The 57,671-nt window shown below is 69.4% G+C and carries 48 protein-coding genes (1 of these 48 only partly in view); 18 read left to right on the forward strand and 30 right to left on the reverse strand.

Annotated features, from left to right (window positions below; all coding sequences use genetic code 11):
* Window positions 1-35: 35 nt before the first annotated feature.
* Both AC08OO_RS02870 and AC08OO_RS02875 read right to left on the reverse strand, forming a co-directional pair.
* On the reverse strand, window positions 36-464 hold the full coding sequence (locus tag AC08OO_RS02870; protein WP_011434504.1) for an organic hydroperoxide resistance protein: 429 nt from the start codon (window positions 462-464) through the stop codon (window positions 36-38).
* A gap of 897 nt (window positions 465-1,361) precedes the next feature.
* Window positions 1,362-2,570: a lipase family protein gene (locus AC08OO_RS02875; RefSeq protein WP_476610493.1), complete on the reverse strand. Its 1,209-nt coding sequence runs from the start codon at window positions 2,568-2,570 to the stop codon at window positions 1,362-1,364.
* A gap of 604 nt (window positions 2,571-3,174) precedes the next feature.
* On the opposite strand from AC08OO_RS02875, the gene AC08OO_RS02880 reads away from it, so the two are divergent.
* Window positions 3,175-3,981, forward strand: a complete 807-nt coding sequence (locus tag AC08OO_RS02880) for a DedA family protein (protein WP_476610494.1) — start codon at window positions 3,175-3,177, stop codon at window positions 3,979-3,981.
* 441 nt (window positions 3,982-4,422) lie between these two features.
* On the opposite strand, the gene AC08OO_RS02885 is transcribed toward AC08OO_RS02880, so the two are convergent.
* Window positions 4,423-4,761 (reverse strand): P-II family nitrogen regulator, encoded by a 339-nt coding sequence (locus AC08OO_RS02885; protein WP_476606975.1) that lies wholly within the window; start codon window positions 4,759-4,761, stop codon window positions 4,423-4,425.
* A gap of 146 nt (window positions 4,762-4,907) precedes the next feature.
* Between AC08OO_RS02885 and AC08OO_RS02890 the strand changes: the two genes are divergently transcribed.
* Window positions 4,908-5,450 (forward strand): YbhB/YbcL family Raf kinase inhibitor-like protein, encoded by a 543-nt coding sequence (locus AC08OO_RS02890; RefSeq protein WP_011434509.1) that lies wholly within the window; start codon window positions 4,908-4,910, stop codon window positions 5,448-5,450.
* A gap of 71 nt (window positions 5,451-5,521) precedes the next feature.
* On the opposite strand, the gene AC08OO_RS02895 is transcribed toward AC08OO_RS02890, so the two are convergent.
* The 6 genes from AC08OO_RS02895 to AC08OO_RS02920 all read right to left on the reverse strand — a co-directional run bounded on the left by AC08OO_RS02895 (window position 5,522) and on the right by AC08OO_RS02920 (window position 13,009).
* The gene (locus AC08OO_RS02895) at window positions 5,522-7,582 is read right to left on the reverse strand and encodes a conjugal transfer protein TraC (RefSeq protein WP_476610495.1); all 2,061 of its coding nucleotides are present in this window, start codon (window positions 7,580-7,582) and stop codon (window positions 5,522-5,524) included.
* Window positions 7,579-9,081, reverse strand: coding sequence for an SCO6880 family protein (locus tag AC08OO_RS02900; protein ID WP_023840582.1), 1,503 nt, complete (start codon window positions 9,079-9,081; stop codon window positions 7,579-7,581). Before AC08OO_RS02900 ends, AC08OO_RS02895 begins: the two co-directional genes overlap by 4 nt.
* 54 nt (window positions 9,082-9,135) lie before the next feature.
* A complete protein-coding gene (locus AC08OO_RS02905) occupies window positions 9,136-10,518 on the reverse strand; it encodes a TrbL/VirB6 family protein (protein ID WP_476610496.1) in 1,383 nt (460 codons plus the stop codon).
* Window positions 10,515-11,297 (reverse strand): DUF8175 domain-containg protein, encoded by a 783-nt coding sequence (locus AC08OO_RS02910; RefSeq protein WP_476610497.1) that lies wholly within the window; start codon window positions 11,295-11,297, stop codon window positions 10,515-10,517. The genes AC08OO_RS02905 and AC08OO_RS02910 overlap by 4 nt, the downstream gene beginning before the upstream one ends.
* A 69-nt stretch (window positions 11,298-11,366) precedes the next feature.
* A complete protein-coding gene (locus tag AC08OO_RS02915) occupies window positions 11,367-11,783 on the reverse strand; it encodes a DUF6112 family protein (protein WP_011434514.1) in 417 nt (138 codons plus the stop codon).
* Window positions 11,780-13,009, reverse strand: coding sequence for a MinD/ParA family ATP-binding protein (locus AC08OO_RS02920; protein WP_476610498.1), 1,230 nt, complete (start codon window positions 13,007-13,009; stop codon window positions 11,780-11,782). The genes AC08OO_RS02915 and AC08OO_RS02920 overlap by 4 nt, the downstream gene beginning before the upstream one ends.
* A 1,510-nt stretch (window positions 13,010-14,519) precedes the next feature.
* Here AC08OO_RS02920 and AC08OO_RS02925 point away from each other — a divergent pair.
* Genes AC08OO_RS02925 through AC08OO_RS02935 form a run of 3 tightly spaced genes read left to right on the forward strand, consistent with a single transcriptional unit; the run spans window position 14,520 to window position 16,635 of the window.
* Window positions 14,520-14,963 (forward strand): helix-turn-helix domain-containing protein, encoded by a 444-nt coding sequence (locus AC08OO_RS02925; protein WP_476610499.1) that lies wholly within the window; start codon window positions 14,520-14,522, stop codon window positions 14,961-14,963.
* Between the two features lie 40 nt (window positions 14,964-15,003).
* Window positions 15,004-15,633 (forward strand): hypothetical protein, encoded by a 630-nt coding sequence (locus tag AC08OO_RS02930; RefSeq protein ID WP_476610500.1) that lies wholly within the window; start codon window positions 15,004-15,006, stop codon window positions 15,631-15,633.
* A 6-nt stretch (window positions 15,634-15,639) separates the two neighbouring features.
* Window positions 15,640-16,635, forward strand: coding sequence for a C40 family peptidase (locus AC08OO_RS02935; protein ID WP_476610501.1), 996 nt, complete (start codon window positions 15,640-15,642; stop codon window positions 16,633-16,635).
* A gap of 45 nt (window positions 16,636-16,680) precedes the next feature.
* On the opposite strand, the gene AC08OO_RS02940 is transcribed toward AC08OO_RS02935, so the two are convergent.
* From AC08OO_RS02940 to AC08OO_RS02950, 3 genes are all read right to left on the reverse strand, one after another.
* Window positions 16,681-16,839, reverse strand: coding sequence for a hypothetical protein (locus AC08OO_RS02940; RefSeq protein WP_023840589.1), 159 nt, complete (start codon window positions 16,837-16,839; stop codon window positions 16,681-16,683).
* Between the two features lie 341 nt (window positions 16,840-17,180).
* On the reverse strand, window positions 17,181-18,773 hold the full coding sequence (locus tag AC08OO_RS02945; RefSeq protein ID WP_476610502.1) for an FAD-binding oxidoreductase: 1,593 nt from the start codon (window positions 18,771-18,773) through the stop codon (window positions 17,181-17,183).
* Between the two features lie 121 nt (window positions 18,774-18,894).
* Entirely contained in the window at window positions 18,895-21,270 is a 2,376-nt protein-coding gene (locus AC08OO_RS02950) for a serine/threonine-protein kinase (protein ID WP_476618215.1), read from the reverse strand.
* A 269-nt stretch (window positions 21,271-21,539) separates the two neighbouring features.
* Between AC08OO_RS02950 and pgi the strand changes: the two genes are divergently transcribed.
* Together pgi and AC08OO_RS02960 are read left to right on the forward strand one after the other, a co-directional pair.
* Window positions 21,540-23,210 carry a glucose-6-phosphate isomerase gene (gene pgi / locus AC08OO_RS02955; RefSeq protein ID WP_476609021.1) on the forward strand — a complete coding sequence of 557 codons (1,671 nt, stop codon included), beginning with the start codon at window positions 21,540-21,542 and terminating at the stop codon, window positions 23,208-23,210.
* A 93-nt stretch (window positions 23,211-23,303) separates the two neighbouring features.
* A complete protein-coding gene (locus AC08OO_RS02960; protein WP_476608610.1) occupies window positions 23,304-23,645 on the forward strand; it encodes an STAS domain-containing protein in 342 nt (113 codons plus the stop codon).
* A gap of 42 nt (window positions 23,646-23,687) precedes the next feature.
* Here the strand turns inward: AC08OO_RS02960 and AC08OO_RS02965 are convergent, their stop codons facing one another.
* A complete protein-coding gene (locus AC08OO_RS02965) occupies window positions 23,688-23,975 on the reverse strand; it encodes a hypothetical protein (protein ID WP_476609022.1) in 288 nt (95 codons plus the stop codon).
* 242 nt (window positions 23,976-24,217) lie between these two features.
* On the opposite strand from AC08OO_RS02965, the gene AC08OO_RS02970 reads away from it, so the two are divergent.
* Window positions 24,218-24,541, forward strand: coding sequence for a hypothetical protein (locus tag AC08OO_RS02970; RefSeq protein ID WP_476609023.1), 324 nt, complete (start codon window positions 24,218-24,220; stop codon window positions 24,539-24,541).
* 19 nt (window positions 24,542-24,560) lie between these two features.
* On the opposite strand, the gene AC08OO_RS02975 is transcribed toward AC08OO_RS02970, so the two are convergent.
* Window positions 24,561-27,851, reverse strand: a complete 3,291-nt coding sequence (locus AC08OO_RS02975; RefSeq protein WP_476609024.1) for an AAA family ATPase — start codon at window positions 27,849-27,851, stop codon at window positions 24,561-24,563.
* 155 nt (window positions 27,852-28,006) lie between these two features.
* Window positions 28,007-28,327 (reverse strand): ATP-binding cassette domain-containing protein, encoded by a 321-nt coding sequence (locus tag AC08OO_RS02980; RefSeq protein ID WP_476618216.1) that lies wholly within the window; start codon window positions 28,325-28,327, stop codon window positions 28,007-28,009.
* Window positions 28,328-28,458: 131 nt separating this feature from the next.
* Between AC08OO_RS02980 and AC08OO_RS02985 the strand changes: the two genes are divergently transcribed.
* Window positions 28,459-29,085 carry a nitroreductase family protein gene (locus AC08OO_RS02985; protein WP_476609025.1) on the forward strand — a complete coding sequence of 209 codons (627 nt, stop codon included), beginning with the start codon at window positions 28,459-28,461 and terminating at the stop codon, window positions 29,083-29,085.
* A 155-nt stretch (window positions 29,086-29,240) separates the two neighbouring features.
* Window positions 29,241-29,777 (forward strand): hypothetical protein, encoded by a 537-nt coding sequence (locus tag AC08OO_RS02990; protein WP_476618217.1) that lies wholly within the window; start codon window positions 29,241-29,243, stop codon window positions 29,775-29,777.
* A 51-nt stretch (window positions 29,778-29,828) separates the two neighbouring features.
* Here the strand turns inward: AC08OO_RS02990 and AC08OO_RS02995 are convergent, their stop codons facing one another.
* The gene (locus AC08OO_RS02995; protein ID WP_476609027.1) at window positions 29,829-33,227 is read right to left on the reverse strand and encodes a patatin-like protein; all 3,399 of its coding nucleotides are present in this window, start codon (window positions 33,225-33,227) and stop codon (window positions 29,829-29,831) included.
* 194 nt (window positions 33,228-33,421) lie between these two features.
* On the opposite strand from AC08OO_RS02995, the gene AC08OO_RS03000 reads away from it, so the two are divergent.
* Window positions 33,422-35,266: an acyl-CoA dehydrogenase gene (locus AC08OO_RS03000; RefSeq protein ID WP_476609028.1), complete on the forward strand. Its 1,845-nt coding sequence runs from the start codon at window positions 33,422-33,424 to the stop codon at window positions 35,264-35,266.
* Between the two features lie 63 nt (window positions 35,267-35,329).
* Window positions 35,330-35,716 (forward strand): hypothetical protein, encoded by a 387-nt coding sequence (locus tag AC08OO_RS03005; protein ID WP_476609029.1) that lies wholly within the window; start codon window positions 35,330-35,332, stop codon window positions 35,714-35,716.
* Window positions 35,717-35,837: 121 nt separating this feature from the next.
* Here AC08OO_RS03005 and AC08OO_RS03010 read toward each other — a convergent pair whose 3' ends face one another.
* The 4 genes from AC08OO_RS03010 to pdhA form a co-directional block, all read right to left on the reverse strand.
* Complete coding sequence (locus AC08OO_RS03010; protein ID WP_011434531.1) at window positions 35,838-36,074, reverse strand: hypothetical protein; 237 nt, start codon at window positions 36,072-36,074, stop codon at window positions 35,838-35,840.
* Window positions 36,075-36,204: 130 nt separating this feature from the next.
* A complete protein-coding gene (locus tag AC08OO_RS03015) occupies window positions 36,205-37,680 on the reverse strand; it encodes a dihydrolipoamide acetyltransferase family protein (RefSeq protein ID WP_476609030.1) in 1,476 nt (491 codons plus the stop codon).
* Between the two features lie 52 nt (window positions 37,681-37,732).
* A complete protein-coding gene (locus tag AC08OO_RS03020) occupies window positions 37,733-38,794 on the reverse strand; it encodes an alpha-ketoacid dehydrogenase subunit beta (RefSeq protein WP_476609031.1) in 1,062 nt (353 codons plus the stop codon).
* Window positions 38,791-40,005, reverse strand: a complete 1,215-nt coding sequence (pdhA, locus tag AC08OO_RS03025; RefSeq protein ID WP_476607005.1) for a pyruvate dehydrogenase (acetyl-transferring) E1 component subunit alpha — start codon at window positions 40,003-40,005, stop codon at window positions 38,791-38,793. The genes AC08OO_RS03020 and pdhA overlap by 4 nt, the downstream gene beginning before the upstream one ends.
* 126 nt (window positions 40,006-40,131) lie before the next feature.
* On the opposite strand from pdhA, the gene AC08OO_RS03030 reads away from it, so the two are divergent.
* Together AC08OO_RS03030 and AC08OO_RS03035 are read left to right on the forward strand one after the other, a co-directional pair.
* Window positions 40,132-41,043: an LLM class F420-dependent oxidoreductase gene (locus tag AC08OO_RS03030; RefSeq protein WP_476607004.1), complete on the forward strand. Its 912-nt coding sequence runs from the start codon at window positions 40,132-40,134 to the stop codon at window positions 41,041-41,043.
* Between the two features lie 345 nt (window positions 41,044-41,388).
* Entirely contained in the window at window positions 41,389-42,369 is a 981-nt protein-coding gene (locus AC08OO_RS03035; RefSeq protein ID WP_476609032.1) for a CapA family protein, read from the forward strand.
* A gap of 74 nt (window positions 42,370-42,443) precedes the next feature.
* Here AC08OO_RS03035 and AC08OO_RS03040 read toward each other — a convergent pair whose 3' ends face one another.
* Window positions 42,444-42,953, reverse strand: a complete 510-nt coding sequence (locus tag AC08OO_RS03040) for a Fur family transcriptional regulator (protein WP_476609033.1) — start codon at window positions 42,951-42,953, stop codon at window positions 42,444-42,446.
* A gap of 274 nt (window positions 42,954-43,227) precedes the next feature.
* On the opposite strand from AC08OO_RS03040, the gene AC08OO_RS03045 reads away from it, so the two are divergent.
* Together AC08OO_RS03045 and AC08OO_RS03050 are read left to right on the forward strand one after the other, a co-directional pair.
* Window positions 43,228-43,323 carry a hypothetical protein gene (locus AC08OO_RS03045; RefSeq protein ID WP_476606995.1) on the forward strand — a complete coding sequence of 32 codons (96 nt, stop codon included), beginning with the start codon at window positions 43,228-43,230 and terminating at the stop codon, window positions 43,321-43,323.
* A 312-nt stretch (window positions 43,324-43,635) separates the two neighbouring features.
* On the forward strand, window positions 43,636-44,055 hold the full coding sequence (locus AC08OO_RS03050; protein ID WP_476606994.1) for a hypothetical protein: 420 nt from the start codon (window positions 43,636-43,638) through the stop codon (window positions 44,053-44,055).
* Here the strand turns inward: AC08OO_RS03050 and AC08OO_RS03055 are convergent.
* From AC08OO_RS03055 to AC08OO_RS03065, 3 genes are all read right to left on the reverse strand, one after another.
* Complete coding sequence (locus tag AC08OO_RS03055) at window positions 43,997-45,619, reverse strand: hypothetical protein (RefSeq protein ID WP_476609034.1); 1,623 nt, start codon at window positions 45,617-45,619, stop codon at window positions 43,997-43,999. The genes AC08OO_RS03050 and AC08OO_RS03055 overlap by 59 nt on opposite strands.
* A gap of 61 nt (window positions 45,620-45,680) precedes the next feature.
* Window positions 45,681-46,928 carry a pyridoxal phosphate-dependent aminotransferase gene (locus AC08OO_RS03060; RefSeq protein WP_476609035.1) on the reverse strand — a complete coding sequence of 416 codons (1,248 nt, stop codon included), beginning with the start codon at window positions 46,926-46,928 and terminating at the stop codon, window positions 45,681-45,683.
* 133 nt (window positions 46,929-47,061) lie between these two features.
* Entirely contained in the window at window positions 47,062-47,244 is a 183-nt protein-coding gene (locus AC08OO_RS03065; protein WP_476609036.1) for a hypothetical protein, read from the reverse strand.
* Between the two features lie 323 nt (window positions 47,245-47,567).
* On the opposite strand from AC08OO_RS03065, the gene AC08OO_RS03070 reads away from it, so the two are divergent.
* Entirely contained in the window at window positions 47,568-47,903 is a 336-nt protein-coding gene (locus AC08OO_RS03070) for a type II toxin-antitoxin system VapB family antitoxin (protein WP_035729259.1), read from the forward strand.
* Here the strand turns inward: AC08OO_RS03070 and AC08OO_RS03075 are convergent.
* From AC08OO_RS03075 to mscL, 4 genes are all read right to left on the reverse strand, one after another.
* Window positions 47,882-48,238 (reverse strand): hypothetical protein, encoded by a 357-nt coding sequence (locus AC08OO_RS03075; protein ID WP_023840606.1) that lies wholly within the window; start codon window positions 48,236-48,238, stop codon window positions 47,882-47,884. The genes AC08OO_RS03070 and AC08OO_RS03075 overlap by 22 nt on opposite strands.
* Window positions 48,239-48,369: 131 nt before the next feature.
* On the reverse strand, window positions 48,370-49,986 hold the full coding sequence (locus AC08OO_RS03080; RefSeq protein WP_476609037.1) for an HNH endonuclease: 1,617 nt from the start codon (window positions 49,984-49,986) through the stop codon (window positions 48,370-48,372).
* Between the two features lie 2,123 nt (window positions 49,987-52,109).
* Window positions 52,110-53,258: a S1C family serine protease gene (locus tag AC08OO_RS03085; RefSeq protein WP_476609038.1), complete on the reverse strand. Its 1,149-nt coding sequence runs from the start codon at window positions 53,256-53,258 to the stop codon at window positions 52,110-52,112.
* A 713-nt stretch (window positions 53,259-53,971) separates the two neighbouring features.
* Window positions 53,972-54,367 carry a large conductance mechanosensitive channel protein MscL gene (mscL, locus tag AC08OO_RS03090; protein ID WP_011434546.1) on the reverse strand — a complete coding sequence of 132 codons (396 nt, stop codon included), beginning with the start codon at window positions 54,365-54,367 and terminating at the stop codon, window positions 53,972-53,974.
* A gap of 1,063 nt (window positions 54,368-55,430) precedes the next feature.
* Here mscL and AC08OO_RS03095 point away from each other — a divergent pair.
* The gene (locus tag AC08OO_RS03095) at window positions 55,431-56,114 is read left to right on the forward strand and encodes a hypothetical protein (RefSeq protein ID WP_476608470.1); all 684 of its coding nucleotides are present in this window, start codon (window positions 55,431-55,433) and stop codon (window positions 56,112-56,114) included.
* A gap of 28 nt (window positions 56,115-56,142) precedes the next feature.
* Here AC08OO_RS03095 and AC08OO_RS03100 read toward each other — a convergent pair whose 3' ends face one another.
* Entirely contained in the window at window positions 56,143-57,300 is a 1,158-nt protein-coding gene (locus AC08OO_RS03100) for a CE1 family esterase (protein ID WP_476609039.1), read from the reverse strand.
* A gap of 27 nt (window positions 57,301-57,327) precedes the next feature.
* A protein-coding gene (locus AC08OO_RS03105; RefSeq protein WP_476617098.1) for a hypothetical protein crosses the window boundary here: on the reverse strand, window positions 57,328-57,671 show its 3' portion. It continues 55 nt past the right edge of the window; the window shows 344 of its 399 coding nt (coding positions 56-399); its start codon lies beyond the right edge, outside the window; it ends in the stop codon at window positions 57,328-57,330.

Here is a 57,671-nt window from a genome sequence, read left to right on the forward strand (position 1 = left end):
CGCGCGGGGATCTTCCGGTGAGCAGGGGAGCCGGGTCAGTCGCTCTCGACGAGGACCACCTCGGAGGGGATGTTGCCCCGGGTGGCCACGGAGTATGGGCACAGGGCGTGCGCGGCCTCCAGAATCTCCTGGGCGCTCGCCCGCTCGATGCCGGGGATCTGTGCCTCGATCCGCGTGCTCAGCCCCAGGCTGCCGTTGTCGTTCCTGATCAGCCCGACGGTCACGGAGACCGCCGAGTCCTTAATATCGATCTTCTTCCCGCGCGCGATGGCCTTGAGCGCGCCATGGAAGCACGCCGCGTAACCGGTGGCGAACAACTGTTCCGGGTTCGTGCCCGGTCCGTCGTCACCACCGAGGCCCTTCGGGGCGGAGAGCTGGAGGTCGACCCGGTTGTCGCTGGACACCACCCGTCCGTCGCGTCCACCCCAGGCGGTCGAGGTGGCGGAGTAGATCGTGTTCGCCATGGTTGCCTCCGTGCATCAGGTGTTGCCGAAGCTCCGGAGAGCCTGTGACATTTATGCAACCAAACTGGTGCCCTAAAAACTTCGCGGCCCACACCTTCGATTCCCGCCTAGCCTGAGCGGACGGCGGAGGAGAAGACCGGCGAGCTCGACCGACCGCGACGGGGACGGCCCCGGGATACGACGATCGACACTCGCGTGATCTCCGCCGCAGTCGCCGAGTTGGCCGAGCACGGCGTCGGCGGGTTTCGCGGGTTCCACCGGTCCTGCACGCTGCCCTCCGATGGCTGCCCTCCCATGGGCAGCGTGCGGGCGATATCTCCAGGCGGTACGGGATTCCCAGGCGGTACGGGGCCGTGCTCAGGTGACGATGCCCCACCCGGGCAAGAGCGATATGAGCTGACGATCAACCAGCTCGGGCAGGGTCCATCGGCTTTGGCCGCCCGTGCCCACGCTGCCCGTCTCCGGACGATGGTTGACGGTTCTGCCGGTCACCTGGCCTGGTGCTGGTGGCCGGATTGCCCCTTCGCCGTTGATGGGCACGGTGGGGACGGTCAGTGGAAGGTCGAGGGACGGTCGGTCGACGGTGCTCCACACAGCCCGGGGTGGGAGAACGACGGCGGTTTCGTCGGTCACCGTCGTGGGTGCTGGTGAGCGGATTCATCGCTTATCGCCTCGGGGCAGTGCGACCCGAGCGGGCTCTGCACCGCGCCCGCGGACTTATCCACAGGGTGGGTGCGTCGCCATGGGCAGCGGGCGGCGACGTTTTCCACATCAGCTACCCGATCAGCTACCGGATCAGCCACCTGACGGTCCCCACAGATGGGCAGGGTGTGCTCGGGCGCACGGTTGTCCACAGGCCCTGCCGTGAGCCGGGCCCTGCCGTGAGCCGGGGACGGGTTATCCGAACCGAGCCGCGCGCATCTCGCAGATGTCGGTGACCGGCGGCGGGTGCGGGGCGAAGCGCTGCGCGACCCAGGCGGTGAGGTCGGCCATCGATGCGCCGAGGACGGTGCCGTGGTCCGCGTCGGGGTAACGCCGGTAGTCCACGGTCGTGCCCTTCCGGCACAGCCCGGTGACCACGCTGTCGGTCACCGGGCGTCGGATCACCAGGTCGAGGTCGCCCTGGAGAACGAGGGTCGGAGCCATCTTCCGCAGGGCCACCTCTCGTTGCCGGGCGAATCCGGCTGCGAATGGCTGATGATCCAGTGGATTGACGGTAAAGGCGGTGTTGACGGACGTACCGATGCTTGCCCTGATGAGGTCGGTGGCGCAGCGGTCGCGGGCGATCGACAGCAGTCGCCGGCCGGTCGGGGTGAGTACCCGGTCCAGGTTGATCGTCCGGTCCTCGACGGACAGCCCGATCATCGCCAGCAGGACATAGGCGACCCCGTCGGCATTGTGCTGCAAGGTGGCGAGGGATGCCGGCAGGTCGGCCAGGGGAGCGGTTGCGACGACTCCCCGGATCCGTAGCTCGGGTGCGTAGGCGGCGGCAATCGCTCCGGCGGCCAACACCGCCTGGCCGCCCTGCGAATAGCCCCAGAGGACGACGTCGCGACCGGCACCGGTTGCCTTGAGGGCGGCGGCGGCGCGCGCCGCGTCAAGCACGGCCCTGCCCTCCGGCTCGGCAACATAGATCGCGTGTTCGCCGGGACTCCCCAGCCCCGGATAGTCTGTGAGGGCCACGACATAACCGGCCCGGACGAGCGGAAAAGTCGAGGCGGCGGCGATCAGCGCGGGTCGTGCCGCCGACGGTGCACAGGAATCCTTGAGGCCCGTGGTGCCATGCCCGAACGCGACGATTCTTCGGCCGCCCGGCGGAACCGGAACGTTCTCCTCCGGGGCCAGGATTATCCCGGACACCGGAATGTCGACGCCCGACGTCGCGTGGGATCGGTACATCACCCGCCACGCCCGGATGCCGGTCGGGGCCGGCGCGACCACCTGACTGGACAGAATTTCCCCGCGGGTTCCCGGTGGTAACGATGCACCTCGCTCATCGGGTCCGCCGGCACTGATTGCGGGGGATGATCCGTCGTTGCCATCCCGTTTTCCGCAGGCCGCGAGGGGCAGCAGCCCGAGCAGGAGCCCGAGCAGAAGCAGGACCATGAGCAGCGGGGTACGGACCGGGCGGGAAGGGCATCGGTGCGCCCCGACAGGGGTGGCCCCCGCAGCCGGTCGTGTCGGTCTCCCCGACCGCGCTGACCGCGCTGACCGCATCGGCCGGGAGCGCGGGGGCCGTGGCGTTAACGCATCCGGCCAGGCCGGCGGATCACTCGGATCACTCGGATCACTCGGGACAACAGGCCGCTGATCCTGGCTTGGCCGCCGATAACGCACGAATTAAGCCTAATGAGGCACATCCGGCCATCGACGTCGGCGGTCCACCTGGGCCGGCCAGATCTTGACTGGCGGCGGATCGCTGCACTGGACAATTTGGGAACCCATGATCGGGCACCTATGGTGGGGAACCTATGAGGGACGTACCGAGCGCACCCGGGCATGCCGCAACCTGCCGGGACGCGCCCGGGACATGCCTGGGACGTGCCCGGGACGCCGGGGAGCCACTCTTGCGGGTGCCCGGTGGGAGACGGGAGAGCGCTCGATACCCTTACGGTGTCCTCGGGCGGGTGCGGTGGCGGTCCCTCGACGGTTGCCGCGGTCTCACGGACGTGTCCAACCCGTCGTCAAAGCCTGTCGGAGGCCCGCGATAGTGAATGCATTCGCGTCGAACACCCTCGCTCTCGGCCCTGGCGTCCTCAGCGCGGACAGCTTGGCCAAAGCGGGCCTGGCTGTCGTTCTGCTGATCGTCTTCGCGGAGTCCGGTCTACTGGTCGGGTTCTTCCTCCCGGGTGACTCCGTGCTGTTCACCGTGGGTATGCTGATCGCCCGCGACGAGCTTTCCACCCCGCTTCCGGTGGCGGCTGTCCTGATCGGGCTCGCCGCGGTGGCTGGCGACCAGGTTGGCTACCTAATTGGTCGAAGAGTTGGTCCGGCGTTGTTCCGACGCCCCGACTCGCGGCTGTTCAAACAGGAGTACGTCGAGCAGGCACACGAGTTCTTCGAGAAGTACGGGCCGCGGTCCATCATCCTGGCGCGGTTTGTTCCCGTGGTCCGCACCTTCACTCCGGTTATCGCCGGCGTGAGCCGGATGAACTACCGCCTCTTCATCACCTACAACATCGTGGGCGGGGTGGTCTGGGGTTGCGGCATCACGGTTCTGGGTTTCTACCTCGGCAAGATAGACTTTGTACGGAACAACATTGAGCCGATGTTGATTCTGATTGTCGTCGTCTCGGTGCTTCCCATTGCTTTCGAATTTCTCCGGGCCCGCCGTAGGAAGCGGGCCGGGAACGGTACCGTGCGGGAGGGCTCCGCTGGATTCGGCGGGAGTGCCCCGGTCGCCGACGAGGCTGAGACCTTCGCGGTACGGCCACGCCGCAGCGGCGGGCGTCACTCGGTCGCCCATCAACGTCAGACCCCGGGACTGACCGAGGCTGATCGAGACGACCGAGGCTGATCGAGACGACCGAGGCCGATCGGGATACCCCGATGGTCATCGTGGCCGCGCGAACGGTTACCTGTGATGCGGGCCAAGTCGCGAGGACAGGTCCCGGCGGGCTCCGCACCGATACGGGGGGAGTCGGCGAGACGCCCGCCGGGACCCGTCAACCGTATCGGGTCAACGGGTCATTGTCGCCTCTCCTCGTCACCCAAAGGTGGGAACAGTCGCTGGTCGCACACCGAAAGCATCGTTTGTATGACGATCGTCTCACTATTGATGGGTGGTGCCGTGGCCTTGGGGACCATCGAGCGATCGCGGCAATCGAGCTGGTCACGGTCGGTGCAGTCTGCTGGTCACCGTCACCGCAGCCGGGTGACCGCCGCCGGACTCGCAAGGCGTCCGGACTCGCAAGGCGTCCGGACTCGCAAGGCGTCCGGACTCGCAAGGCGTCCGGACTCACAAGGCGTCCGGCCCGCGTTCCCCCGTGCGGACGCGGGCGATGGCGTCGACGGGAAGGACCCAGATCTTGCCGGCTCCGCTGGCCGCCGATCCGCCCGATCTCAGGATCACCTCGATGACGTCCTCGACGTCGCAGTCCGCGACGACGCACTCGACCCGCACGGCGCTCACCGACTCATCGTGGAAGGTCTGCCCGCGATACGTCTGGGTACGCCACAGTTCGATGCCGAATCCGGTCACCTGGCTGACCGTCATACCCTGAATACCGAAGGTCTCAAGGGCGGTGCGTACGTCATCGATGCGATGTGGACGCAGGATGGCGGTGACCAGTCTCACCGGGACCTCACCAGGTTGTCTGGAACCGCATGCCGACGGCCCGGCGCACCTTCGGGATGAGGTTTCATCGCGGAGAAGCGTAGAGCCGGCAAGCGACGGTTCCGTCTCGGGAATGTCATCGAATGGCGTAACGGAAGGAATGGTAGATGTCCCTGCTCGACCGCGGTACACCCCCCGACCCGTTCGACGTGCTGCCCGCCAAACCGCTGTTCACCGTGACCAGTACGGACCTCGTCGACGGTGGAGTCGTTCCGTCCGATCAGGTGCACACCAGCGCCGGGGGCGCCGACATCTCCCCACAGCTGGCCTGGTCCGGTCAGCCCGCCGAGACCAGGAGCTTCGTCGTCACCTGCTACGACCCGGACGCGCCCACCGGCAGCGGATTCTGGCACTGGGTCCTGGTGGACATCCCCGCGGCGGCGACCGAACTTCCTCGCGGCGCGGGCAGCGGCGACTTCACCGGCCTGCCCGCCGGCGCGTATCACGTGCGCAGCGACTGGGGCTCCAAGGCGTATGGCGGGGCCGCGCCGCCGCAGGGCGACGTACCGCACCGGTACATCTTCACCGTCCACGCGGTCGACGTGCCGAAACTAGAGATCAACGACGAGGTCTCACCGGCCGTCGTTGGCTTCAACCTCACCTTCCACACTCTCGCCCGGGCCGTGCTGCGGGTGACCTTCCAACGCTGACGCGGGGCCGCCCTGCCGGCGCGGCGAGATCCCCGGGGATCGTCCCTGGGGATCCCCGTCCCCGGGGATCGTCAGCCGGTGGAGCTGGGACTGGGCTCCACGGGCGGGTAGCCGAACCCGCCCGTGAGGTCGGCGGCCCGTGGGACGGCCGGCCCGCCGGCGAGCTCCCGGTCGCCGAGGAGTTCGTCGGCCATCCGGCGCAGCCGGCCGGGACCGAGATCCGGCGGGTCCAGCTCGGCCGGATCCAGATCGTCGGGGGTCAGGTTGGTGTCGTCGACCTCGCCGTGCATCTTCGAGCCGTTGAGCACCACGGGGATCTCCAGGTCGCCGACGACGTGCTCGACGTAGAAGGCGCGGGCGCCGATCAGCCACAGGGCGTAGCCCGGGTCGAGCCTGGGGAGCAGGTCGGCGGCGACGTCGGTGAGCCCGAGCGCGGCCTGCGTGTCGGCGATCTGATCGGACGCCTGCTTGTAGAGGATCCGGATCGCGGTTTCGGCGAGCAGGCCTTTGGCGATCTCCACCGAGTCCGGCGAGGCGGACAGCAGGTCGGAGATGCGGTGGGCGACGATCGCGTTCGCGCATCCCCACTGTCGGGCGAGCTTCTGCTGGGCGGACAGCCGGCGGACGAGGCCGGCGAACCGCATCAGCCGCCAGCACTCGTCGTAGACGACGTAGCGCTGCACGCCGTCCTGGCGCATGAGTGCCGCTTCCATCCACGCCTGCGCGCAGGTCATGATCAGAGCGATCATCTCATCGCTGCCCTGGACCCGCTCCAGGTTCAGCACGGCGATCGGACGGTCGAAGTCCAGGGGAGAGGTGGTCGGCCCGTCGAACAGACCGCCCAGCGCGCCGTGTGTGAGCCGGCGCAGGGTCAGCGTGGCATCCCGGGAGGCGTCGCGCAGCTCGGTCGCGGTCATCGGGAGGTTGACACAGTCCTCCTCGGTTGGATCCGTCATCGCCTCCAGCACGTGCGGCAGGATCGGGGTTGCCCACCGGTCCGGGGACGCCCCGGTGATCTGCCGGGTCACGACGTCGAGAGCCAGGTCGACCGCGGTGTGCTCGGCCGGGGTGAGCGGCACCCCCTTCGCCGTCTCGATCAGGGACGACAGCAGCGCCGAACGAGCCCGCTTCACCTCACGGGCCCAGTCCTCGTCGGCGATGCCCATCGGACGGGGTGGGGCGTCGAGCGGGTTCAGCCGGGTGGCCATGCCGGGCCCGATGTAGGTGGGCTCACAGCCGAGGCGCCGAGCCAGCCGCGTGTACTCGCCCTTCGGGTCACAGGGTACGGCGGCCTGGTAGCCGAACGCCGCCCCTCGCGAGATCAGCGTCTTCAGCAGCGCCGACTTGCGGGAGCCGACCGCGCCGAACACGGCGAAGTTCGGATTCTCGATGACCTGCTGGCGGTACAGCTCGAAGACGTCGAAGTCGAACGAGTTCCCCGACCAGACGTGCCGACCGATGTACATGCCGGGCGCGGCCAGGCCGGAGTCGACGACGAACGGGTAGATGCCGGCGATCTGCGCCGTCGTCTCCATGTGCGCGGGAAGCCGCAGCTTGTGGAACGTCCGCCCGCCGAACGGCCCGAACAGCCGTGGCGGCTGTGCGCCCCGGCGCAGGGCTATCTGGGCCCGGCGCATCGCAGCCTTCTCGGTGGCCGCCGCGGCCCGTTCCGCGCGCCGGCTGCGCCGGGGGGGCTCCGCGGATAGGCGTCCCTCGCGCCGCCGCCGCGGACCGCCGCCGAGGTCCACATAGCCCTCGGCATCGCGTCCCGGGTCGTGGGAGGTGGCCTCGTAGTCCGCCGCCTCGTAGCCGTCGGGGTCGTAACCGGTCTCGTCGTAGCTGGGCGGGTCGTCGAAGTCGCCGTCGTCGAAGTCGCCGTCGGGGCCGCCGGGGCTGCTGTCGGCGCGCTCGGGGTGACCGGCCACGGCTTCACCGGCTGGATAGCCGGCCGGCACGTAACCGCCCACCGCATGGCCGTTGGCCGCATAGCCGTTACTCAGCTGGCCATTGCCTGGCTGGCCATTGCCTGGCTGGCCATGGCTCGTGTTGCTGCTACCCGGATAGCCGCCGGTCGGGTAGCCGGTCGGGACCGGGTACCCGCGCGCCGAGGCGTCGTCGTGTGCTGAGCTCACGAAACCCCCACCGCCAACGGTAGCGCTCCGACGCTGAAGCCCTGATCCTGCTCGCCGACGAGACGCACCATCTCCAACCGGCTGCGTGAGGCCAGCGTTTCGGCCTCACCGCAGGCGTCGGCGAGCCCGTCGAGGTCGTCGGCGGAGACCGTGACGAAGCCGTGGAAGCGGAAGGCGCCGAATCCGGCGATCAGCTCCTGCTCGCGGCGTTCGACCTCGTCGGCCTCGGCCACGTCGCGCTGGGTGGTGACCTTCCCGACCTTGTCCCGCATCTGCTGTTCACCGAGGTGCGCCATCCGCCGTCGGTTCACCGCCTTCTCCGCCTTCCGTCCGGGCAGCGGCTCGACCATCAGTGAAACCGTCCGCCGACAGGTCGTCTCCATCAGCAGCGGAGCGAGGAACGCGGCGGGGGAGGGCACACGCGGCCAGCCATTGATCCAGTACGTCGTGTGGAAGCCAGAGTCGGTGCGGTAGTGGTCCCAGGCGGTGACGGCCCGGACCGGGCCTGCGACCGCCGGGTCGATGCCGGACGCCAACCCCTTCAGGCCCCCGGCGAGGTCCGTACTCGCACCACCCCGCGCGTCAATCATCTCGATCGAGTACGGATCGTAGGTGGTGCGGATGACCGCGGCGAGCGCCCGTGGCGGCAGCCATCCGACCGTGTTGATGGACGCACGGGCGAGAGCCGCCTCCATCGTGCGCAGTTCGCCGAGCAGGACGGCGCAGGCCGCCTGGTCACCGCCCCCGGCCCGCTGGATCGCGCGCCGGGCGTCCCTGGTCCGAAGCTGGAACGAGAGGTAGGTCTCGTGTCGCTGCGCCACCGGACCCGCCGCGTCGATGACCTGCTGGTAGGCGTCGGCGGCCCAGGAGTCGTCGTGATGCCCGCGGACCCGCCAGTGCCGCTGAAGCTGGTCGCCGGAGTCGGGCAGCGTGCGTTCCAACCACTGGATGCGCGACAGTTTGCCGCCCCCGGCGGTCAGCCCGGCCAGCAGTTCCCCCCAGGCGTCCACCCTGGCCTGCTGGTCACCGGACTCCAGCAGGGCGAACTGGCTACCCTGCACCTGCAGGACGGCGGTGTAGGTCTGCTGCTTGGCATCCTTTACCACCGCCACGTACCGGCCGCCGCCGACCGGTACGGACAACATCACCAGCGACGACAGCGGCCCCGGGAGGACCGTTCGGCTGAGCTGGTCCTCCCCGGCGCCCAGCCGGAAGAACGCGCCACGGAACACCGTTTCGCCCGTCACCTTCTGCATCGTGAAGCCGAAGAGGATCGGCACCCACTGGTCGAGATTACGATCCTCCACCCGGACGAACGCAACAAACAGGAGCGTTACTCCCACCAGTACCCAGAGTGGGATGAACAGGAGCGGAGAGCGAAGTGCCCCGAGCACACACAGCATCACGCCGATCATCAGGCCGAGCTGCGGCCAGCGCATGCCCAGCATGACTCCGCCGCGTTCCAGCGGTCCGAAGCGGTAACTGCGTTCCGCGATCATCGCTACCTCGCTACCTCGCTACCTCGCCACCTCGCTACCTCGCCACTCAACTACTCACGTGCCGCCGGTGCGGGACGGCGGCACCGCCGCCGTCATCTTCGGAGGCCGGGACGCCGGCGGGGGCACGGGTACCCGCCTCGTGCCCTGACCGGTCCCGCGTGCCCCGCCCGTGACGGAACCCGGGCGCATCGTCCTCGTGGCGCCGACCGGCCTGGAATTGCTGCCGACCGTGACCGTCGCCCTGGTGGGGGTGGCGGCTCTTGCCGGTTGCCGGGTACTGCCACCGCCGGCCCGGGGCCGGCCGGCCGTCGAGCCGCGCACCGCGGCCGTGGCGGCACCCGTCCGGGATGACGTGCCCGCCGGAGCGCCGAGGCCGCTGCCACGACCGGTCCGTAGCCCGGCTGGCCGGGGCAGCGCGGGCTCGCCACCGACGCCACCGACGTCGCCGAGCATGCCGCGGTTGCGGGTCTGCAGCCGTGCGCCGATTCCGCGGAAAGTCTCCCGCGACGTCGATCCCAGCAACGCACCCGCCCCTTGGCCGAACGACGCCGCACTGCGCCGACCTGCCGAACCGACGGCGCGCATCAGGTGGATGTCGGCGAATCCCATCAGATGCAGCAGGACGAAGGGAGCGAACACCGCCGCAATCATCACCACGGCCCCGCCGAGGATCGTCAGTGTCTGATCGACTGTGGAGCCGCTCGAGTCGCTTGCCACACCGGCACCGAGTGTGAAAATCGCGTAAATAACCGGCTTCGCGAAAATCAGCGCCAAGAGGATCTCGGTCGCCCGCTTGATCCAGGCGCTCGTGGACATCGTCGGCTGCCCGGCCAGATACACCGGGATGAACACCGCCATCACGATGATCGCGACCTTGCGGATGTACAGCACCACGAAGAGCGCAAACGAGAACAACGCCACCAGCAGCGACAGCACGATGTCGAGTGCGAAGTTCCCCTGCTCCGGTAGGGCCCGCAGCTGGGTTACCAGGGCCGAGCCGAGTGGCTTCCCGTCACCGAAGGCGTCGGCGATCCCGTCCGAGGCGGTGAGCACCATCTGTAGCAGGGTGAGTGCGACGAACGAGCCGAGGATCGCGGTGCCGGTGGAGGCGAGCGCGCGTGCGAAGATGTGAGGATCACCGCGCACGGCGCCCATGATGCAGGCGCAGATGAACAGGCCGGTGACGATCAGGACCGCCACCCCAAACGCGATGTTGTAGTTCTGGACGACGTAGTCGGCATTCAGGTTGATGGTCGTCTTCTGCGCCGCGAAGCTGAATACGGAGCTGGACAGGTCCGCCGCCATGCCGCAGAAGGCCTTGCCCGTCGAGTTGAAGTACGCATCCGCACTCCCCGCTATCGCATCCTTGATAGCACCGAGTGGATTGGGGTTGAAGGCCAGGATAATACTGCCTTCGCCTGTACCGCCGGACGTCATGAGACCGCTCCGATCAGAAGGAAACTCCGAAATTCCTCGGACCTCTGCTCAACGGGATCAGGACCATCCGGGCCATCGACGGCGTCAGAAAGTTTCCAATCTGTGCCATTCCAGCTCACCGTACAGAGGTCGGTTCCCCAGAAGTTGCGAGGCTTGTAGTTCGGCGATCCACCAATTATTCCGGCACTTGCATTGGACCAGATATATACTTTTGCCTCGTTGGGATTAAATTTTTCAATCTTATATCCGAGGGTTCGATAAATCAATTGAAAGTTCGGGGAATCTATGGATGTAACCCCGAAATTTTTTGCTGTCCTATTATTGACATCGATAAGAAGTTGGCTGAGCCGATTGGCGGTCGAGGGGTCTGCTATTGATTTAAAAATTTGCTTGAGGCGCGTGGGCTCGCGATTGATAGTTTTTCCGTATGCAGAAACGTAGTTGGCGCAGGCGCTGACGGCGCCGGCTTCGGTGTGGGGGTAGCCGACCGGGATACCGAACTCGTTGATCCGGGTGGGGACACCGGGGACTGAGGTGGGGTCGGCGGTGTTGGCCGGTTGGCTGGACGGTTTCGGCGAGGGGACCAGCGTCGGCGTCACTCCGGGCGGGGTAGCGCTCGGAGAAGTCTGCGGCGCGACGGACGCGGTATCCGGGCCATTCGAACCATTGTCTGGAACCACGTAACGGCCGATGACCAATCCGCCGATCACACTCACCGTGCCAGTGGTCACGATGATGATGATCAGGCGTCTGGCCGCCCACTCCACAAGACTTACCAACGCCCACTCCCCTCACAAGACGGCACGGTCATCATCGCAATGTCCGCCCGCTGGTATCCGGGGAACAGGTCAGAAGAGCGTTGACGATGGGTCATGGACCACGCCGGGGTCAACGGCAACGGTGAGCTCGACGGCGGGTTGACGCTGGCCAGCCGGGTTAGGGTCGGGTGCGGTGGCCGTTGCACCGGTGGCAAGGAAGAAGTTGACGAAGGCTGCCGCGGCACCGACGAGGAATGCGAGACCGAAGCCCGCGATCACACCGCTCTTGCCGACCATCGACGCGCGCTCGAGGCCCATCCGCTCGCCGAGTGCCCATGCGATACCACCCAGTAGCACAGCGGCGACCGCAGCGATCACCGCATAGGCTGCCAGGCCGTTGACCAGGTCTTTCAGAGCATTGATGCCAGGCGCCTTGGAGTCATCCGGTTTGACCTGTACCTCAGCGAGGACAACGGTCGCCTTGACGGCGGCGGCGTCCAGGATCATCTCGGTTCCTTTCCCACAGGCGGGGGGCCGCCCGGCCGATCCGGTCCGGCGATCCTTGTGGGTGCCGTTGGTGACCGTAGGTCGCCAAATGATACGCCCTGCGCCGCAGGGTGATCCTCGGTAGCCGCTCGTGGGCCGCCGGAAGCGCCAGAATCTGCACGGGCGGTGACCGCTTCCACGGCGCCGCCGGCCGCAGCCCCCGGCTGATCGACAGCGCCCGCAGCGGCCGTGGCCTCGGCTTTCGCGAGAGTGAACAGGGCTTCCACGGCGGCCGCGGCCAGCTGGAGGTAGGCGCGGCGAGTACGTCGGCGTAGTCGAGGAATCCGCACCGGAGTATGCCTGCTGGGGTCGAGCCGGGCGTCGTACGGGATTCGGATCAGCGTGTCGACCTGCCGCCCGAGCCGGGCCGCCGCCGCGCGGGTCCGGGGCGAGGGACGGCCCCGGCGCGGCGCAATCATGGCTGCCACGATCATCGGCCCGCCGTGTCTGGCTGAGCCACCACCCGCCGCGTCCCGCAACGTACGCAGTCCGGTGAGTGTCGCCTCCAGATCGGCGGCGGTCGCGAGTGTGACGAGGATGATGAGGTCCGCGGCCTGGACCGCCGCAGGCGTCAGCGGTGCCTTGGCCGGCGCGTCGACCAGCACCAGTGGATAGGAATGCGCGAGCAGGCCGAGCACGGACCGCAGTCCGGTCGGGGCGACGGTGTCGTCCGCGGGGACGACGGCGGCCGCCTCGTCGCCGGAACCGCCGCCGCCGTGCCGGTCGGATCCTCCGCCAACACCGCGTCGCACGGGAAGCACGTCGAGGTCCCTGGTGCTGCCTGCGGGACGACCGCTGATCATCAGAGGTAGATCGGTCACCGTACTGTCGGAGGCTTGCCGGCGGGCGACGTCGGCGACCGTCGTCGTTCCGGCCGCGCCGACCCGGATCGCGAGCGGATCACCGCGTGGTTCGTCCTCGTCCTCGTCCTCGTCCTCGGTGCCGGCGCCCACAGGCGACGATGGCGCCGCCCCGGGAGACTCCCCCGGCCAGAGATCGACCGCGAGGACCGGCTGCGCCCGCACCCCGGCGAGGGTCAGCCCGACGACCCCGGCAAGGGTGGTGGTCCCGGAGTAGGGGAACAGCGAGGTCACCGCGATCCGCCACGAACCGGGCAACGGGATACGGGCCCGGTCGCGCAGAGAGAGCCGTACCGGGATCTCTTCCCATGGCTCGAGATCGCGCACGCCGGCCCACGGCTCCTGCCACGGCCACAGCCGACCGTCCGACGACGGCCGGCGACGCGAGACAGTCTGGCTGCCTGCCGCCGCGGCCTCGGGGGTGGATCGAGACGCCGGGGCCGGCTGCGGCTGCGGTTGCGCGGGGGGGAGCACTGGAGCCGTCGGCTGCTTCGTGTCCGCGGCTGGCGCGGCCGGCGCGGCCGGCGTGTAGCGGGCGACCGGCGGTGCGACCGGCACCGCGCAGACGTGGCCCGGGACGGACGATTCGGAGGGGACCGGATCGTCCGTGGGAGGGGCCTGCGCATCCCCGGGGCCGGTTACCTCGATCGGGCCGGTCGCGGCTGGCCGGCCGGCCGCGGTGGATGGAACGGGTGCCGTCGGCGGATCGGTCGGGCCGCTGATCGGCGCCGCATCCGTCGGCGCAGCCGGTGTCGGCCGCGGAGGCTGCGGACGGCGGGGCGCGGAGGCACGCGGCGGCCGGACGCGTGGCCCGTTCGGGGCAGGCAATGGCCCGGTCGGGTGTGGTGGTATCGCAGTTGGGTCGACACCGGCACCAGGACTCGCGGCCGGGCTGACGCCTCGGCCTGACGCGCTGCCACCCGGCGCGCTGCCACCCGGCGCGCTGCCACCCGAAGCGGTGTCCACCTCCCGCGAGGATTCCACCGCGCCCGGGGGGATCGGGGTCGAACCGCGGGGATCTGCCGGCCGGGCTGGACGGCGGGAGGGATCAGCCTGGTTACGGGGCGGAATCGCCGACGGGCGGCCGGCGCGCCGGGCAGCGGCGCCGCGGGTGCGTCGGGAGCTGGTGTCCGCGCCCGTGGTCGCCCGGCCCGGCCCGGCGCCGGGTGCCACGGTCCTGGCACCCGGCACCGATGGCGGTGTGTCGTCGGACGTGTTTGTACGGTCCGCACCCGAACGGGCCGCCGATGTCGCATCATCGAGGTGGAATGCCTCGCTCTGCCACGCTTCGTCGAGTGGCTGCGGCGAGCCCGTCCCGCCCCGCCGTCGATGCCGTCGGCGCCCGGATCGTGAATGGGGAGGTGACTCTACGTCTTCGGTGCCTGCTGCTTCGTCCCGTACATACTGATCGTCTCGTATGTACTGATCGTTCCGGATGGGCGGACCGTCGGGAGGGGAGACCGACGAGGGGATGCGGGCACCAATGAGCGAAACGGGCCGCGCGTCGCCTTCCTCACCGTACGGTGCCTGTGGCACATCGCTCACGCGCCGTCGACCTCCCGGCCTTCTAAGGTTAGCTAGTGCCAGTTAAGGTTACTTACTGTTATCTGCGCTCGGCTGCGGTCGGATCGATGTAACACGAGTCATTCGAGTATGACAAGCTCTGGTCGAAGCTACCCATCATGGGTGGGTCGGTGTACCTTCCGGAACCGGAGATGTGCCGTCCGGATTGAGGGGACGAACCGGCGGACGGTTGGCTGTGATCCGCGACGTGGCGGGCTGGGGGCGGCCTGGACGACACGGCACCGTGCGTGCGGCAGATGGGAAAGGAGCGTCGGTGGCGCAGGACGGCTTCTCGATGGCGACGCCTCGGCCATCCCAGCGCTCCGGCGCACCGCAGGGGGTGACGCCCGCGAAATCCCCGGTCGGCTCGGCCCCGGCCCGGTCTGCTCCGGCGGCATCCGGCCGGGTCCGTACGGCCTCGGCCCGCTCGACCGGCATGTCACCGACCGTCGCATCCCGCAGCACACCGGCGCCCGCCGCCGCGGCGCCTCCGCTCGCGCCCCCTCCGCTCGCGCCGACGTCGGCCGGTGGCGTGCCGTCCCGACCCTCCGACGACGACGAAGTGCTCACCGTTGACGAACTGGTCGCCTGGTTGCGGTTGTCGGAGAGCACCGTCCTCAAGCTGCTTTCGGAACGGGCCATCCCGGCTCGCAAGGTCGGTCACCAGTGGCGGGTGCGTCGGGGGCGGGTACGGGACTGGCTGGACGGTCGGGAATGAGCGCTCTCATCCCGGTGCCGCCTCGCTCCGGCCGGCCGCGGTGAGGCCCCGCCCCTGGCTGGCCGTCGGGCTGCTGCTCACCGTGGTCACCGTGGCCGGATGCGGCGTGTCGGGTAGTACTGCCGATCCGTCTCCCGCCCCGTCCGCCACCACGGGGCCACCGCCCGGGGCGAGTCAGGCGCCGGGTCCGCCGCTGGCCACCGCGTCCGCGCCACCCACCGGCGAGGTGGACCGGAAGGACCCGGCGGCGGTAGCCGCCGACTGCTTCACACGCTGGCAGTCCTTCGACGCCCGGACGGACCCCGGCCCGGCAGCCGGTGTCGAGCGGGCCCGCGACTGCCTGACCGAGGACTTCGCGGCCAGCCTGGGCGCCGGGGGGTCCGGAACCGCTGCCGGCGGGGACGGTCAGGCGTGGCAGGAGGTGCGCGCCGCGGGCACCCACTCGCGGGTGACCGTGCTGGCGACCACGCCCCTGGGCGGGATCGACACGACGGCCACCGGTCGGGTGGTGCTTCAGCTGAACGTGCGCCGCGAGACGGCGGCGGGCGCCGCCGCCCCGGTGGTTACACTGTCCACCCCCGCGCTCACCCTCCTGCGCCAGACCGACGGGACGTGGCGGGTCGCCGGTGCGGATCTGTCGAGCGTCGCCGGTGACGCACCGGGCCGGTGAGGCGTGATGGCCCGCGGCTTCACCCGTAAGCGTTCCCGCTGGCTGGTCTGGACGGGGGCGGGCATGGCCCTCGTCGTCGGCGGCATCGTCATGCTGGTCGCCGTCCTCATTCTGATCATCGCCGGTCCCTTCATCCAGGATCAGGGCGGGGGTAACCGGACCATCAGGAACTCCGACGGCATCCCGGCCGAGTACCTGCAGACGATCATTGATGCGGCGAACGCGGCCGGGTGCGCCGAGGTGACTCCCGCCCTGCTGGCCGCCCAGTTACATCAGGAGTCGGGTTTCAACCCGCGGGCCCGGTCACCCGTGGGCGCGATGGGGATCGCCCAGTTCATGCCCGGGACGTGGGCCTCCCACGGGCAGGGCGATGTGTGGAACCCGGCCGACGCGATCCCCGCGGCGGCCCGGTACGACTGCGCGGTGGCGGCCTCGGTCGCCTCCGTGTCCGGCGCGGCCCAGGAGAAGATGCTGGCCGCGTACAACGCGGGAGCGGGCGCGGTGCTCGCCTTCGCCGGTATTCCGCCGTACACCGAGACGCGTAACTACGTCCGCACGATCCTCGCGCAGGCACAGGTGTACGGTGACGCCTTGGAGCTCGGCGTCGACATCCCCGCAGGTTCGGTCGCCCCGATGGTCGCCTTCATGCGGTCGCAGATCGGCAAGCCCTACGTCTGGGGTGCGACCGGTCCCGACGCCTGGGACTGCTCGTCGCTGGTCCGGGAGGCGTATCGCCGTATCGGCATCGAGCTCCCCCGCGTGACGACCGACCAGCTGCGGTTCGGCCCGCAGGTCGCGGGCGTCGATCCGCAGCCGGGGGACTTACTGTTCATCCCGGGCACCGACGGCACCGCCGAGGCGCCGGGCCATGTCGGGATGTACATCGGCGACGGCCGGGTCATCGCGGCCAAGGGAGCGCGGTGGGGGGTCGTCGAATCCGACATCTCGGACTGGAGTGGGACCGTGGCCGTGACCAGGCCGCTGGCTAGGCAGCGTTCCTGACCCGGATTTCCTGCTCCGGGCACTCCGGGTGCGCCGTTGCTCCGCTCAGGTAGCCGCCTGGGACACGAAGGTGGACAGTCCGTCGGCCACGCCACCGAGCGCACCGACGGCGCTGTGCACCACATCGGCGGCGTTACCCGGTGCTGTCACCGCGAAGAACAGGGCGAACAGCCCGACGCCATACGGCCAGAAGATTTTTTTCATCGAGGACCTCACAGAAAACCCAGTCGACACGGCCAGACGGACACCAACGTCGGTGCGCTACCGACAGCATGTGTGTACTCACCTTGAGTAGTCGCTGCAAGATGAATCGCCGGAGCGGCGAGTGAACTGCGCGGTGGCGGGGCCGGGGGACAGCGGATGGACAGGGATCTGACCATAGGTGGGCAGTAGGCAACGGATGGGTGAACGGATCTAATAGTGCATGCCACCCCGGGTCGGTTGACTTCGATTCCCGGCGCGGGGTGGCTGTCCGGGGCAATGGCCGGCCTGGCCGGGGAAGCTCCCGCCGGAGCCGCCGGAGCCGCCGGAGCCGCTCAGGACCGTCAGGACGGCGCGATGCTCTGCGCGAAGCGGAACAGGTTGTCCGGGTCGTAGGCGCGCTTGACCTGGCGCAACCGCGGAAGGTTCGCCCCGTAGTACGCATCGGCCCAGGTGGTGAGGTCCGGGTCGATGTAGTTCTGGTACGCCGACGACGACATGAACGGCGCCGTCGCCGCCACCGTGGATCGCAACCAGCTCTGGTTAGCCTTCTTGTCCGCCGGGGATGCGTCGACGGAGTAGCCGGCGACGAACTGGGCGCTGGCGAGCGTGTTGCGGTGCACGAACGCCGTGTCACCCGGGCCGACCCGGTTGATCGCGCCGCCCCAGGAATCCAGGATCACGCCACCCGGACCGGCCCCGGGTGTGCGCTGGCGTCGCTCGAGGGCGGCGAGCATCGTCTCGACCCCGCCGGCCGGCATCGGTTCGGTGAGGAACGCCGAGGCGGCCCGTTGGGCCACCCGTGGCAGGGTGCCTCCGGGCGTCCGGTCGCGCAGGTGGCACGCGTCGACGCTTTTGCCCGCGCAGCCCGCCTCAAGCAACATCGTCTCGAGATGGCCACGCTGGGCGACGAAGGTGCTCGAGGGCCTCCGGCCGACGGCGGCGACGAGGTCGGCGAGTCGATCCCGCAGCCACGTGATCCGCGTGTCGTCGGCGCCGCCCGCGAGCACGCCGCTCACCCGCAGGGCTGGGCTGCCGGTGGCCCCGGTCGTCGGCATCGAGGTCACGACGCAGGTCGACCACAGGTCCTCCGGCGCGCCGCCGCTGTCGGCGATCCAGCCCTGCCACGCGGTGAGCACGTCCGCCGCCACGTCCCAGGGCCAGCGGTAGGTGAACAGCGCCAACGGTGTCGCCCGATGGGTGGCGAAGGTGAACGACGTCACGATGCCGACGTTGCCCCCGCCCGCACCGCGTAGCGACCAGAAGAGGTCCGGCTCGGTGTCGGCGTCGGCGCGCACAGTATCCCCGGAGGCCAGCACGACCTCGGCGGAGACCATCCGATCGCAGGTCAGACCGTAGCGCCGGCTCAACACTCCGATGCCGCCGCCGAGGGCGAGCCCGGCGATGCCGACGGTCGGGCATGATCCGGCCGGCAGCGCCAGCCCGTTCTCGGCGAGTGCGGAGTAGACGTCGATCAGCAGCGCTCCGGCCCCGATCAGCGCGGTGCCGTCGGGCCCCGGCCGGACCGACGCCATCGCAGTCACGTCCACGACCAGCCCGGTCGTCGTTGAGTAACCCCCGTAGCTGTGGCCACCGGCCCGCGCGACGAGATGTATCCCGGTGGAGCGGGCGAAGTCGATGCAGGCCGTGACGTCCCCCGCGGACATGGCACGGACCACCGCCTGCGGACGTACCGCGTCGAAAGCCGGGTCGAACAGCATGCTGGCGACGGCGTAGTCCGGATCGGTCGGTCGCAGCAGCGGACCGGTCAGCCGTTCGTCGAGCGTGCGCCAGTCGATCTCCGTTGGTATCGGGTGGGGGGCGTCCTCCTGCTGACAGGCGCTCATCAGGCCGCCACCGAGCCCGAGCGCGACGAGCCCGCCGGCTCCGGCGGCGGCGGTCCGTAGCACCGATCGTCGGTCAGGCTCGTAATCCACGGTCAGTCCTCACGGCTGCTACGAGTCCGGGGAGTGGACGATGGTCGTCACGAGTCGTCAGACCATCCGTGTCATCACGACACCCTAGGTCACCGGCGACAGCTAGGTCACCGGCGACACCCTAGCCCGGTTGGGCGACGGTCGTGATGGTGCCGTTCGGATCGATGCGGCGCACCCGGTCGTTGCCGTTGTCCGCGATGTAGAGCGCGCCGCTGCCGTCGACCGCGACCGAGCTCGGGTTCTTGAACTGGGCCGTGGTCGCCGGGCTGCCGTCGCCGCCGGAGCCTTCGACGCCGGTGCCGGCGATCGTGGTGATCACGCCGTTCGGGTCGACCCGGCGGATCCGGTGGTTGCGGTAGTCAGCGAGGTAGAGCGTCCGGCCGTCCGGGCCGACGGTGAGCGACGGCACGTTCAGCCTGGCCCGGGTGGCCGGGCCGCCGTCACCCGAGAAGCCCCCCTCACCGGTCCCGGCGACGGTGGTGATGATCCCGTCCGGGGTCACCTTCTGAATGGTGTCGCTGGCGAGGTCGGCGAAGTAGAGGGTGCCGTCGTCGGTCATCTGGAGATCGTTCGGGCCGTTGATCTTCGCCGCGGTGGCCGGGCCGCCGTCGCCGGTGTAACCCGCGACTCCGGTGCCCACGTACGTGGTAATGATCCCCTGTGGGCTGATCCTGCGGATCCGGTGGTTCTCGTAGTCGGAGAGGTAGACGCTGCCGTCCGGCCCGGTGGTCACTTTTTCCGCACTGTTGATCTTCGCCGCGGTGGCTGGGCCGCCGTCGCCGCCGTAACCGGCGTCACCGGTGCCGGCGATCGTGGTGATGATCCCCTGTGGGCTGATCCTGCGGATCCGATTGTTCTTCGCGTCCCCGATGTAGATGTTGCCGGCCTTGTCACGGGTGGTCGATCCGGGTCCGTCAAGCTGCGCCGCGGTGGCCGGGCCGCCGTCGCCGCTGATCCCGCCGGCTCCGGTGCCCGCGAGGTCGCTGACCGCCCCGGCGGGGGTGATCTTCTGGATGCGGTCCGTCGCGAGGCTGGAGACGAGTAGCGAGCCGTCGGGATCGACATCGACGCTGTAGGGGCTCAGGCCCTGCACCGACAGCGCCGTTCCCCGGTAGGCGGTTGCGAGGCGTACCGTGCCGCCGCGGCGATCACCGCCGCGGTCACCGCCGCCCGAGTTCGTCACCGCTGCCACGATGCCGACGGTGATGGCGACGATGACGACGAACGCGACCGCTCCGATGATGAGCGGTGTCCGGTTACGGGCGTTCGGACTCGCCTGGTGCCCGGCCTGGCGGGTGGCGGCCGGTGGTACCCCCGCCATCCCGTGCACCGGTCCCCCCGGACCGGGCCGGTACGTCTGGCCGCCGGGACCGCCGGGGGCACCCGGTCCGCCTGGGGCATCCGGTCCGCCATAACCGGGGCCGAGCGACCGCGGCGGTGGGGTCGACCGCGGCGGTGGAGTGTTGCCCGGCGGGAATCCACCCCAGCCCGGCCCGCCCGGTGGTGGATATCCCCCCATCGGATGGCCGACCGGACCACCGGGTGCTCCGGGACTACCGGGGAAGCCCGGTCGACCGGGGGCCGGCGGGCGCGGGGTGGTCGAGGTGGCGAGCGCCACCTCCCGGATCTCGTCGTCGATCCGCACCTTGACGTCGGACCGGGACAGCCAGGTCGGGCCGAACGCGCGGCTGCTCGCTCGGGCGAGTTCCAGGGCGAAGTCGGCGGCGTCGGCGAAGCGGATGCCCGGATCCTTCGCCAGCGCCCGCAGGATCACCGCGGAGACGGGTGGCGGAACCATGGTGAGCGGTTCCGGCATGATCGTCAGATGGTGGTGGGTCAGCGTTTGCACCGCCATCTGACGGCCGAACAGCGGTCGGCTGGCGATCATCTCGTAGAGCACACCCGCGAGGGCGTAAAGATCGGTGGACGGGAAGAGGCGCGTCCCCATGATCTGCTCGGGAGCCATGTAACGCGGCGTTCCCAGGATCGCGCTGGCGGTGGTCTCCGCTCCGTCGAAAATCTTGGCGATGCCGAAGTCGGTCACCTTCAGCAGCCCGTCGCCGGCGAACATGATGTTGTCCGGCTTGATGTCCCGGTGCAGCACTCCGTGGCCGTGCGCCGTGGCGAGGGCGGCCGCGACCGCGAGCCCGATCGAGCAGGTGGTCTCGGCGGAGACCGGTCCCGAGCTCATTCGCTGTTTGAGCGTGCCGCCGGAGAGCAGCTCCATGACGAGCAGGCAGGTGCCCTCGTGCTCCACGTAGTCGTGGATACGCACGATGTGCGGATGATCCAGTTCGGCCAGCACCCGAGCCTCGGACAGGAAGCGGGTACGCAGATCGGGGTCGTCGGAGGTGTCCAGCAGGATCTTGATCGCGACCTTGCGGCCGATGAGCCGGTGCTGGCCGGCCAGCACGAGCCCGTAGCCACCCCGGCCCAAGTCGCCCTCGACGGAGTAACCGGGAAGCGCCGCCTCCACCCGAGATTTATCTATCAACAAGGTCCAGATCCGTCCGCTACCACGCCGGGCATCTGCTGTACCGCCACCCGTGCGCCGAGAACCATCCTGGCCTGCAATGACGCCCTTCGTCGGGTTCCTGGTGATCCTACGGTCCTGACCCCCCATTCCCTACCCCCGGCCGGCCGATCCGGCGCGCCGGATCGGCGACACGGGCATGCCGACGGGGCTGACGAGCGTCGCCGCCGCCGCAGTGCGGATGATGGGCACTGCGGCACACGTTGAACCTGCGAGGAAGGGCATCCCACGTCATGTCGACAACCGAGCCCGCTGCCCCGGTGGCTCCGCTGGACATCACCGCGACCGAGGAATGGGCGGCGCTCACCGCGCATCTGCGCGAGATCTCCGAGGTGTCCCTGCGGGATCTGTTCGCCGCCGATCCCCGGCGTGGCGAGACGTTCGCCGCCGAATCGGACGGACTCTATCTTGACTACTCCAAGAACCGGCTGACCGCGCGCACCGTCGAGTTGCTGACCGCGCTGGCCCGGCGCGCCGGGCTGGCGGACCGGATCGAGGCGATGTTCCGGGGCGAGAGAATCAACGTCACCGAGAACCGACCGGTGTTGCACGTGGCGTTGCGCGCCCCGGCCGGAACCCGGATCGAGGTGGATGGCGTCGACGTCGTCCCCGACGTGCACCGGGTGCTCGACGCGATGTCCCAATTCGCCGACCGGGTGCGGTCGGGGGACTGGCTGGGGGCCACCGGTGAGCGGATCCGGACGGTGGTCAACATCGGCATCGGCGGCTCCGACCTGGGACCCGCCATGGCCTACGACGCCCTGCGCGGCTATGCCGACCGGTCGATCGAAGTCCGGTTCGTCTCCAACGTCGACCCCACCGACATCTGGGAGGCCACCGCCGATCTCGATCCGGCCAGCACCCTGTTCATCGTCTCGTCCAAGACGTTCACCACCCTGGAAACGATCTCCAACGCGCGGGCCGCACGGTCCTGGCTCACCGGCCTGCTCGGCGAGGACGCCGTTTCCCGGCACTTCGTCGCGGTCTCCACGAATGCCGAGAAGGTCGCCGAGTTCGGTATCGACACCGTGAACATGTTCGAGTTCTGGGACTGGGTGGGCGGCCGGTACTCGGTGGACTGCGCGATCGGCCTCTCGCTGATGATCGCGATCGGGCCGCCGAACTTCCGGGAGTTCCTCGCCGGTTTCGCCGCTATGGACACGCACTTCCGGACGGCTCCGTTCGAGCGGAACCTTCCGGTTCTGCTCGGTCTGATCGGCCTGTGGTACCGCGACTTCTTCGGTACAGCGACGCACGCGGTGCTGCCGTACAGCCACTACCTGGGCCGATTCCCGGCTTATCTCCAGCAGTTGGACATGGAGAGCAATGGGAAGTCGGTCGATCTCACCGGGCGGCCCGTGTCGACGCCGACCGGACCGATCGTCTGGGGGACTCCCGGCACGAACGGACAGCATGCGTACTACCAGCTCCTGCACCAGGGGACGACGATCGTTCCGGCCGATTTCATCGGCTTCGTCCGGCCGAACCATCCCGGGGTGGGCACGGCGGATGGCGCCGGGATGGACCAGCACGCCCTGCTGCTGGCCAACTTCCTGGCGCAGACAGAGGCCCTCGCGTTCGGCCGGACAGCCGCGGAGGTGGCCGCCGAGGGTGTCACGCCGGACCTCGTTGCGCATCGGACCTTCCCGGGTAATCGACCCTCGAACACCCTGCTGGCCCAGAAGCTGACTCCGTTCACCCTCGGTCAGCTGATCGCACTGTACGAGCACAAGGTGTTCACCCAGGGGGTCATCTGGGGGATCAACAGTTTCGACCAGTGGGGCGTGGAGCTCGGCAAGGTGCTGGCCGGTCGGATCATTCCGGAACTCGGGTCCGAGCAGGAACCGGAGCTGGGGCATGACAGCTCGACGAACGCTCTGATCAAGCGTCTGCGGGCCGGCTGACGCCCGCCGGGGATCCAGCCAACCGAGGCATGTTACTCTGCGTAATCGATCGGGGGTGGCCCCGCGCGGTGACGACATCGGGGGGTGGAAGTCATGCGGGTGGATGCTGGAGCCTTGCGGATGTCCGTGCGGCGGACAGGCGAGGACGTGCTCATCGAACTCGCCGGGGAACTCGACACGGCCGGGCGGCTCCGGTTCCGTGAGCAGATCGGCGAGCATCTCGGCCGGGGCGGGGGGACGGTCACGGTGGATGTCGCGGGCCTACGCTCGATCGACATCCCGGGGCTCGCCGCTCTGCTCCGCGCCGATCTGCTGCTCCGCCGGGTGCACTCATGTCTGGAGATCCAGGCACCCACACCGGCGTTCGCCGCGTTGTTGCGGGAGGCCGGTCTCGACGGTCGGCTGCGGGTCGGTGGGGGATCCCGCCGCCGCTGAGCGCCCCCTCGACTGTCCGCATCCAGCGGGCTGGGAGACGGCTCAGCCAATGAGCGGTGACGTCCGATCGCCCGATGACGCGGGTGCGCTGAGAGTGGCGGGTGCGCTGAGAGTGGCGGGTGCGCTGAGGGTGGCGGGTGCGCTGGGTGACGGTCGTGCACCGGCTGGTCCGGAGTCACCCACCGAGGCGGTGCCGTCCTCGGTGACCAGGGAGAGCAACCCGCGGGAGCCGATCAGACGTTTCTCGATTCCGCCCATCATGAGCATCCCCGCCATTACGAAGAGTGGAAAACCGAGCACCATCAGCAGGACGGGTGGTGTGAGACTCACCGAAAGACCCCCAGGCTGGCTTACGGATCTGATCGGCACCATGGACGCCGTACCGTAGGCGTTACCCTCGGACCTGCGTTGCTCACGTCCCGACAGTCGTCTCACCCGACTCGGGTGTCCACCGGGTTCTCCCCGAGGGGGCCGCCGATTCCGGCCGGCTGGAAGAATGAACCGCAGCTCAGAGGTCTGTTCCGGGATGCGTGTTGTTCCCGGTGTCCGCGGGCTCGTACCCTTCCCCCAACATGTCTGCGCGGCCCGCTCCATTGCCCGCTTATAGCGGCCGTCCGTGGGTTCGTGACGCGGACCTGCTCGCGCGTCTCGACCTGCTCTCCGAGCAGATCGATTTCGCCCTCGCCGAGATAGCCCTGCGGCGGGCCGCCTACCAGCGAGCCTGCGAGGAGGAGGCCGCCTGGCCGTGGGCGCCCGTCGGCGTTGCGGTACTGAGCCGGCCGTCCGTGGCGCAGGCTCTGGCCGGCGAGCTCGCCGCCGTCGAGCGGCTGCGGTTGTGGGCGCAGGAGATGTACTGGTTGCAGGAACAGGCGCGGCTGCGCGGACTGCTGCGCTGAGCGCGGGCGCGGACCCCCGCTAGCCAGTTCCTGGCGGGGGGTCTCCCGTCCCTGGCGGGGGGTCTCCCGTCCCTGGTGGGGGGTCTCCCGTCCCTGGTGGGGGGCCTCCGGTTCCCGGCGGGGGGCCGTCGAGCGCGTCGAACAGCCGGCGGCCGAGGTTTGCCGCGGCGACGTTGCCCCGGTGCAGATACCGGGTGATGCCAGCCTCCAGGCTCTCGGCGGCGTCGTCCTTGCGGCCGGCCCGGTAGAGAACCTCGGCGCGGGACAGCAGCGCATGTCCCTGGCCGTCGACGTCGTCGGTGCGGCTGGCGAGATCGACGGCGGTGTCGGCGAACCGGAGGGCCTCGGCATCGCGGCCGCGCAGCGCCAGGAGCTTCGCGTGGACCCCGCACCATCCGGCCTGGGCCGGTAGCTGGTCGGCAGCGGCGGCGTCCCGACACCGGGTGACATACTTGCCCGCGTCGTCAACCTTGCCGAGCCGGACGAGAACGTCGGCGAGTGCCGCGGCCCGGTTGGCCAGGAACGCGCGTTCCCCCATCCGGGACAGCTGTCGGCAGCTTCGCCGCAGCTCCCGCTCGGCGACTGCCAGCTCGTCGGCGAGCAGCGCCACCCGGGCCACGACGAACCCGCCATGAAAGGGGTCGGCCCGCGGGGCGCGCAGGTCGTGAACGATCTCCTCGGTCGCCTTGAGATGGATCCGTGCGCCCTCCAGATCCCCCGACATGGCGGTGAGGAGCGCGAGCTGGGCGAGCACGGCCCGACGCAGAGCCCGGTCGTCGCCGGCGGCGTCGAGGGCCTCGTTCGCCCGGGTGATCCCGACGGCGACCGGCCGGGGCCCCCAGCTCATGAGCATGGTGAGCTCTCGGCGCAGCGACTGCGCGGCCCGGGGCACGCCGGACTCCTCCGCGTGCCGGACGGCGTTCTCCATCGCCCGCTCGGCCGCGGCGAACTGCCCGGCCGCCAGGTAGGCATTGGCCTGGCTGCGGCAGGCGAGCGCCGCGCCGACCTCGTCGCCGGCCTGCACGAAGTTGGTCAGGCATACCGCGGCTTCGGTCAGCGTCCTGGCGACCAGGCCCTCCGGATCGGTGGAGAACAGCACCCGCAGGTACGCGAGCCGGGCGTGGGCCCGCAGGCCCTCCTCCCCGGCGCGCCGGGCCCGCTCGGTCACCTGGCGCAGGATGCGCTCGGCGTCGGAGAGCCGGCCGAACGAGTACAGCGCCCAGCCGAGGTCGATCTCGGCCCGTAGCCGCAGCGGGTCCGTCTCGGGCAGCAGGGTGATGGCCCGCTTGAGCAGCTGGGCCGCGCCGGTCTCGTCGCCCTGGCGCACCCGGTCCGCCGCCTCGATCAGACAGGTCGCCGCGGATCGGCCCAGCTCGATCGTCTCGGTGTCGCGCTGCCCGATCTCCACCCGGTAACGAAACGCCTGCTCCAGATGGTAGCCGACCAGTTCGTCGTGCTCACCGGGGCCACCCTCCAGCCGGGTCTGCAGCCACTGGGCGAACCGCTGGTGCAGATCGGCGCGCTGCCGTTTGGCGGTGGACTGGTAGGCGCAGTCGCGCAGCAGCACGTGCAGGAACCGAAACGCCTCGACGCCGGGCAGGTCGGACCGGTCCGGATGCACCAGTTCCTTGCGGACCAGGCTCAGGCAGTGGGCGGCGACCATCGGCTGTTCGCTCGGGTCTGACAGGTCGATGACAGCGTCGAGGTAGAAGCGTTCCCCCACGATGGCGGCGCGTTCAAGGACCCGCCGTTCGGGCGGGTCGAGCCGGTCGAGCCGGGCCGCGAGCAGGGACGAGATGGTCGGCGGCACCGTCACGTTGCGCAGGCTGCCGGTGGCGATCCACCGGCTGCCCTCCCGGCGCAGCAGGCCGTCGTCGACGAGGGCCGCCACCATCTGCTCGACGAACAGTGGGTTGCCGGCCGCGGAGGTAGTGATCCGGGAGACGAGGGCCGGGTCGAGGTCGTCGGAGCCCATCAGGGTGCGGATCAGGCGCTGGCAGCGCGCCTCGGTCAGCGGCGCCAGCAGCATCGAGGTGGCGTTGAGCTTGCCGCCTCCCCAGTCCCGCCGCTCCTCCAGCAGTTCCGGGCGGGCCAGGCACAGCAGCATGATGGGGGCGTCGCGGGACCAGTCGGCGATGTTCTCCAGCAGGTCGAGCAGGGTCGGCTCGGCCCAGTGCACGTCGTCGAACCACAGGATCAGCGGGCGTCGGGCCGCCAGCGCCTGGAAGAAGGACCGGACGGCCCAGAAGCTTTCCTGCGGACCGAGTTCCGCGCCGCCCAGCCCCACCAGGGGCGCGAGCGCCTCGACGATCTCCGCCGCCTGGGTGACACCGTCGAGCAGTTCCCGCAGCCGACGCCGCCCGTCCGGGGCGCTCTCGTCAGCGGACAGGCCAGTGGCCTGGCGCACCATCTCCATCAGCGGCCAGTAGGCGATGCCCTCGCCGTAGGACAGGCAACGCCCGGTGAGCACGGTCGCCCGGTTCGCCATGGCCGCGCAGAACTCGCCGACCATCCGGGACTTGCCGATGCCCGCCGGGCCCAGCACGGTGAAAAGGTGGCAGCTGCGTTCCTCGACCACGGCCTCGAAGGCGTCCTGCAGCCGGCGGCGTTCCCGGTTACGCCCGATGACCGGGGCGGTGAAGCCATGGGTCGGGGCCCGGCTGCCGGGACCCGCGGTCGGGTCTACCAGCCCGATCAACCGGTGCACCCGCAGCGGGTCGCGCTTGCCCTGGACGACCAGGGGGCCGAGCGGGCTTACCGTGACGCTGTGCCGGATGAAGCGGTAGGTGGTGTCCCCGATGAGGATCTCGTCGGGGGGAGCGGCGTGTTCCAGCCGGGAGGCGACGTTCACCGGATCGCCGGTGACGCCACCGCCTGCGACGGTCACCTCGCCGGTGTTGATCCCGATCCGCACCCGCAGTTTCAGGCCCCACTCGCGCTGCAGGTCGGCGTTGAGCGCCTCCATCGCCGCCCGGATGTCGAGGGCGGCGCGAACCGCGCGCAGCGCGTCGTCCTCGTGCAGCACGGGAATGCCGAAGACGGCGAAGACGGCGTCGCCGATGAACTTCTCGACCGATCCGCCGTGGGTGTAGATCACTTCACGGACGGTGGTGAAGAACCGCCACATGACCTGCTGCAGCGGTTCGGAGTCGATTCTCTCGCCGATGTCGGTGGACCCGGTGATGTCCACGAACATGATCGTCACGGTCTTCCGGGCGCCGCTCCCCGGGGTGGGCAGGGGGTTCCCACATCCGGAGCAGAAGCGCGCCCGCTCGTGGTTGTCCTCCGCGCATGTCGGGCACGGCACCATGTGCCGGATGGTAGGCCGATCGCGACCCGATCCGGTGGGGGATGCGCGTACCCGACGCGCCTGAGGTGACCCATCCCACGCCGGTGCCACCGCCGGGTCCCGGCCGGGACGGCGCGACCCGGACGGCTCATCCGCCGGCGGCCGGCCTGGCGCGGTCATGACGGCAGCTCCCGCCGCACCGCGAGGAGCGCCGCCACCTGGGCCAGCACTCCCCGGCCGACCGCGTTCACCTCGACCGCCCCGCAGCCACCGAAGATCAGCACGCTGCCGGAACCAGGGGTGACCAGACTCAGCAGGATGCGCGGCGTCGTTGTCCTGCCGGAGCCGTTCGGCCCCAGAAAACCGGTGATGTTCCCTTCCCGCACCGTGAAACTCACGTCCCGGACGGCGCGCTGGGACCCGTATCGCTTGGCCAGATGGTCTATTTCAACGACGGCGGTGACGAGAGCCTCCCGGCGGAGGTCCGAGCGGGGCAATCTCTACGGTAACCTGTCACCGTTCCAGATCCACCGGCGGCTGTCACCGCTGGCTGGGTCGCGGTCGCCGGCCGGGAGACTCGGTACTTCCCGCGGGGGCTCCCCGAACCGCGATCCCCCGAGGAGTTTTCATGGACGCTCTCGCCTGCCTGATGACGCGCCGCACAGCGACCCGGCTCGTCGAACCCGGTCCGACGGTGGAGCAGATTATGATCATGCTTAGCGCCGCCACCACGGCGCCGGATCACAAGATGCTGCGGCCCTGGCGCTTCGTGGTCGTGCAGAGCGATGCCCGCGCCACCCTGGCGGCGGCGATCAAGCGGGCCGCCGAGGCCCTCGGCGGGTTGCCCGAGCCGGTCATCCGCAAGACCGCGGGCAAGGCCACCCGTTCCCCGGCGCTCATCGCCGTCGTCGCATCCCGTGTCGGTTCGAGGGTTCCGGTCGCCGAGCAGGACGCCTCGGCTGCGGCGGCGGCGCAGAACATCTGCCTGGCCGCGCACGCGCTCGGCGTCGCCTCGGCCTGGAAGTCGGTGCCGATGCAGGACAGCGCCGAGGTCCGGGGGGCGTTCGGGCTGACCTCGGACGAGGTGCTGGTCGGCTGGGTGGAGCTCGGGACCCAGGCGGACACCGCGCCGCTGCCAGCGCGGCCCGCCGTTCGGCTGGCCCAGGTCGCGACGGAGATGGAGGTCGACGGGACACTGGTTCCCGTGGCGGCGGACGATCGGATCTCCCAGTTCGGGCAAGTGACCACGGTGTGAGCGGCAGGCTACCTAAGCTGGAACACAGGTCTTGAGATCGGGCGGCCTGGACCGGGGTATGACTCCGGCTCCCGAGGTGCGACGGGAGGTACGCCGTGTATGGCGGTCTTCGAGGCCGTGCTGGTCTTCGAGGCCGTGGCCGTCTCGGCCTGACCGTGGCCGGAGGGCTGCTGCTCGCGCTGGTCGTCGGATGCTCGGAGCCGGGGTCGAGCGGGTCCGGCGGCTCGGCCGCCCGGCCGGGCTCGGTGGTCACGCCGAGTGCGTCGTCTCAGGACCCGGGCGGCCCGGGTGCGCTCGGGACCTCCGCCGCGGCTGCGACGCCTGACGTCTCACGGGCGCCGGGTCCCTCCGGAACCTCCGCCGCCCCGGACGGTGTCGCGTCACTGCCGGTGCCGACTCCGCGAGCATCCTCCGTCTTCGTCGGAGAGGCCTGTTCCCCCGCCGAGGACACCTCGCCCGCGACCGCCGTCAACGGCCTTGTGCTGTTCTGTGCGCCCGTCGGCGGGACCGGCCCGGCCGGCATCGGTCGATGGTCCACGGAGGCGCCCGCCCCGGCTCCCGCGGCTCGGCCGGATGAGGGCGGGAACTGCGGCCCCGAGGACGTCGGGCGCATCGTCCAGGACTCCGCCGGCCGCCCGGTGTCCTGCCTTCGGGACCCGACGGGCACCCTGACCTGGTCCGACATCTCCTGAACTACGTCACCAGGTCACCGAGCCGCCAGGTCACCGATGCCGCCGGGATGATCAGCCGTTGCGGCGGGCCCGGCGGGTGGTGAGGGCCTCGGCGACGGACCAGAGAGCCGGCAGCACCAGGGCTCCGAAGACGGTCGCCCATGCCCACGGATGATCGGCCAGGTAGGGCACGACATCGTCGTGTAGCCAGGGGAAGAGCCGGTCATGGATCACCGGAACGACACCGGCCGCCGCGAACACCGCGATGAGCCCCGCTCCCACGACCGCCAGTCCTCCGGGCAGGTGCCGCCAGCCGGTAAGTCCGATCATCAGCAGGCCGATCAGGCCGACGACGATCCCCAGGCCGCCGACGATGCCCGAACCGGTCAGCCCGCCGGCCGTGCCGAGGCCGACCAGCGCTGTTCCCACCGCGATCGTCATCCGCCGCCGGCCGTGCGTGACATCCCGGATCATCTCGAAGGCGAGACGGGTGACGGCCCGGGCGAGGAACGCGACCGGCCGCAGGGGCCGTGGCAGCCGGCGGGTCGATGCGGCCCAGGCGACGACCACGGCCACGATCTGGGCCAGGGCGGTCACCAGAACCGGGCCCTGCGCCGCGTCGGTGATGCGCTCGTCCGAGACGCGGCAGGCCTCAAGTACCTTGTCCACCGCTCGCGGGGGCAGCGCGCCGGGCGTGACGGGGACGCCGCTGAGCCCGGGTGGCCGGGGCGGTCGGCGCGCCAGAGCCGAACTGTCGACGCCGGCAGGCCGGTGGGCACCGGTCTGTCCCGCGGCGATCCTGGCGGCCACGGCCGCGGCCAGCGAGATGACCTCGGCGCCGCGCGGCTCGTCCAGGTTCGGGGAGCCTGTCTCTTCCGGTACCGCCGAGGCCCCCGGTCCGGTCGTCGTCCCGGGCCGGCTCGGTTCCACGGTCAGGGCCCGGTCGACGGCGGCGAGGAAGTCGGCGGTGGGCCGCGGATCGACCCCGGCCTTGTTGTCGCGCCGCACCGCCTCGGCGACCCCCACCAGCTCCTTGGCCGCGATGTCCCGTTGGATGCCGGCGGCGACCCAGGTCGCCGTGACCGGAAGGTTCGGCGGCACGGGGGCGTCCGGATCGGTCAGAAAGCCAAGCTCGTCGAGTACCTCCCGCGGCGCCGGGATGCCGGCCACCTCGGTGAGATCGTCGACCAGATCCACCAGCCAGCCCCGGCGGGCCAGCGCCGCGGCGTGGGCGTGACCGGCGGGGACGGCGGTGTCCCGGCGGATCACGAGCCGGCGTGGATCCAGCATGATCCGGACCAGCCAGCCCGCACCGTCCAGCCGTCCCCACATCCAGTCGTTGGCCCGCCACGAGGACTTCGCGAAGGCGCCGAAGTTTCCCAGCTGCAGGCCTGTGATCTTCTCCTCGGCCAGTGCGCGGGCGGGATCGAGGCGGTTCGGTAGATCCGCGCTGATCTGGACGAGCTCAACCGGTTGATCGAGGACCGCGGCGCCGGTGCTTCGTTCGACCAGGTGCACGTCGAGCACGGCGATCAGGGCGTCCGCGGGAGTCGACGGGAGGTACCCGACGAAGTCCGCGAGGGTCCGGGCCGCCACCGCCCGGCGCTGTCCGGCGCTGAGACCCTCGGGCCTGGTCTCTGGTCCCGCCGGAGGCGGGGCCGCGGGGGACCGCCGGTCCACGAGATCGGTGAGCCCGGTCCGCAGGGTCTCGATCATCCGCTCCAGGGAGCGCCAGGCCCGGGTGAGCTCGTCCTGCCCCGCGTCGCCCTCCGGGTCGGTCCGCAACCAGCGGCGGGCAGACTCGGCGATGACGTCGAGCAGCGGTGCCCCGGCCATCGCACCGAGGGTCTCGCTGACCGTCGTGAAGACGCCGGGCCGCAGGGCCGCGGTGGCTGTGGTGGCTGTGATGTCGGTGGTGGCTGTGGTGGCTGTGATGTCGGTGGTGGCTGTGGTGGCGGTGTTCCGGATGGTGGCGTGCGATGCGCCGTGCACGGCCGCCGCGAGCCGGGCGAGTCGGATCCGGTCCGCCGGCTCGGGGGAGAGGACGTACCCTTCGTTGATCATGTTGATCAGCAGGCCCTTGGCGGCGTCGAGCGCGGGTCGGCCCAGTCGCCACAGGTCGGCGAGGTCGGCCGTGGTCGGCAGCCGGTCGGGAAGCATCTGGACCACGGCGTTGACCGCGGCGTTCGTCATCCGGGCGGGTCCGGCCGCGTCGGTGCGCAGCGCGTCGGTGTCCGGGGGACGGGGCAGGTCGAACCGACCACCGAGGACGCGCAGCAGCGCCTCGATCACCGGTGGGGCGATCTCCTCTGCCAGGCTGCGGCGGTAGGCGTCATAGACGCTCTCGTCCGCTAATCGGGGACCACCGGCCGGGGCGAGGCGCAGCAGCCGTCGCCGGTTCGCCCGCGTACCGCGTACGGCGCTGTTGTGGTCGCGTAGCGTCGCCAGATCCGTACCGATCGACTGGTTCAGCGCCGCGCCGAGCACCTGGAGGAGCGTGGGGATCACCATGGGTGGCGCAGGCAGGGCGGGCGGTGTGGACGTCCTGGTTGCTGCCGCCGGATTCGTCGGTACCGCCGGATTCGTCGGTACCGACATCCGCGGCGAGGGCACGACGTAGGCGAGCACGCGACGGACTTGGCGTTCGGCGGGCCGGTCGAAGATGGCCGCCAGCGCCGGTCCGATCGGGCGGTTGACCAGGATCCCGCCGTCCGAGGCGTGGAATCCGTGGGAGGCGTTGACGTAGCGGGCCATGTCCGGGTGCGCGGCGTCGACGGCGTGCCCCACCGGCACGTAGGCCGGCTCGAAGGCGCCCGGAAAGGCGGAACTGGCCCGTGCGGCCAGGGCGAGACGGGGGACCGCGCCAGGGTCGGTCAGGTCCTGCGTGCCGAAGGCGAACAGGCCCCGGTGGTCGACGTCGTACATGGTGCCGCCGAGTGAGTCGGCGTGCTCGGCGACCTCGCCGCGCAGGATCGTCGTAGTGATGAAGACCGATGTCGGGCGGTCCATGCTGGCTCGGGCCATGCCGGCTCGGGCCGTCTCCCCCACCGCTGTCAAGGCGGTGTGCAGCGCGGGCAGCACGGCGGTGTCCCCGTGCAGCAGCGAGGGATACGTCTTCTCGTGGGGGGTGCGCATGAGCGCGTCAAACGAGCCGAGGGACAGCCACAGGTCCCGCAGCGGGGTGAGATCGGCGTGGTGGGTGTTCGCGTAGCCCAGCATGGCGGCGTTGATGCCACCGGCCGAGGTGCCGGCGAGTACGTCCACACTGACCTCGACGTCGAGGATGGCCGCCAGCCGGGCGTAACGGGCAGCGACGGCGGCGTCCGCGTCGTCCGCGTCGTCGGCCCGGTCACGGTCCGGGCTGGTCGCAAGGTTGATCTCGGTGGCGACCCCGCCCATCCAGACGGCGAGGCTCGCGCCACCGGTCATGACGACCGCGAGCCGTACCTCCTGGGTGGCCGGGTCGCGCATGAGTGGCAAGAGTAGACGTGCCCGGCCCCGGGTCTTCCCCGTTTGTCGGAGAAAAGTTGGATCGCGACGACTTCTTCCCAGCCGCCACTCTTGTCAACGGGTTACTCGTGAGTAGCATGGGAACAACGTACTCACGAGTAGCTAGCCGGCATCGGCCGATCACGGTGTCCGGCGGTCCCGGGAAGGAGCCGTTGATGGGCCACTACCGGAGCAATCTGCGAGACATCGAGTTCAACCTGTTCGAGGTGTTCGGGGTCGATCGCACGCTCGGCACCGGTCCCTTCGGGGAGATGGACGCCGAGACCGCGCGCGAGGTGCTGGCCGAGCTCGATCACCTCGCCTCCGGACCTGTTGCCGAGTCCTTCACCGACGCCGACCGTCATCCGCCGACCCTGGATCCGGCGACCGGGTCGGTGACCCTGCCGGAGTCGTTCAAGAAGTCCTACCAGGCCGTTCTGGACGGTGAGTGGTGGCGGCTCTACCTTCCGCCGCACCTGGGTGGGCTGGGTGCGTCCCCGACCGTCGCGTGGGCGGCCTCGGAGCTGCTGCTCGGAGCGAACCCGGCCATCTTCATGTACATGGCCGGCCCGACGTTCGCGGCGATCCTGCACCGGCTCGGCAACGAATGGCAGCGCCAGCTCGCCGAGTTCGCCATCGAACGGCACTGGGGCGCGACGATGGTGCTCACCGAGCCGGACGCGGGTTCCGACGTCGGGGCCGGTCGTACCAGGGCGATCGAGCAGCCCGACGGCACCTGGCACATCGAGGGCGTGAAGCGGTTCATCACCAACGGGGACTGGGATGTCCCGGAGAACATCATCCACCTCGTGCTCGCCCGGCCGGAGGGGCACGGCCCGGGGAGTAAGGGCCTGTCGATGTTCGTGGTGCCGAAGTTCATGCCCGATCCGCGGACCGGCACGCCCGGCGCCCGTAACGGCGTCTACGTGACGAACATCGAGAAGAAGATGGGCCTGAAGGTCTCCGCCACCTGCGAGCTGCGGTTCGGTGAGCGGGCGCCGGCGGTCGGTTGGCTGGTCGGCGACGTCCACGAGGGCATCGCCCAGATGTTCCAGGTGATCGAGTACGCCCGGATGATGGTGGGCAGCAAGGCCATCGCCACGCTGTCCACCGGATATCTCAACGCGCTCGAGTTCGCCCGCACCCGCGTCCAGGGTGCGGACCTGGCCCGCGCGTCGGACAAGACGGCACCGCGTGTCACGATCATTCAGCATCCGGATGTCCGCCGGATGCTGATGATGCAGAAGGTGTATGCGGAGGGCATGCGTTCACTGGTGCTCTACACCGCGACGTTCCAGGACCGGGTTGCGCTGGCCGGCGAGCGGGGGGAGGCCGACGAGCTCGCCGAACGCATCAACGACCTGCTGCTCCCGATCGTCAAGGGGGTCGGCTCCGAACGGTCCTACGAGCTGCTCGCCTCTTCACTGCAGATCCTCGGTGGTTCCGGGTACCTGCAGGACTATCCGATCGAGCAGTACATCCGCGATGCCAAGATCGACACTCTCTACGAGGGCACCACGTCGATCCAGGGCCAGGACCTGTTTTTCCGGAAAATCGTCCGGGACCAGGGGCAGGCGCTGGCCTCCGTGCTGGGCGAGATCCAGACGTTCGTGAAGGGCGAGGCCGGCAACGGCGCGCTGCGGGCGGAGCGGGAGGCGCTGGGGGTGGCCCTTGAGGACGTCCAGAGCATGGTGAATTCGCTGGTCGGGTTCCTCACCGCCGCCGCCGAGGAGGCCGCCGCGATCTACAAGGTCGGCCTGAATACGACGAGGCTGCTGATGAGCCTCGGTGACCTGATCATCGGATGGCTGCTCCTGCGCGGCGCCGAGGTAGCCCTGCGGACCCAGGATTCTCCGGTGCCCGCCGGGGCCCGGCCCGCTCGGGACGCCGCCTTTTACCAGGGCAAGGTGGCCGCCGCGCGCTGGTTCGCGGCCAACGTGCTACCAGAGTTGACGGCGCGCCGGGTAGCGCTGGAGTCCACCGGCCTCGGGCTCATGGAACTGCCGGAGGAGGCGTTCTGATGTTGCCGCGGCGGGGTTGCGTTCTTGCCGCGGAAGGGTATATGGACCGGTATGGGAATCCCGTTGAGTCTTTTACTCTTGGCCCTCGGCGCCATCCTCGCCTTCGCGGTCCGCTCCGAACCGTCCGGGCTCGACATCACGGCCGTGGGCATCATCCTGATGTGCGTCAGCGCCATTGGGCTCGGCCTCACCCTGTACCGCGACCAGTGGCGCAGGAAGATCGTCGAAGAGTCGGTCGAGAACGGCGTGCCCGCGCCCAGGCCGCTCGATGACGGCATCATCGTCGACCCGTCCGCTCCGTTCGAGCCCCCGCACCGGCGCGAGCTGGGACTGACCCCCGAGGAGGATCGTCGGCTGAACCCCTCACGCCATCCGGAGGCGACCTGCGGTGACGGGCAGCCGGCCATCCACGTGCACGTCGAAGGGGACCATCCCGTGTCGCCGCACTGAACCGTGCTCGTTCACCGGTCCGCCTGCCCACCGCCCGGTCCGGTTCCCTGGACGGTCCGTGGGGACGGACCAGGGAACCCGGCCGGGCGCTCGTCCGCGGGGGCGAGCCGGGATGGTCGGTTCAGGAGGTGCGTAGCGGCGGGAACGCCTGATCGAGCTCGTTGCGCATGTCCCGCTTGAGGATGTCGTCGGCGTCCGAGGAAGACTGACCCTCGAGTAGAAACCGAGCCACTCGTAGGGTGAGGTCGACCCGCTCAGCCAGGTTGAGCGTGCCGGTGAACCGGCCGCTGGAGTTGGCGGAGGTCAGAACCTTGGCGACGAACTCGTCCGCGGCCTGCAGTGCCTCCACTCGCGTCATGGTTCCACCTCTTTGTGCCGGAAGCCGGTCAGAGGCGCAACCGTACCAGGGAGCGGAATCTGGGCCGTTGTGTGCCCCTCTTGCGTGCAGTGTGCCCGTTTGTGGCCAACTGGTGGATCCGATGAGTCGATCAGGACCAGGCGAGTGCCACCGTGGGATCGGTGATGACGGCACCCACGTCGGCGAGGACCGCGGAGCCCAGCGCGCCGTCGACGATGCGATGGTCGAACGAGAGTGCCAGCTGTACCACCGTACGCACGGTGAGCTGGCCCTCGTGCACCCAGGGCATCGGTCGGATCGAGCCCAGGGCGAGGATCGCAGCTTCGCCCGGGTTCAGGATCGGGGTGCCGATGTCGACGCCGAGGACGCCGACGTTGGTGATGGTGATCGTGCCGCCGCGCAGATCCGCGGGGCTGAGCCGGTCCGCCCTCGCCGCGGTGGTGAGGCCGGCCAGGGCGTGAGCCAGCCCGACGACGTCGAGCCGGCCGGCATCCGGGATGGTGGGCACGACGAGCCCACGCGGGCCCGCCACGGCGATGCCGAGGTTCACCCGGTCGTACACATGTATCTCCGGCCGGCCACCGTTCTCCGGCCGGCCACCGTTCTCCGGCCGGCCACCGTTCTCCGGCCGGCCACCGCCCGCGTCCTCGACCCAGGATGAATTGATCATCGGATGTCGGCGAACGGCGATGAGCAGGGCTCTGGCGACGAACAGCAATGGGGTGATCTTGATCATGGTGAACTCCGGCAGCGCCGCGATCCGGTCCCGGGCGGCCATCGTCGCCGTCGCGTCGACGGTGAGGAACTCGGTGACGTGCGGGGCTGCCGAGACGCTGGCGACCATCGCCTGCGCCATCGACCGCCGGATGCCGGTGACAGGCACGTGCCAGGTACGCGTCTCGGCGGAGAAGGTGGCCCCGGCGGGGATGACGCCGATCGGCGGGGCATCGCGCGTGGGCGGCGCCGCGAGGGGCGCGGTCCGGGCGGGGGCACGCACCGCGGCCTCGACGTCGGCCCGGCTGATCGTGCCGTCTGGGCCGGTGCCGGCGAGGGATGCGAGGTCGACACCGAGGTCACGGGCGAGCTTGCGGACCGGCGGTTTGGCGAGGATCGGACCGGCTGTGTGGATCGGACCGGCTGTGTGGATCGGACCGGCTGTGTGGATCGGACCGGCTGTGTGGATCGGACCGGCTGGCGTAGGTGGTCGTCGAGGGCGGCGCCGGCGGCTCTCGGCCGTCCTCGGTCCATAGCCCACGAGGACTGGGGTGCGCTCGATGCTGCCAGCGTCCCGGGATGTCGGCAGGCTGTTCGCACCCGTCCCGTCGGCGTTGGTGTCGGCGTAGGTGTCGGCGTCGGCGTCGGCGTCGGCGGTCTGGATGGTCAGCAGGGGTGCGCCGACCGCGAGGGTCGTTCCCTCGGCGCCGTGGGTCTCGACCAGGATCCCGGCGAACGGGCTGGGGACCTCGACGACCGCCTTCGCGGTCTCGACCTCAACGAGGGGCTGGTTCACCGTGACGGTGTCCCCGACCTGGGCAAGCCACCGGACGATGTCCGCCTCGGTCAGACCTTCGCCGAGGTCAGGGAGCCGGAACTGTCGCTGCGTCACGGTAACCCCAGTCAGATAGCCGGTTGGTCGGTCCTCATGCTTCTCAGGACGCTCAGTACGCGAAGGAACGGTCCACGGCGTCGAGGATGCGGTCGACGTCGGGGAGGTAGTGATCTTCGAGGCGGGCCGGGGGATACGGGGTGTCGAAGCCGGTGACCCGCAGGACCGGCGCCTCCAGGGAGTAGAACGCCCGCTCCGTCACCCGCGCGGCGACCTCGGCCGACACCGAGACGTTGGACGGTGCCTCATGGACCACGACCAGCCGGCCGGTCCGGCGTACCGAGTCGAGCACGGGTTCCAGGTCCAGGGGTGAGAGCGTCCGCAGGTCGATGACCTCCAGCGACCGGCTGTCGTCCGCTGCGCTGATCTCGGCGGCGTCGAGGCAGGTCCGTACGGTGGGACCATAGCCGACGAGGGTCGCGTCCGTGCCGGTGCGCACGACCCGGCTGGCGTGCAGCTGGGTGAGCTCGTCCGCGGGCAGTTCGGCGAGGGGGCGCGGGTCGACCACGCCCTTCTCCCAGTACCGCCGTTTCGGTTCGAGGAAGATCACCGGATCGTCGGACCGGATGGCCTGCTGGATCATGTGATGGGCGTCGACCGGGTTCGAGCAGGCGACAACCTTCAGGCCGGCGGTGTGACAGAAGTACGCTTCCGGCGACTCACTGTGATGTTCGACGGCGCCGATCCCGCCGCCGAAGGGGATGCGGATCGTCACCGGCAGCCGGATCCGGCCGGCCGACCGGTAGTGCAGCTTCGCGAGCTGGCTGACGATCTGGTCGAACGCGGGATAGACGAACCCGTCGAACTGGATCTCACAGACCGGCCGGTAACCGCGCATGGCCAGCCCGATCGCCGTGCCGACGATCGCCGACTCGGCCAGTGGGGTGTCGATGACCCTGGCCTCGCCGAACTCCTGTTGCAGCCCGTCGGTCACCCGGAAGACCCCGCCGAGCTTGCCGACGTCCTCCCCCATGACCAAAACTTTGGGATCGGCTGCCATCGCCGAACGCAGCCCGAGGTTCAACGCCTTGGCCATGGTGACCGGGGCGCGGGCAACCCGCTCACCGACCTCGTCGGAGCGCTGCTCCCCGGCGACGACGGCCCCGCTGGTCACCGGTTCCCCTCGGGTACGCCCATCTCGTCCTCCACGCCGGGCCCCTCCACGTCGAACATGGCCGCCAACGCCGATCGCTGGGCCGTCACGAGTTCATTCTCAGCCACCTGCACATGGTCGAACAGGCTGGTCGGGATCGGATCCGGCAGCGCGACGCACTGCGCGCGCAGCTCGTGCGCGAAGGAGTCCGCCTCGATGGCCAGCTGCCGCAGACTCTCCTCGGTGAGCAGGCCCCGCGCCGTCAGGTAGGCGCGCATCCGGTCCAACGGATCACGCCGACGCCACATGTCCAGTTCACCCTTCGGACGGTAGCGGCTGGGATCGTCTGCCGTGGTGTGTGGATTCATCCGGTAGGTCACGGCCTCCACCAGCACCGGACCACGCCCGGCACGCGCGGTCGCCAGGGCCCACCGGGTCACCGCGAGACACGCCAGCACGTCGTTGCCGTCCACCCGCACGCCCGGGAAACCGAAGCCCGCGGCCCGGTGGACGATCTCGATCCGGCTCTGGCGCCGGGCAGGTGCCGAGATGGCCCACTGGTTGTTCTGGCAGAAGAACACCAGCGGGGCGGCGAACACGCTCGCCCATCCGAACGCCTCGCTGACATCGCCCTCGCTTGACGCCCCGTCACCGAAGTACGCAATGGCCGCGTCGTCGGTGCCGTCCCGGGCGATTCCCATCGCGTAGCCGGTGGCATGCAGCGCCTGCGAGCCCACGACGATCGAGTAGAGGGCGCACCCGTGGGTGCCCGGATCCCAGCCACCGAGCGTCGTGCCGCGATAGATCGCCAGGATTTCCCTCGGCCTGACTCCCCGGCACCAGGCCACCCCGTGTTCCCGGTACGACGGGAACACCATGTCGCCGGGCCTCAGCGCCCGGCCGGATCCGACTTGGGCCGCCTCCTGGCCCCGCAGGCTCGCCCACAGCCCCAGCTCGCCCTGGCGCTGCAGGCTGGTCGCCTCCTCGTCGAACCGGCGGATGAACACCATGTCCCGATACAGCCCGTACAGGTCGTCGTCGGTCAGGTCGGCGATCTGGGCGGCCAGATCGACGGCTGTCCGGGGCGGGTCCGCTCCCGCGGCGTCCACCCCGCCGGCGCGGGCTCTGGAGGGATCGGGTCCCGGCGCATCGGGTCCCGGCGCATCGGGTCCGGCCGCCGTCGTCGTGGACGCGGTGGTGATCCGGTGACCGGCCGGGGTGAGCAGCTGCATGAGCTCCGTCACACTCGCCAACGATAGACCTTGGACGGACAGTGGCAACCGGATCCGACGGTCCCGCCGTGACGAGTGACCATCGTTCCTGCTCGGTACGGTTGCGCGGTGACGAGTGCGCAGCACATGAGCCGCCCGCCGGCCCGGCGTGAGATCGGCAAGGTGGGGATCTGGAGTGGCCAGTTCGACTTCTCCCCGGCCGCGGTCGTCCGGGAGGCGGTCGCGGAACTCGACGATCTCGGTTATCCGACGTTGTGGACCGGTGAGGTCAAGGGGCGCGAGGTGCTGGTCACCGCCGCTCTGGCGCTCGCGGCCACCTCCCGGATGACGATCGCGACCGGGATCGCGCAGATCCTCGCCCGTAACCCACTCACCATGACCGCCGGTCAGCTGGCCCTCGCCGAGGCGTACCCGGACCGGTTCCTGCTCGGGCTCGGGGTGTCCCACGCCGAGCTGATGCACATCCGGGGCGCCTCCTACACGCGCCCACTCGCCCAGATGGCGGCGTACCTCGACGAGATGGACCGGATGGCGGTCGAGCAGTACCGGGCCGTGCCACCTCCCGGTGTCCCGCCACGGGTGCTCGCCGCGCTCGGTCCGAAGATGCTCGGCCTCGCCCGGGACCGGGCCGACGGCGCCCACACCTATTTCGTGCCACCCGAGCACACCGCTGCCGCCCGGGACATCCTTGGGCCCGGCAAGCTGCTCGTCCCCGAGCAGGCGTTCGTCTTGCACACCGATCCGGAACAGGCCCGTGAGCTCGCCCGCCGGCACACCGGGTCCTATCTTCGGCTGCCGAACTACACGACGAACCTGCGGCGCTTCGGGTTCGACGACGACGATCTCGCCGGCTCGGGCTCGGACCGCCTGGTCGACACGATCGTCCCCTGGGGGGACGCGGACGTCCTGCTCGGGCGGATCAAGGAGCATCTCGACGCCGGGGCCGATCAGGTGGCCGTGCAGGTGCTTGACTTCGAGCGCCGTGGGCTGCCGCGTCGGCAGTGGCGCGAACTGGCACCGGTGCTGTCGGCACTCTGACCTCGGACGGACCGCGGCGGTCGAGCTCGGGATCATGGGAACGGTCGGGACGCGGCCGGTTTGCGAGTGGCTCGTCGTGGCGCGGTTGTCACGGAGGGGGAGCCTGGGGTGGAGCGGGGTGCAGTCAGCCGGCGTGTTCGGTGCGTTCGGCGTGTTAGGCGTGTTCGGTGCAGACGCGGGCGCACGGCCGTCGCCGGTGGCGTCGCCGTCATCGTCGGATTCATGTTCGTGGCCTGTGCCGTGCCCTACGGCGAGGACCGTCCGAGGCCGACGCCGACGACTCATGCCGATGGTGCTTCCGTCACCACCGGTCCCCCCGCCTCAGCCGCGGCCACCGTGGGAGCCGTGGGAGCTGCCCCCGTCGGTGACGGCCCGCGGCGGCCGACGGGGCAGCCGGTCACCATCGCCTTCGGCGGCGACATCCACTTCGCGGGTGCTCCCGGTCAGCGGCTCGCCGCCGATCCGCGGACGGCGATCGGACCCATGTCGGCGGCCCTGAGCGCGGCCGATCTCGCGATCGCGAACCTGGAGACGGCGGTGACGGACCGTGGCACCGCGGCCCAGAAGGCGTATGTGTTCCGGGCTTCGCCCACCGCGTTCACCGCGGTGCGGGCGGCCGGCATCGACGTCGTCACGATGGCCAACAACCACGGCATGGACTACGGCATCGAAGGCCTGCAGGATTCGCTGCGTTACGCCCGGGAGGCGCACTTCCCGCTCGTCGGCATCGGCGTGGACGACACCGCCGCGTACGCCCCGTACACGACGACGGTCAAGGGGCAGCGTATCGCCGTCCTCGGGGCCACCCAGGTGCTCGACGACGAGTTGATCGCGGCCTGGACGGCGGGTCCGCACAAGCCCGGCCTGGCATCGGCCAAGGAGGTCGATCGGCTGGTGCGAGCCGTGCGGGCCGTGCGGGCCGCGGCGGACACGGTCATCGTCTTCCTGCACTGGGGGACCGAGCAGCAGCAGTGCCCCAACGAGGCACAGCGCGCCCTGCTCCCCCGGCTGGCGGCCGCGGGCGCGGACGTCGTCATCGGGAGCCACGCCCACGTTCTGCTGGGCGCCGGATGGAACTCCGATGGAGTGTACGTCGGCTACGGGTTGGGGAACTTTGTGTTCTATTCCTCCGGCGCCGGCCGGAACACCGAGTCCGGGGTGCTGGAACTGACCGTCGCCGGCCGGGCGGTCACGGCCGCCACCTGGCTACCCGCCCGGATCGTGGGGGGCATCCCCCAGCCGGTGACCGGTGCCGCGGGAGCCCGGGCCCTGGCGAGTTGGAACGCTCTGCGCGCCTGCACCGGCCTCTCGGCGACGGCACCCTGACCGACGGCGCGCCCCCTGCTCCGCTGCGCGCACTGTGCTCCGCTGCGCGCCCCCTGCTCCGCCGGGAACCTCGCTCAGGTGGCTGGTCGGGCCGCGCAGATGGTGCAGGTGCCGTAGATCTCCACGGTGTGCACGACGTCGACGAATCCCTCGGCGTTGGCGACCTTGGCGGTCCACGCCTCGATCTCCGGCCCCGCGATCTCCACCGTCCGGCCGCAGGAGCGGCAGACGAGGTGATGGTGATGGTCGTCGGAGGCACAGCGCCGGTAGACCGTCTCACCGTCGTCCCGGCGGAGCATGTCGACCTCGCCGCGGTCGGCCAGCACCTGCAGATGGCGGTACACCGTCGTGAGCCCGACCGCGGCGCCCTGCGCCCGTAGCCGGGCGTGCAGATCCTGAGCGCTGGTAAAGGCGTCGGTCTCGGCAAGCGCGGCGGAGACGGCGTCGCCCTGCCGGGTGGCACGCACGGCCGTCCCCCGGCTCGGCGCCGGACGGCGCTCCACCGTCTCATCCCGATGGTTGCGGGGGTCGCGGGCCGGCCGGCCCGCGCCGGCCGACCTGGTGTCGTTCCCCGCGGTGCTCACGTTGCTCCCTTCGCCACCGTTCAGGCTGTCTGGTCGGTTCAGTCTGTTGCCGGAGGCGCCCTTACCGTCCGTGCCTCTCATCCCGACTGTGCCGTCCGTCCCGCCCGGGGTGCGCGCCAGCCGTGGGGTCGGCTCGGACCCATGAGCTTCTTGGGGTGTACGGGCCACGTTCTCACTTTCTCATCTCCTCGTCGCGCTGGGCGTGCCTGTCGACGGGAATGGGCACGCGTCCGTTTGTCATTATTGACAATGGTTTTCATCCTGGAGGCGCTGGGTGTGGCACGACTCCGTCGGTGGTGAGCAGTACCGGCGTTTCGTCTCGATCGGAGCGCAGGTGCTCAACCAGAAGCCCGAACTCGCCAACTGCTGACGGCCGCACGCTGACGGCCGCACCCACCGATGATCTGCAACGCTCCGAGGCATAACCTTCGCCCAGAGTAGATCCAGGACGGAGGGATGCATGGCGGGGCGTAGCGGCCGACCTGGGTGGTTGCGAGAACCGGATCCGCTCCAGAACCCCCTCGGTAGTCGGCTCGCCATCCTCGGCGCGATCGTGCTGGTGATCGGCGGGGGAGCAGCGACCCTGGCGGGCGGTGCGGATCCGGCGTCCGGGCTGCCCGCGTCCACCACAAGCGACCCTGTGTCTACCACAAGCGACTCTATGTCTACCACAAGCGACTCTGTGCCTACCGCAAGCGACTCTGCCGAGCTGGCCTCCTGGTACCACGGCAGCGAGGGTCTACGGGCCCGGGTCGCCACGGACGTCGCGGCGGCCCGGGCGTATCTGGCCGCCCAGGACGGCGCTTCCCTGCAGCCCGTCTGCATCTCCCTCGGCACCGACACGCAGGCGGCGCTGACCGCGCCGGTACCGCCGACCGTGGCCGCGCAGGCGCGGTTCGATGCCGGCGGCAGGGACTACGCCGCCGCTGCGGCGTCCTGCAAGCAGCTCTTCGATGGCACCCGGATCCAGGTCGGCGTGCTGCAGCAGCGCATCGCGGCGTCGTTGGCGGACGGTGACCGGGAATGGGGGGCGCTGGCCGCTCTCATCGGACAGCCGATGGCGACCGCGAGTCCCCCCGAGGCGTCGGGACGCAGCGGGTGAGGCCGTGCAGGGTGCCGGTGAGTGGAAAGGTCCGGATCTCTTGCTCACACCATCCGGCCTGCCGCAGGGACGCGAGTTCGGCGGCCGTGCCCCGGAGGTCGTAGGCGAGGATGAACAGCAGGATCCGGTTCGGCGGTTGCGGGCGGCTGCGGATCGCGCCATCCGCGCCATCCTTCCCGATCACGCTCAGGAAGGTCGTCGCCGATCGGGGTACCCGGGGTCCGACCGGCGGTTCCCCGGACGACGCGTCGTCGCTGAGGTCCATGGCGTAGAGCCAGCCCGCCCGTGCCAGTCGGCCGCCGACGATGACGAGATCGCCCGCCCGATACTCGGCGCGGGCGGCGATCGTCGCGTCGACCATGGCCTCGATCGGACGGGGATCGTGGCGTTCGTCCCACAGCGTGACGGTCCCGCCGACCGCGCAGACCGGCATCACCGCCAGCGCGATCAGGCCGACGGCCGCGGGAAGCCGCGCCGGCCCGACCAGCCTGGCTGTCTGGGCCGTGCGGGCCAGGTCGGCGACGCCGACCGCGACGATGATGGTGAGCAACGGAACCAGAAACAGGTTGGTCCGACAGGCCCCGAAGGGCCAGTAGCGTCCGGCGCTGGCCGCGAGTTGGAGCAGTTCGGCGCCGACCAAGGCGACGATAAGGATCATCCCGTCGGGGCGTCGGCGCAGTACCCGGACTCCGAGCGCCAGCGCAACCGCCGTGGCCGTCCCGACGAGCAGCGTCGGGAGGCGATGCCCCTGGAGGAGGGAGTGCACCAGATTGGGGTCATAACGGTCGATCCCGGGCGGGACGCCACCGAGAATCGCGCCGGTCTGTTCGAGCGTGAACCGCAGGCCGCCAAGGATCCCTCGACCGGCGAGGAAGTGATCGTCCCAGAAATGGCTCGCCCGTTGGCTGGACTGGTGCGCCACAAAGATCATCATGTGGGTGCCGGCCAGGAGGAGGGCGGGGCCCACCCGTCCGGCGGTGCGCACCACGGTGCGTCGGGGCACCGCGCGGACCAGATCGTAGCCAGCGAGGGGAACCAGCAGAAACACTGCGGGCAGCGACAGCAGCGCCAGCGCCCCGGCCGCGGTCCGGCGTGGGAGCGTGGCCTGTCCCGTCCACAGCGCGACCATCGCGAGGGTGACCACCGCATCGAGGACGTAAGGCTTGAGCTGCGTGCCGGTGTCGACGACGGTGCCGGCGAGGGCGGTCGTCACCGTGGCGGCCACGGCCGGTACCCGGCCGGTGAACCGCCGCGCGAGCAGGAAGCCGCCCGCAGCGAGAAGCGGTAGCCAGATTCCCGCTCCGACGAGCCGGAGCGACCAGCTGTGCCAGCCGAGGATGGTCCCGGTCAGTCGGGTCAGTGCCAGTGAGCCGACCGAGGACGGGGTGTTGGCCGCCGTCAGCTCCGACCAGAACGTCGGCCACGGTTCCCCCGCGAAGTGCGGGCGCCACAGCTCGTCGTACCAGAGCGGACGATCGATCCGGGCTCGCAGCGCGATCTGCACCCCGATCGTGGCGGCGACCAGCAGACCCACGAGCAGGACGTCGCCATGCTGTTTTTCCACAGGTTGTCCACAGGGCGCTGGCGTCCTGTGGACAACCTCCCCGATGGTGTCGATTGCTCCGTCAGTTCCGTCGTTGGGAGGAGAGCTGTCGTTGGGAGGGGTGTTTGTAGGAGGCCAGGAAGCGATCGATCCGGCCGATAGCGTCCGTGAGATCGTCCACCGCGGGCAGGGTCACGATCCGGACATGGTCGGGATGCGGCCAGTTGAAGCCGCTGCCCTGGACGAGCAGGATCTTCTCGGCCAACAGCAGATCGAGGACGAAGCGCTCGTCGTCCCGGATCGGGTAGACGGCGGGGTCCAGCCGGGGGAAGGCGTACAGCGCCCCCCGCGGCGGGACGCACGACACCCCGGGGATGTCGTTGAGGAGCTTCACGACCGTGTCTCGTTGTTCGCGCAGCCGGCCGCCGGGCAGGACGAGATCCCCTGCGCCGCCGTCCTCCGTGAGGGCGGCGACCGTGGCGAACTGCCCGGGCGCGTTGGCGCACAGGCGCATGTTCGCGAGGATGTTCACTCCCTCGATGTAGCTCGAGGCGTGGCCGCGCGGACCGGACATCACCATCCACCCGGCCCGGAACCCGGCCAGCCGGTAGGACTTCGACAGCCCGTTGAAGGTCATGCAGACCAGGTCCGGCGCGAGCGCTGCGGTCGCGATGTGCTCGGCGTCCTCGTAGAGGATCCGGTCGTAGATCTCATCGGACAGCAGCATCAGGTGGTGGCGGCGGGCGACCTCGACGATGTTCTCCAGCACCTGCCGGTCGTAGACGGCACCAGTCGGGTTGTTCGGGTTGATGACGACGATCGCTCGTGTCCGCGGGGTGACCTTGGCGGCGATGTCGTCGAGGTCGGGCGCCCAGCCGGCGGACTCGTCGCAGAGGTAGTGCACGGGCCGGCCACCGCACAGGCTGACCACGGCCGTCCACAGTGGATAGTCGGGCGCGGGGAGCAGCACCTCGTCGCCGTTGTTGAGCAACGCCTGCAACGACATCATGATCAGTTCGGAGACGCCGTTGCCGAGGTAGACCCCGCCGGGGTCGATGCCGGTGACCCCCTTGCGGAGGTGATAGCGCACGACCGCTTCCCGGGCGGCGAGTAGTCCCTTGGAGTCGCTGTAACCCTGTGCATCCGCAAGGTTTGCCACGACGGCCTCGAGTACCTCCGGCGGTGCGGAGAAGCCGAACGGCGCGGGATTGCCGATGTTCAGCTTGAGGATGCGCGACCCCGCAGCTTCCAGCCGGGTCGCTTCGTCGAGGACAGGCCCACGGACGTCGTAGCAGACGTCGGCGAGCTTGTCGGACTGGGTGAACTCCATCTGCCCAGAGTAGGTGGGCTGTCCAGCGGATTTTCGACCGGTCGGCGGCGTGCCGGCGAGTTCACCCCGAGGGAGTGACTCCGAACTCGACGGTTGCGTGCTCGTTCGGCCTGATCGGCTGATCCCTGTCCGGTCACCGAGAGCCGTGCCGCTCCTTGGCACGAAGATTGACGATATTCGCCTTGAGACCGATCGCATCGATGAGACCGATCTTGACCTGTGATGGAGCTGGAGTCACCTGCACTCCGGTCACCTGCACTCCGGCAATCTTGTCACCGGTCGCCGCAGGTTTCCCGCGCCGGGCAAGCTGCGGCATCTGGTGAGATCAGGTGAATACGCACTGATCAGATCCGGTTCGGCAAGCGCACACGTGGAGAGGTCGATGCGTCGACCGGCGTCTGGAGGCAGGCAGAGCACGACGTCGTCCATGGAATCTCCTTGGCATCAGGTTAGGTTTACTTAGGTCATGCCTGGCTGCGAGATCGAGAGAAGGGGTGCCAGCTGGGGCATCTGACCTGCAGCCGTGGTCCGGCTGTCCACGCGGCTCGATGCTGCGGGGCCACCGGGGTCTTATAGGGGGAGCGGGGATTCTAGGCTGTCGTGGTCGGAGAATCTCTCGCCCTCGAGGAGGAGGTGCCGGTGATCTTCAGATTGGTCGGAGACGGTCGCCCGTACCCCGAGCACGGCCTTGGCCAGCGGGACTGGGCGGCCATTCCCCCTCGCCAGGTTCGGCTTGACCAGCTCGTCACCACCAAGCGAGTGCTCGCACTCGATGTTCTCCTCGATGAGGACTCGACCTTCTACGGTGACCTCTTCCCTCACGTCGTTGAGTGGGACGGAGCTCTCTACCTGGAGGATGGCCTGCACCGTGCTGTACGGGCCGCGCTGCAGCAGCGCACGTCCATACACGCCCGCGTCTACGTTCTGACCGGCCCGGCCCTGACCGGTCCGGCTCAGTCGTCGGCGGCGCGGTAGATGACGAAGACGTCCTTGCCGACCCTGGCGAAGAGGTAGCGCGGACAGTCTGATGTCGGACGGTACGCCATGATCGGGCGGAACACCGGTGACCGCCTGACCTCCTTGAGGCTGCCACCTGCCATCTGGCGTGCACGGCTTCCTGCGATGTCCAGCTCGTCTGAACGCTTGTACCATCCGCCGCAGTAGCGGATCTCGTCCGGTCGTGATGTCCACGCGGGGGTGCGGAAGAACCACATCAGATACACCGTCCGCATCAGCAGCACAAGCAGCAGGATGATGAACAGGGCTCGGATGAAGTTCCCAGCTCGTCCGGGCGCGAGGATGGGGCTCACAAGGTTGGGAGCCTACGGGCATCCCGTTCGTAGCTGAGCATCGGCTCTCGTGTCCCCCCCTCCCCACACACATCGGGTCGCGGTACGCCGAGGCAGACGTTTGGATCATGTCTATACCCCCTGGGGGTAATTCAGGCTACTCGTCTTGTCGGGACGGTCTCAGCTGGCGTGGCTGAGGTGTTATCGCTGAGGAACTCCAACAGACCCGGACCCGGATGCAGCCGCGGTGCCTGCTGCGTCAGCGTTCCGTCACGATGGCGGGCGACAATCGAACCGTCGCGTCCGCGCTGCAGAACAATCCGCCTTTCATGAATAGTCCGATGATGAAGGGAGCAGATCAGAACGAGATTATCAAGATCTGTATTTCCGCCTTCGGATGCCCATTCCTTCATATGATGTACCTGGAGCCAGCGGGTATGATGGCAGCCCGGATACTGGCATACCCCTCGGTCGCGCGCATAAATTGCTAGCCGCAATCTCGCGGTTGGGTTTCTGCGGGTGCGACCCAGCATGAGAGGGTTTCCCTCGGAGTCTATAATAAGTGTCCGAAGGAGGCTGTCGCAGGACAGTCTTCGAACGACGTTCGGTAGAACGGGGATATGGTCCTTCACATCACACCTTCGGGTATTCAGCCCATTCTCTTCATGTCGCTGGAGGGTGGATCCATGGTTCTCTCGGCTTGAACCGATAAGTGTATCAATATCTATGTGTACATTTATCGCGTGAGATGTGGAGCTCATCAGCGTGGGAGCGCCGGTGGAGAGGAAAGATTCGGACATGGCCGTCAAGGCATCGGCTTTCACCTCAGGACCTGCGTGTGTTATCGAGGTGTCACTGATCGAGCCCTCGGCATCGGATGTCGTGGAAGAATCTTCCCGGTCAGAGTCTCGGGAGTCGTGGTCTCGGGAGTCGTGGTCTCGGGAGTCGTGCAGGCTTGACATGGCCATGACGAGAGCGCTCTCAATGATCGCACCACGGGCTGGATCGAGGCGGACGGACAGTGAAAATGTTCCATCTTCGTTCCACCGCCAAGAGCACCGCGTATTGTTCGGGCCATCTTCGTCGCGCCCCCCGTTCTCATCTTTTTGATCATGATTGATTTTGGCATGCAAGGACACGAGTCTCTCGAGCTTCTGCGCTGTGCACTGTGCGGCCTGCTCAACCCACCTTGCTTCCGTCTCCGGCTCGGCGACACGTGTTATAGCCCGAACCTTTGAATAGGAGATCTCTCCTTTGGAGAAGGACTCGCGAATGAGGGGAAGGAGTTCTAGTGCTCGGGCGACTCGAAGGTAGTCGTAGCTGGCGCGAAGTCCGAGTCCGCACCGCCAGGACAACCAGTGCGCGCAGGTCGGCATGCCGCTGGCGGACCAACCTTTGCGGCGATCGAAGGCAGCGAGCAGAATCAGCCAACGGCAGGTGGCGGCAGCCAGCCGACCCGCCCAGCTGCAGAGTTCCGCCTCGAGGGCAGGGAGGGGAACGGTCTCCAGATCTTTACCGAACATGTGTTCGATTATGGCGCGCGATGGGACCATCGTCAACCGCGTCTGGCGGGCGAACCATCTCAGCGTGGATCGCGTTATAGATCGTCGGCGGGGCGACATCGAGAATTCTGTTTGCTTGAGGATGTGGTCGCCACAGCCGCAAGTCATGCGCTGTTCCGCGGTGCGGTCTTCCTCGGTGGGCGTAGGGGTTGACGCCGTGGCGAGTGTGACGCAGAATCGACCATGTGTTCGGTTGGCTCCTGTCATCCTTTCAGGTGCGCGGGATTTCAAGTACGCGAGCACAGCCAGAATACGGTGATGATCTTCCGTGAGGGGTAGCCAATTATGCCAGCATCATCGGCGAGAAACTCTGTGGCATATTTCTTTTCGACATACTGGCGGAGAACGGGGCCGGGGACCCTGCGTGGGCAATGCGTGATTATGGCGCCGACGGGTCCGGGACCGAACCACAGTCCCTTCTAGGCCGAGTATCGGCACTCGGCGGATCTCGGGCCTTTTAACGTCTCTCGACCTGGCAGCTTTTGAGTATGCCCGCACCCACATTGTTGTGCAATGTTTACTAGAGAGAAGACTAGATGAAAATGGGCAGCGGTATTGTGATCGTATTAGTGATCCAGTCGCCCGTGCTGGGTGAACTTGTCCCTCCGGTGGAGAAACTGCTGGGGGTAGGTCCGGTACTTGGGCTCCCGGGGTTGCCACTCGGCGGGGACGTCGGCGTCGGAGCGTCCACCCCGGTCGGTGCCGTCGTGGGTGGGGTGCTGGGGGGTGCCGTCGTGGGTCTGCTGGCTGGCGATGGAGCCGTGGTTGGCGGCTGTGTAGGAGCCGTGGTCGGTGGCTCCGTCGTCGGCGTGCGTGGCGCCGGGGCGGTGGATGGCGAGGACGGAGGCGATGTCGCAGGCGTCTTGACAAAAGCAGGGTCGGGACGATGAGGGGCGGAGGGCGAGGGCTTGCTGACCTGCCGCGCGATGGGCTCCATGAGGTGTGGTTCCAAGCCTCCGGGCGATGCAGCCCGGCTGGTAAACGCTCCGGCAACCGTCGGGACGACTGTCGAGGACGTCGCGGCCGCATTGCTGGGTGCGGCCGCAGGCATAGGCGGACGTATCGCGTCCGGGGTCGGTGCCTGCGTCACCTGCCCCTGCGTCACCTGCGTGATATTCGGCTCGTCCTCCGACAGCAGCTGGGCATCGGAGGTGGGCCAGTTCATGGCCGCCGTGAGGCCGGCGACGGCGATGGCCGTCACCGCGGCGACTGCCACCGCCGACCGCCTGCGCCATCCCGCGCTGCCGCGGCCAGCATGAGTCTGCGGTGCGTCGGTGAGGTCGTTGTCGGAGTCCATGCGCATGAGCGGGAGTACACGCACGGAGTGCGTGGTGGCGGCGATGATGGTTTTCTCGGCGTCGGCGTACCTGTCACCGCTGGGTGGAGCCGTCGGTACCTTGACGAGATTGACCTTCGGTGTCTCCTTGGTGGTCTCGCCGACTTCGCTCTCGCTCTCGCTCTCGCTCTCGGTATCGGCTGCCGCTGCCGCTGCCGCTGCCGCTGCCCGCCGACTGGCGGCTGAGGCTGCGGCTACAGCCGCGACAGCGGCGCGATCGAAGGTGCGCGCGAGGCCGACCCGCAGACTCGCTGGCGCCGGAACCACGGCACCGGCGAGGAGCTCTTCGGGCGAGACTCCATGGGGTACCGGGATGCTGCGCGCCTGGGGCGATCCGGACCAGGCCAGAGCGCTTCCTCGAGCAAGCTCGAGTAGCCAGGACCGCAGCCGGGTGGGATCGCTCAGGGGATTTAGACGAGTGCGGGCGACGAGTGCGAACGCCGTCCCGGCCGCTGCGCGGGCCACGGTGGGATCGCCCAGAATCAGCAGGCACATCGAGAAGACATCATCGGCGTACAGATCGTAGAGATCGTCGAACGCCTGTCGGTCACCACGTCGGACACGGGCCACTAGGTCCGCGTCGTCGTCCATACTCAGCTTCTCCCCGGGGACTAGCGGCGGCCCCGGAACGGGCCGGCATCGCCCCATCGGTAGCCCGGTGAGGCAGTCCCAATGCTAGAAGTTCGTCCCCCGCAGCGGGTGAACGCCGTGAAGATTTTGTTGTCGCCGATTCGACAGTCGATAACGCTTGACTACTGATGCCGTCGCACTTTGATCCTCATCGACTACGGCTGGCTACTTTTCCTGGTAGGTCCCATGGCAGGGTGGCCATGTCCCATCGGAGACGGGACCAATCCACCAGGGACGAATCTGCCTTCAATGAGTATAAGTCGAAATCTGTCATCAATTCGGCGGAACCGGCGTTCGGAACCGGACCGGCCATTCGCGGCCTTCCGCCGGATGGCACCATGCTTCTTGCGGGTCGGGACATAGCTCAGGATGCCGGTGGTTGTTGGGCGAGCCGGGCCTTGACGGTGCCGCTCTGTCCATCACGGGTATAGGTCACTTCCACCTCGTCGCCGATGGCGTGGGACCGGACCGCCGCGATGAGGGAGTCGACGTCGTTGACGGCACGGTTGCCGACCTTCGTGATGACGTCGCCGGTGCGAAGGCCGGCCCTTTCGGCGGGTCCACCCGGAACCATGGAGCGGATCTGTGCACCGTTGCCGCTGGAGGCGGTGGAGCGGGTGTTCTCCTCCGCGGTGGAGGCGCTGACGCCCAGGTACGGGTGCCGGGCGCTTCCAGTGGAGATCAACTCGGTGGCCACCGACTCGGCATAGTTGCCCGGAATAGCGAAACCGACGCCGATGTTGCCGGACTGCTGGCCGCCACCGAAGGGACTTCCACCACCCACGGTCGCGATCGCGCTGTTCACGCCGATGATCTCGCCGCGACTGTTGACCAGCGGACCACCGGAGTTACCGGGGTTGATCGATGCGTCGGTCTGGATTGCGTCGAGCACGGTGTTCTGCTGATCCCGCACGGTTGAATCCCCGGTGCGCACCGGGCGATGCACGGCACTGACGATGCCGGACGTGACCGTACCGTTCAGCCCGAGCGGGCTGCCGACCGCTACCACCAGTTCCCCGATGTTCAGCGTGTCGGAATTGCCGAACGTGGCCGCAGTGAGACCGGTGGCATTGATTTTGATCATCGCGAGGTCCGAGCTCGGATCCGTGCCTACGACCTGCGCATCGAAGGTGCGACCGTCCTGCAGGGTGACCGTCAGCGAGCCGCCGTTCGCGGCACCCGAGACCACATGGTTGTTCGTCAGGATATGCCCGTCCGAACGGATGATGGTGCCGGAGCCGGTGCCCGACTCGCTGCTCGATTCCTCGGAGATTGTCACGACACTCGGCAGGATCTTCTGCGCCGCGGCCGACACGGTGTTCGCGGCTGCCGGCGACGTTCCACCGGAACTGTCCACGGTGTTGTGCAGACCGGCGGATGTGACGATGGTCTGCCCCCCGTTGTTATCGGCGACCAGCGCTCCGACACCGCCACCTACACCGGCCGAGACCAGGGCAATGGCGAGTCCGGCGGCGACGAGCCGCCGTCGGCGCCAAGGCTGCGAGGCGGCCATGGTTGTCCCGTTGCCGTAGAGGTCCTGGGCGGGTGGTGAGCCGGCGCCGCTCGGGGAACTCCACGGCGGTCCCCAGGAATGCCCTCCGGTCGGGGGTCCCGCGGGGCCGGCCGCGCCGTTCAGAGCTCTCGGGGCAGCGGGACCACTGGGTGGCGGGCCTGAAGGTGGTCCCCACGGGCCGCCGGGAGGCGCCGCCGGAGGTGAGCCTCCCGCGGAGAACGCGGCCTGCGGCTGGCTGGCCTGGGACGGCCCGGCCGGGTACGGAGAATCCGGATACGGACGAGGATCCCCATGCGGGAGATGGGGATTCGGATACTGAGGATGCTGGCCGGAGGATGGCCCCAGCGCCGGCGGTTGGCTGTACGGCGAGCCGGGCGGACGGGAAGGCGGGCCCGCCGGGAGGTCGGGTTCGGAGCTGGCGGGACCAGCCGGGTGAGCTTGGCCGGCTGGTGTCCCGGCCGCGCCGCCGATGGGCGGAGCCCAGGGGGAGGGGGAGGCATGCCCGGCGCCGGACCCCTCCCTGCCGCCGCCCCCGGGGGCGGCCTCGGCGCTACTGCTGAAGGGGAGACGCGGTGTCATGGTAGGCACTTTCCCTTGAAAGCCTGAGCGATTCCTGAATGCCGACCAACGTTCGGGTAAGCGATCCGGCGTGGAGCCGCGCCGGCCCGGCCCGCGCAGGCCCGGGCCGGCCCGGGCCGACTGGGTCAGCTTGGTCAGCCGGTGGGACGGTGTTCCGCCAGTAGATCACGAATTTCCGTGAGCAGGCGTGCCTCGTCGGTGAGTGCCGGGTCCTCCTCCGGCGGGACCTGCCCCCGCGTCCGCCGCTCGTTGATGGTGTTCAGGGGGAGCACTACCACGAAGTAGATCACTGTAGCGACTGAGAGGAATGCGATGACGCTGTTGATGAACTCGCCGTACCGAAACACGCTGCCGTTGATGGTGAAGGTGAGGGCCGAGAAGTCGGGTTTGCCGAAGATCGCGGCGATCAGCGGGGTGAAGATGGTCTTCACCAGCGACGTCACCACTGCGGTGAAGGCGGTACCGACCATGACCGCGACCGCCAGGTCGACGACGTTCCCTCGCATCAGGAACTGCCTGAAGCCCTTCATGTGGCGTCCCCCCTGAAATATGTGCCTGATGACATGGGAGGATATCGACGCAGATCAGTGGGTGACCGGCGAGGTACCTGGCCGATCCCTTTACGCCTTCGGGGGGCTACTGTCAACTAAGCTCGCGCAACGTCGACGCAACGCCGTGGTACACCGGTGGGACGGGTGGACGCAAGCGGAGCTCGGGATCGGAGGTCGTCTGGTGACGGACGGTGTGCGACGGACCGAGTGGGACGACGACGACCGGCAGTCTCCCTACTATCAGGGGAGCGGTAGGGGTCCCTCGATGGAGCCGTACCAACAAGCGGGGCCGGATCCGCGTCCGCGGCCTAGCGGCTACGGCCCTCCGACCGGGCCATATGACGCCGCTGGACCGGTGACCGGGCCCTACCACCCGGTACCGGCGAGCCATGGCGATCCCCGCCATGGCAGTCCACGTCAGGGCGGTTCGATACAGCCCGAGGATATCGATTCCCCGTCCACCGGCACCTCGATGCGCCGGGCGCTCGTCCCGCCCGCTCGGACCGAGGGCCTGCGGTCCCGAGCCGTTCCTGGTTCCACTCCCGCACCCGCACCCGGTTCCACTCCCGGGCGTCGACCACCCGGATGGGCTACCGATGGAAGGTCGGCTCCACGAGGTGGACCGGATCGGCAGAATGAGGTCGGTCTGCCGCGGGCCAGAACGGCGATGCCGACACGTCGGGCCGACGGTGCCTCCACAGGCGGTCCGCCGACCGGCGGCGCCGGGATGAGAGACGGTGGAACAGGCCCGCGGATGCCCTACGGCAGGGATGCCGGCGACGACCTCGGACTCGACCGACGCCATGCCGACCGCACCGATCCTGATCGGCCTGATCGGCCTGATCGGCCTGATCGGCCTGATCGGCCCGAGGCTTACCCGCCGGGCGCGGGGCGGAGCCGGCCGAGTCCGGCGCGGTTCGGAGCCGATCAGCGGGTCGCGGCGCGTCGCTCGGGGAGCCTGGCCTCCGCCGCGGGCACAGCCGATTTCCCCGACGATGACGACGCTCGCGATTCCCGACAGGGAGATCGTGATTCCGACACCATGCCTTTCCTGCATCGGGTCGGGGTGGCCCTGGTGGTGCTGGCCGTGGCACTCGGGGTGGGCGTCGGGGCCGGCGCCGTCTGGGAAAAGGTCCGGCCCAGCGGCCGGACCGCCAATGCGGCCCCGGCGCCGACGGCAGCATCGTCCGGCGGCCCCGCAGCGGCCGCGCCCAGCCCAAGCACAGGGGCGGCTGGCGGTCAGGCGGCTGGCGGTCAGGCGGCCGCGGGCCAGATCGCGGTGCCGGCGGACTGGACCTCGTTCACCGACACCGTGCAGAAGGCCACCTTCTCCCACCCGCCGGTGTGGAAGCAGCGGCGCGACAACACCGGCATCTTCTATGGCGAGCCCGGCACCGTCTCGGAGTACGGACCGCAGATGATCGGGGTGGCCCGGGTCGCGGTGCGCGATCCGGTGGCAGCGCTCACGCAGGTCCAGTCCGCCGAGTTCAACACGGTCCCCGGTCTGACCAGGGACCATTCCGGTCCGGCGACGGACACCAGCGATCAGCCCACCCAGGAACTTGCTGGCTCGTACGACCGGGAGGGGCAGCGGGTCTCCTACCTCATGCGCACGGTGTCGGTGGCCGGTGCCGTGTACGTGCTCATCGCGCGAGTGTCGACCAACGTCCTGGCGTCGCTCAACACGCTGATGGGCGCACTGCGGTCGTCGTTCGCGCCGGCCTGATCCGTCCCCGCCGGCTGGCCGTCATGGGTCACATCCGTGGGCCGGGCCGCGCGGAACGGGCCGGAGCCAGCAGATTCCAGATCACCCTGCCCGTGGCGAAGGCGGCCGGTCCGGAGACGGCAGGCCAGCCGTGGGCCAAGGCGGGCAGCAGGAACTGCACGACCCGGGCCGAGGAGGCACAGGGGGTCTCCTTGCGCAGGGCGACGGCCGGTGACGTCACTGCGGTCGAATTCGCGGGCACACCCGGGACGGCGCTCGGCATCGGGACCCGCGGGGCGGCGTTCACCGGCGCGCTTGCCGGGTGCACCGGGGGCACGGCGACGGGCGCGGCCACGTCCGCATCCGTTCCAACGCTCAGCGCGGACGGTGATGCCACCGGAGCGTGCCATGGCACGCCGGTCGAATCCGTGAGGACAGTGTCCGTAGGCCGGCTCGGGACGGGGCAGCGATCCACCGACCGGAACGGGATCATGCTCTCCTCGACCGACGTGATCGCGGTCCGTAGCACCGGCGACCAGGGGGTCCCCTGGTAGGGTATATGGCCGTCCGCCCCGCCGTGGACGTCCACGACGGTCAGCGGGGCGCCCGGATGGCAGTCCGACACCTGACGGCTGGCCGCCACGACGGCGATGCCCGCGAGTTCGTCTCCGTGTTCGCAGGCGTACCGGTAGGCCAGCATGCCACCGTTGGACAGACCGATCAGGCTGACCCTGTTCCGGTCGATCGGGTAGTGCTCGCTGAGATGCGCGATCAACGCGCGTAGCCAGCCGACGTCATCGGTATGGTTGGCCACGGCGGGGTCGCAGCAGGTTCCAGCGTTCCATGCCCTGTTGAGGCCGTCCGGGTACACGACGGCGAGGCCGGCGGTACGGGCGAGGCCGTCCAGGTCCCAGTGCTGCTCGGGATCCGTGCCGTCGTAGTACAGGCTGTGCAGTGCCACGAGCAGGGGATAGGGCTTCGGGGCGTCGGACGGGGGCAGGGTCACCCGGATGGGGGCGCCCCGTCCGGAGCGTTCGAATGCATCGGGACCCGTGGTCGGCGCCGGGGTGGCGGCCAGGACCACATGACCACGTCGGGGACCCTCCAGCACGCCGCAGCCGGACGTCGTCAGCAGAAGGGAAACCAGGAGGGCGAGGAGCCAGGCCGCGGCGACGCGGCGGCGACGGACGGCTGGCACGAGGGCCATTCTGGCGCGCGTCCAGCGCCCCGGGCGTCACCGGTGTCGGTGATTGCTCTTCGTGTTCGATCTACTACGGGCGAGATCGCCTTCGGGGGCGCGGACCACATTGAGTCTGGGACGATCGGCGTCGGAAGGTACCCAGCGGCCCGATGACCGTGCCTCCGTGTTCTCCGCGGCCGTGCGGTAACGGTCGAACGCCTCCTGAGCACGGCTTTCCAGATCGTCCACGAGAGCGAGTGACTCGCGTACCCGCCGCTCCCCGGCGGGACCGGCTGCGAGCAGGTCCGACAGACAGTTGTCCACGGCACGCCGCGCCGCCAGCCAGCCGAGGAGCAGTCGGGAGCGCTCCATATCCGAGAGCTCGTCCACCGAGATGT

Source organism: Frankia sp. CeCAU1 (assembly GCF_977971845.1).

Coding starts and splice junctions, on each gene's coding strand:
- AC08OO_RS02870 (WP_011434504.1), bottom strand. CDS start 464: ATGGCGAACACGATCTACTCCGCCACCTCGACCGCCTGGGGTGGACGC.
- AC08OO_RS02875 (WP_476610493.1), bottom strand. CDS start 2,570: ATGGTCCTGCTTCTGCTCGGGCTCCTGCTCGGGCTGCTGCCCCTCGCG.
- AC08OO_RS02890 (WP_011434509.1), top strand. CDS start 4,908: ATGTCCCTGCTCGACCGCGGTACACCCCCCGACCCGTTCGACGTGCTG.
- AC08OO_RS02900 (WP_023840582.1), bottom strand. CDS start 9,081: ATGATCGCGGAACGCAGTTACCGCTTCGGACCGCTGGAACGCGGCGGA.
- AC08OO_RS02905 (WP_476610496.1), bottom strand. CDS start 10,518: ATGACGTCCGGCGGTACAGGCGAAGGCAGTATTATCCTGGCCTTCAAC.
- AC08OO_RS02915 (WP_011434514.1), bottom strand. CDS start 11,783: ATGATCCTGGACGCCGCCGCCGTCAAGGCGACCGTTGTCCTCGCTGAG.
- AC08OO_RS02935 (WP_476610501.1), top strand. CDS start 15,640: ATGGCCCGCGGCTTCACCCGTAAGCGTTCCCGCTGGCTGGTCTGGACG.
- AC08OO_RS02940 (WP_023840589.1), bottom strand. CDS start 16,839: ATGAAAAAAATCTTCTGGCCGTATGGCGTCGGGCTGTTCGCCCTGTTC.
- pgi (WP_476609021.1), top strand. CDS start 21,540: ATGTCGACAACCGAGCCCGCTGCCCCGGTGGCTCCGCTGGACATCACC.
- AC08OO_RS02960 (WP_476608610.1), top strand. CDS start 23,304: ATGCGGGTGGATGCTGGAGCCTTGCGGATGTCCGTGCGGCGGACAGGC.
- AC08OO_RS02970 (WP_476609023.1), top strand. CDS start 24,218: ATGTCTGCGCGGCCCGCTCCATTGCCCGCTTATAGCGGCCGTCCGTGG.
- AC08OO_RS02975 (WP_476609024.1), bottom strand. CDS start 27,851: ATGGTGCCGTGCCCGACATGCGCGGAGGACAACCACGAGCGGGCGCGC.
- AC08OO_RS02985 (WP_476609025.1), top strand. CDS start 28,459: ATGGACGCTCTCGCCTGCCTGATGACGCGCCGCACAGCGACCCGGCTC.
- AC08OO_RS02995 (WP_476609027.1), bottom strand. CDS start 33,227: ATGCGCGACCCGGCCACCCAGGAGGTACGGCTCGCGGTCGTCATGACC.
- AC08OO_RS03000 (WP_476609028.1), top strand. CDS start 33,422: ATGGGCCACTACCGGAGCAATCTGCGAGACATCGAGTTCAACCTGTTC.
- AC08OO_RS03010 (WP_011434531.1), bottom strand. CDS start 36,074: ATGACGCGAGTGGAGGCACTGCAGGCCGCGGACGAGTTCGTCGCCAAG.
- pdhA (WP_476607005.1), bottom strand. CDS start 40,005: ATGCAGCTGCTCACCCCGGCCGGTCACCGGATCACCACCGCGTCCACG.
- AC08OO_RS03030 (WP_476607004.1), top strand. CDS start 40,132: ATGAGCCGCCCGCCGGCCCGGCGTGAGATCGGCAAGGTGGGGATCTGG.
- AC08OO_RS03060 (WP_476609035.1), bottom strand. CDS start 46,928: ATGGAGTTCACCCAGTCCGACAAGCTCGCCGACGTCTGCTACGACGTC.
- AC08OO_RS03065 (WP_476609036.1), bottom strand. CDS start 47,244: ATGCCGCAGCTTGCCCGGCGCGGGAAACCTGCGGCGACCGGTGACAAG.
- AC08OO_RS03080 (WP_476609037.1), bottom strand. CDS start 49,986: ATGACAGGAGCCAACCGAACACATGGTCGATTCTGCGTCACACTCGCC.
- AC08OO_RS03085 (WP_476609038.1), bottom strand. CDS start 53,258: ATGGCCGCCTCGCAGCCTTGGCGCCGACGGCGGCTCGTCGCCGCCGGA.
- mscL (WP_011434546.1), bottom strand. CDS start 54,367: ATGAAGGGCTTCAGGCAGTTCCTGATGCGAGGGAACGTCGTCGACCTG.
- AC08OO_RS03095 (WP_476608470.1), top strand. CDS start 55,431: ATGCCTTTCCTGCATCGGGTCGGGGTGGCCCTGGTGGTGCTGGCCGTG.
- AC08OO_RS03100 (WP_476609039.1), bottom strand. CDS start 57,300: ATGGCCCTCGTGCCAGCCGTCCGTCGCCGCCGCGTCGCCGCGGCCTGG.